Source organism: Microbacterium sp. Cr-K32, assembly GCF_000708345.1.
Lineage (GTDB): Bacteria > Actinomycetota > Actinomycetes > Actinomycetales > Microbacteriaceae > Microbacterium > Microbacterium maritypicum_A.
The window spans coordinates 1-57671 of sequence record NZ_JARD01000027.1 but is presented as its reverse complement, the minus strand read 5'-3'; the positions used below and the strand labels follow the sequence as shown (position 1 = coordinate 57671).

The 57671-nt window shown below is 69.6% G+C and carries 48 protein-coding genes (1 of these 48 running past the window's edge); 29 read left to right on the top strand and 19 right to left on the bottom strand.

From position 1 onward, the window contains the following. The 7 genes from msuE to GZ64_RS0113540 all read left to right on the top strand — a co-directional run. Positions 1-340 carry the 3' portion of an FMN reductase gene (gene msuE / locus GZ64_RS0113570; protein WP_029259601.1) on the top strand. It extends 230 nt beyond the left edge of the window, so the window shows 340 of its 570 coding nt (coding positions 231-570); the start codon falls outside the window, past its left edge; its stop codon occupies positions 338-340. Between the two features lie 33 nt (positions 341-373). Then, entirely contained in the window at positions 374-2176 is a 1803-nt protein-coding gene (locus GZ64_RS0113565) for a thioredoxin domain-containing protein (RefSeq protein WP_029267079.1), read from the top strand. Between the two features lie 67 nt (positions 2177-2243). Further along, positions 2244-2987, top strand: a complete 744-nt coding sequence (locus GZ64_RS0113560) for a formylglycine-generating enzyme family protein (protein ID WP_029267077.1) — start codon at positions 2244-2246, stop codon at positions 2985-2987. 167 nt (positions 2988-3154) lie between these two features. Beyond that, a complete protein-coding gene (hisC, locus tag GZ64_RS0113555; RefSeq protein WP_036331598.1) occupies positions 3155-4246 on the top strand; it encodes a histidinol-phosphate transaminase in 1092 nt (363 codons plus the stop codon). Beyond that, a complete protein-coding gene (locus tag GZ64_RS0113550) occupies positions 4243-5646 on the top strand; it encodes an amino acid permease (protein ID WP_021199915.1) in 1404 nt (467 codons plus the stop codon). The genes hisC and GZ64_RS0113550 overlap by 4 nt, the downstream gene beginning before the upstream one ends. A gap of 2 nt (positions 5647-5648) precedes the next feature. Then, positions 5649-6131: an Lrp/AsnC family transcriptional regulator gene (locus GZ64_RS0113545; protein WP_029267075.1), complete on the top strand. Its 483-nt coding sequence runs from the start codon at positions 5649-5651 to the stop codon at positions 6129-6131. A 30-nt stretch (positions 6132-6161) separates the two neighbouring features. Continuing rightward, a complete protein-coding gene (locus tag GZ64_RS0113540) occupies positions 6162-7034 on the top strand; it encodes a hypothetical protein (RefSeq protein ID WP_029267073.1) in 873 nt (290 codons plus the stop codon). A 26-nt stretch (positions 7035-7060) separates the two neighbouring features. On the opposite strand, the gene GZ64_RS0113535 is transcribed toward GZ64_RS0113540, so the two are convergent. Further along, positions 7061-8614, bottom strand: coding sequence for a dolichyl-phosphate-mannose--protein mannosyltransferase (locus GZ64_RS0113535; protein WP_029259606.1), 1554 nt, complete (start codon positions 8612-8614; stop codon positions 7061-7063). A 62-nt stretch (positions 8615-8676) separates the two neighbouring features. On the opposite strand from GZ64_RS0113535, the gene rsmI reads away from it, so the two are divergent. The 10 genes from rsmI to GZ64_RS0113485 all read left to right on the top strand — a co-directional run bounded on the left by rsmI (position 8677) and on the right by GZ64_RS0113485 (position 21450). Next, positions 8677-9504, top strand: coding sequence for a 16S rRNA (cytidine(1402)-2'-O)-methyltransferase (gene rsmI, locus GZ64_RS0113530; RefSeq protein WP_029259607.1), 828 nt, complete (start codon positions 8677-8679; stop codon positions 9502-9504). Then, entirely contained in the window at positions 9501-10613 is a 1113-nt protein-coding gene (locus tag GZ64_RS0113525) for a LacI family DNA-binding transcriptional regulator (protein ID WP_231479900.1), read from the top strand. The genes rsmI and GZ64_RS0113525 overlap by 4 nt, the downstream gene beginning before the upstream one ends. A 207-nt stretch (positions 10614-10820) precedes the next feature. Beyond that, entirely contained in the window at positions 10821-12470 is a 1650-nt protein-coding gene (locus GZ64_RS0113520; RefSeq protein ID WP_021199909.1) for an ABC transporter substrate-binding protein, read from the top strand. Further along, the gene (locus GZ64_RS0113515; RefSeq protein ID WP_021199908.1) at positions 12467-13447 is read left to right on the top strand and encodes an ABC transporter permease; all 981 of its coding nucleotides are present in this window, start codon (positions 12467-12469) and stop codon (positions 13445-13447) included. Before GZ64_RS0113520 ends, GZ64_RS0113515 begins: the two co-directional genes overlap by 4 nt. Beyond that, the gene (locus tag GZ64_RS0113510; protein WP_021199907.1) at positions 13444-14358 is read left to right on the top strand and encodes an ABC transporter permease; all 915 of its coding nucleotides are present in this window, start codon (positions 13444-13446) and stop codon (positions 14356-14358) included. Before GZ64_RS0113515 ends, GZ64_RS0113510 begins: the two co-directional genes overlap by 4 nt. Next, positions 14355-16082 (top strand): ABC transporter ATP-binding protein, encoded by a 1728-nt coding sequence (locus GZ64_RS0113505; RefSeq protein ID WP_021199906.1) that lies wholly within the window; start codon positions 14355-14357, stop codon positions 16080-16082. Before GZ64_RS0113510 ends, GZ64_RS0113505 begins: the two co-directional genes overlap by 4 nt. Positions 16083-16119: 37 nt before the next feature. Beyond that, positions 16120-17289, top strand: coding sequence for a glycoside hydrolase family 1 protein (locus tag GZ64_RS0113500; RefSeq protein WP_021199905.1), 1170 nt, complete (start codon positions 16120-16122; stop codon positions 17287-17289). Positions 17290-17352: 63 nt separating this feature from the next. Then, the gene (locus tag GZ64_RS0113495; RefSeq protein WP_029267067.1) at positions 17353-18909 is read left to right on the top strand and encodes a molybdopterin-dependent oxidoreductase; all 1557 of its coding nucleotides are present in this window, start codon (positions 17353-17355) and stop codon (positions 18907-18909) included. Positions 18910-18948: 39 nt separating this feature from the next. Further along, positions 18949-20541: a methionine--tRNA ligase gene (gene metG, locus GZ64_RS0113490; protein WP_029267065.1), complete on the top strand. Its 1593-nt coding sequence runs from the start codon at positions 18949-18951 to the stop codon at positions 20539-20541. A gap of 30 nt (positions 20542-20571) precedes the next feature. Continuing rightward, on the top strand, positions 20572-21450 hold the full coding sequence (locus GZ64_RS0113485) for a TatD family hydrolase (RefSeq protein ID WP_029267063.1): 879 nt from the start codon (positions 20572-20574) through the stop codon (positions 21448-21450). On the opposite strand, the gene GZ64_RS0113480 is transcribed toward GZ64_RS0113485, so the two are convergent. Beyond that, a complete protein-coding gene (locus GZ64_RS0113480) occupies positions 21429-22697 on the bottom strand; it encodes an MFS transporter (RefSeq protein WP_051668059.1) in 1269 nt (422 codons plus the stop codon). The two genes, GZ64_RS0113485 and GZ64_RS0113480, sit on opposite strands and share 22 nt — an antisense overlap. A 90-nt stretch (positions 22698-22787) precedes the next feature. Between GZ64_RS0113480 and rsmA the strand changes: the two genes are divergently transcribed. The 3 genes from rsmA to GZ64_RS0113465 are packed head-to-tail and all read left to right on the top strand — an operon-like array spanning position 22788 to position 25698. Further along, entirely contained in the window at positions 22788-23681 is an 894-nt protein-coding gene (rsmA, locus tag GZ64_RS0113475; protein WP_021199900.1) for a 16S rRNA (adenine(1518)-N(6)/adenine(1519)-N(6))-dimethyltransferase RsmA, read from the top strand. A 9-nt stretch (positions 23682-23690) separates the two neighbouring features. Then, entirely contained in the window at positions 23691-24758 is a 1068-nt protein-coding gene (gene mgrA / locus GZ64_RS0113470) for an L-glyceraldehyde 3-phosphate reductase (RefSeq protein ID WP_029267060.1), read from the top strand. 7 nt (positions 24759-24765) lie between these two features. Further along, on the top strand, positions 24766-25698 hold the full coding sequence (locus tag GZ64_RS0113465) for a 4-(cytidine 5'-diphospho)-2-C-methyl-D-erythritol kinase (protein WP_021199898.1): 933 nt from the start codon (positions 24766-24768) through the stop codon (positions 25696-25698). A gap of 12 nt (positions 25699-25710) precedes the next feature. Here GZ64_RS0113465 and GZ64_RS0113460 read toward each other — a convergent pair whose 3' ends face one another. From GZ64_RS0113460 to GZ64_RS0113395, 14 genes are all read right to left on the bottom strand, one after another. Next, the gene (locus tag GZ64_RS0113460) at positions 25711-26172 is read right to left on the bottom strand and encodes an Lrp/AsnC family transcriptional regulator (RefSeq protein WP_029267058.1); all 462 of its coding nucleotides are present in this window, start codon (positions 26170-26172) and stop codon (positions 25711-25713) included. Positions 26173-26489: 317 nt separating this feature from the next. Beyond that, on the bottom strand, positions 26490-28160 hold the full coding sequence (locus GZ64_RS0113455) for a helix-turn-helix domain-containing protein (protein ID WP_029259618.1): 1671 nt from the start codon (positions 28158-28160) through the stop codon (positions 26490-26492). A gap of 124 nt (positions 28161-28284) precedes the next feature. Beyond that, positions 28285-29391 (bottom strand): o-succinylbenzoate synthase, encoded by a 1107-nt coding sequence (gene menC / locus GZ64_RS0113450; protein WP_029267056.1) that lies wholly within the window; start codon positions 29389-29391, stop codon positions 28285-28287. Then, positions 29388-30299: a GNAT family N-acetyltransferase gene (locus tag GZ64_RS0113445; RefSeq protein ID WP_197020531.1), complete on the bottom strand. Its 912-nt coding sequence runs from the start codon at positions 30297-30299 to the stop codon at positions 29388-29390. Before GZ64_RS0113445 ends, menC begins: the two co-directional genes overlap by 4 nt. Beyond that, positions 30296-31447: a M20 family metallopeptidase gene (locus GZ64_RS0113440; protein ID WP_051668057.1), complete on the bottom strand. Its 1152-nt coding sequence runs from the start codon at positions 31445-31447 to the stop codon at positions 30296-30298. The genes GZ64_RS0113445 and GZ64_RS0113440 overlap by 4 nt, the downstream gene beginning before the upstream one ends. Then, positions 31447-34779, bottom strand: a complete 3333-nt coding sequence (locus tag GZ64_RS0113435; protein ID WP_029267051.1) for a serine hydrolase — start codon at positions 34777-34779, stop codon at positions 31447-31449. The genes GZ64_RS0113440 and GZ64_RS0113435 overlap by 1 nt, the downstream gene beginning before the upstream one ends. An 18-nt stretch (positions 34780-34797) precedes the next feature. After that, complete coding sequence (locus tag GZ64_RS0113430; protein WP_021199891.1) at positions 34798-35841, bottom strand: ABC transporter ATP-binding protein; 1044 nt, start codon at positions 35839-35841, stop codon at positions 34798-34800. Further along, entirely contained in the window at positions 35838-37796 is a 1959-nt protein-coding gene (locus GZ64_RS0113425; RefSeq protein ID WP_021199890.1) for a dipeptide/oligopeptide/nickel ABC transporter permease/ATP-binding protein, read from the bottom strand. Before GZ64_RS0113425 ends, GZ64_RS0113430 begins: the two co-directional genes overlap by 4 nt. Next, entirely contained in the window at positions 37796-38794 is a 999-nt protein-coding gene (locus GZ64_RS0113420) for an ABC transporter permease (RefSeq protein ID WP_051668055.1), read from the bottom strand. The genes GZ64_RS0113425 and GZ64_RS0113420 overlap by 1 nt, the downstream gene beginning before the upstream one ends. 21 nt (positions 38795-38815) lie before the next feature. Then, the gene (locus tag GZ64_RS0113415) at positions 38816-40411 is read right to left on the bottom strand and encodes an ABC transporter substrate-binding protein (RefSeq protein WP_029267046.1); all 1596 of its coding nucleotides are present in this window, start codon (positions 40409-40411) and stop codon (positions 38816-38818) included. A 77-nt stretch (positions 40412-40488) separates the two neighbouring features. Next, the gene (locus tag GZ64_RS0113410) at positions 40489-41406 is read right to left on the bottom strand and encodes a serine hydrolase (protein WP_231479899.1); all 918 of its coding nucleotides are present in this window, start codon (positions 41404-41406) and stop codon (positions 40489-40491) included. After that, on the bottom strand, positions 41403-42791 hold the full coding sequence (locus GZ64_RS0113405) for a serine hydrolase domain-containing protein (protein ID WP_029267044.1): 1389 nt from the start codon (positions 42789-42791) through the stop codon (positions 41403-41405). The genes GZ64_RS0113410 and GZ64_RS0113405 overlap by 4 nt, the downstream gene beginning before the upstream one ends. A gap of 142 nt (positions 42792-42933) precedes the next feature. Then, positions 42934-44262, bottom strand: a complete 1329-nt coding sequence (locus GZ64_RS0113400) for a serine hydrolase domain-containing protein (protein WP_051668052.1) — start codon at positions 44260-44262, stop codon at positions 42934-42936. Next, positions 44259-45746, bottom strand: a complete 1488-nt coding sequence (locus GZ64_RS0113395; protein WP_029267043.1) for an amidohydrolase family protein — start codon at positions 45744-45746, stop codon at positions 44259-44261. Before GZ64_RS0113395 ends, GZ64_RS0113400 begins: the two co-directional genes overlap by 4 nt. A 180-nt stretch (positions 45747-45926) precedes the next feature. On the opposite strand from GZ64_RS0113395, the gene GZ64_RS0113390 reads away from it, so the two are divergent. The 4 genes from GZ64_RS0113390 (at position 45927) to GZ64_RS0113375 (ending at position 51266) form a co-directional block, all read left to right on the top strand. Further along, entirely contained in the window at positions 45927-46940 is a 1014-nt protein-coding gene (locus GZ64_RS0113390) for a LacI family DNA-binding transcriptional regulator (protein ID WP_021199883.1), read from the top strand. A gap of 167 nt (positions 46941-47107) precedes the next feature. After that, the gene (gene mmsA / locus GZ64_RS0113385) at positions 47108-48721 is read left to right on the top strand and encodes a multiple monosaccharide ABC transporter ATP-binding protein (RefSeq protein WP_416338464.1); all 1614 of its coding nucleotides are present in this window, start codon (positions 47108-47110) and stop codon (positions 48719-48721) included. After that, complete coding sequence (mmsB, locus tag GZ64_RS0113380; RefSeq protein ID WP_021199881.1) at positions 48718-50088, top strand: multiple monosaccharide ABC transporter permease; 1371 nt, start codon at positions 48718-48720, stop codon at positions 50086-50088. Before mmsA ends, mmsB begins: the two co-directional genes overlap by 4 nt. Positions 50089-50150: 62 nt before the next feature. Next, a complete protein-coding gene (locus GZ64_RS0113375; RefSeq protein WP_021199880.1) occupies positions 50151-51266 on the top strand; it encodes a substrate-binding domain-containing protein in 1116 nt (371 codons plus the stop codon). A 111-nt stretch (positions 51267-51377) separates the two neighbouring features. Here GZ64_RS0113375 and GZ64_RS0113370 read toward each other — a convergent pair whose 3' ends face one another. Next, on the bottom strand, positions 51378-52235 hold the full coding sequence (locus GZ64_RS0113370) for a MurR/RpiR family transcriptional regulator (RefSeq protein WP_029267042.1): 858 nt from the start codon (positions 52233-52235) through the stop codon (positions 51378-51380). A gap of 109 nt (positions 52236-52344) precedes the next feature. Here GZ64_RS0113370 and GZ64_RS0113365 point away from each other — a divergent pair, with 109 nt between their 5' ends. The 4 genes from GZ64_RS0113365 to GZ64_RS0113350 all read left to right on the top strand — a co-directional run bounded on the left by GZ64_RS0113365 (position 52345) and on the right by GZ64_RS0113350 (position 55510). Further along, positions 52345-53238, top strand: a complete 894-nt coding sequence (locus GZ64_RS0113365; protein ID WP_029267041.1) for an N-acetylglucosamine kinase — start codon at positions 52345-52347, stop codon at positions 53236-53238. After that, positions 53228-54163, top strand: a complete 936-nt coding sequence (gene murQ, locus GZ64_RS0113360; RefSeq protein ID WP_029267040.1) for an N-acetylmuramic acid 6-phosphate etherase — start codon at positions 53228-53230, stop codon at positions 54161-54163. The genes GZ64_RS0113365 and murQ overlap by 11 nt, the downstream gene beginning before the upstream one ends. 113 nt (positions 54164-54276) lie before the next feature. Then, complete coding sequence (locus GZ64_RS0113355) at positions 54277-54813, top strand: hypothetical protein (protein ID WP_029267039.1); 537 nt, start codon at positions 54277-54279, stop codon at positions 54811-54813. 31 nt (positions 54814-54844) lie between these two features. Continuing rightward, positions 54845-55510 (top strand): SDR family oxidoreductase, encoded by a 666-nt coding sequence (locus GZ64_RS0113350; RefSeq protein WP_021199875.1) that lies wholly within the window; start codon positions 54845-54847, stop codon positions 55508-55510. 41 nt (positions 55511-55551) lie between these two features. On the opposite strand, the gene GZ64_RS0113345 is transcribed toward GZ64_RS0113350, so the two are convergent. Together GZ64_RS0113345 and GZ64_RS0113340 are read right to left on the bottom strand one after the other, a co-directional pair. After that, positions 55552-55875: a DMT family transporter gene (locus GZ64_RS0113345; protein ID WP_029267038.1), complete on the bottom strand. Its 324-nt coding sequence runs from the start codon at positions 55873-55875 to the stop codon at positions 55552-55554. Further along, a complete protein-coding gene (locus GZ64_RS0113340; RefSeq protein ID WP_029267037.1) occupies positions 55872-56240 on the bottom strand; it encodes a DMT family transporter in 369 nt (122 codons plus the stop codon). Before GZ64_RS0113340 ends, GZ64_RS0113345 begins: the two co-directional genes overlap by 4 nt. Positions 56241-56415: 175 nt before the next feature. Here GZ64_RS0113340 and GZ64_RS0113335 point away from each other — a divergent pair. Then, a partial coding sequence (locus tag GZ64_RS0113335) for an HNH endonuclease signature motif containing protein (RefSeq protein WP_231479824.1) occupies positions 56416-57671 on the top strand: 1256 nt, incomplete at its 3' end.

Genomic DNA, 57671 nt, shown 5'->3' with positions numbered 1-57671 from the left:
GATCGTGGGCAGCCCCGTCTACCGGGCGTCGTTCACGGGGCTCTTCAAGCACCTGTTCGATTTCGTCGGCCAGTACGACCTGGTGGGCAAGCCGGTGCTGCTCGCCGCGACCGGCGGCGGCGAGAAGCACGCGCTGATCATCGAGCACCAGCTGCGTCCGCTGTTCGCGTTCTTCCAGGCGCTCACCCTTCCGCTCGGCGTCTACGCGAGCAACACCGACTTCGACGGCTACGAGATCGCCTCCGAGGTGCTCGAGGCCCGCATCGCGTTGGCTGCCGAGCGCGCCCTTCCGCTGGTGGGGTACGCGGCATCGCGTCCGATCGAGCTGCTCGTCGGCTGACCGCACCCCCTCCGCGCGGCGTAGCGTGAAGGCATGACCAATCGGCTCGCCGACACTCTCAGCCCGTATCTCCGCGCGCACGCCGACAACCCCGTCGACTGGTACCCGTGGGGCGAGGAGGCATTCGACGAGGCGCGGCGGCGGGATGTGCCGCTCCTGATCTCGATCGGCTACTCGACCTGCCACTGGTGCCATGTGATGGCTCGGGAGTCGTTCGCCGACCCGGCCACCGCCGCGCTCATCAACGACGGGTTCGTGGCCGTCAAAGTCGACCGTGAGGAGCACCCGCAGGTGGACGGCGCCTACATGGCCGCGGCCTCCGCCTTCACGCAGAACCTCGGCTGGCCGCTCACCGTGTTCGCCACACCGCGTGGGCGCACCTTCTATGCCGGCACCTACTGGCCACCGGAAGCCCGGCCGCCGATGCCCGCATTCCGCGACGTACTCGCGGCGGTGCGGGAGGCGTGGACGCTGCGTCGTGCGCAGGCGGAGGAGTCGGCGGGTGCCGTGACCGACGCGCTCGCCCGGGCGGCGGAATCCACACCATCCGACCTGCCGGACATGGTGGCGATCGCCGCGGCGGCCGCGTCCATCGCGCAGCGCGAGGATCGGCAGTTCGGCGGCTTCGGAGGTGCGCCCAAGTTCCCCGTCGCCACGACGCTGCGATTCCTGCAGCATCCGCTCGTGCGAGAAGGCGCGCCCGAGGCGGCGGCCGCGGCGGCACGCGCGCTCGCGGCGATGGCGGGTTCGGACCTGCGCGACGCCGATGGAGGATTCTTCCGTTATGCGACACAGCGTGACTGGACCGTGCCGCACTACGAGCGGATGCTGACCGACAACGCGCAGCTGCTCGAGATCGCGCGCGACGCGGGAGACGAGCAGACCGTGCGGGGCATCGCCTCCTTCCTGATCGACATGCTCCAGCGCGACGGCGGGGGATTCGGTGCGGCGCAGGACTCGGAGTCGACGATCGACGGCGTGCGCAACGAGGGCGGGTACTACCTCCGCGCCCTCGCCGACCGCGCGGGTCTGGAGGTGCCGGCGGTCGACGGGAAGGTGATCACCGGTTGGAACGGACTCGCGATCGGCGCCCTCGCCCGGGCGGGGGCGGCCTTCGGGGAGCAGGGCTGGATCGACGCGGCCACTTCCGCTGCGGAACAGGTGCTGCGGATCAACCGGGATGCCGACGGTGCCCTGGTACGTGCTTCCCTCGACGGGCGGGCATCCGCCGCGGTCGCGACCGCCGCCGACCTCGGGCTGCTCGCCGACGGTCTGTTCGCGCTCGCCCTGGCGACGGGCGACGCGGGGTGGGCGGTGGAGGCGCGCGTCGTCCTCGACGAGGCTCTCAAGGGGGCGGCCGGTGACGACCCGCTCCTGTCGGCCCAGGGCATCGCGACGTCGCCCGATCAGACCGATGGCGACCTGCCCTCAGACGCGGCGGCCGTCGCCGGTGCCGCCCTGACGGCCTGGTGGCTGGGGGCGGGGGAGCGATATCGCGAAGCGACCGTCTCGACGGTGCGCGCGCTCGCAGAGCGCTCTCGGGAGCAGCCGTTCGCCCACGGCACGCTGCTGCGGGTGGCCGCGGGACTCGCCGTTCCGCCTCGCCAGCTCGTCGTCGTCACCGAAGCACGTGACAGCGCCCTGGCCGTGGCGGGCAGGGGTGCGGACGCCGAGGTGGTCGCCGTGGTCAGCGCCGAGCAGGCACGATCGTTCGCGGATGCGGGATTCGCCCTGTTCCAGGGCAAGGATGCGACGACGGAACGCGCCTACGACTGCCGGGCGTTCGTGTGCCGACTGCCGGTGAGCGACCCCGCCGAGGTGACGATCGCGCGCTGACGCTCGGCCCTCGCTCGCGCCAGGGCTCCTACGCGGGGAACGAACCGGTTTCGATGGAGGAGCGGGCATGGCCGTGCAGCAGATCGAGTGGGTCGACATCCCGGCGGGAGCACTGCAGCGGGGAACGCCGCTCGATCAGGTCGACGCCCTCACCGTCCGGTATGCCCACACCGGCGTTCCCCGAGCCTGGTACGAGAAGGAGACGCCGCGCACGCAGGTCGTCGTCCCGGCGTTCCGGCTCGCCCGCACCCCGGTGACGGTGGCGCAGTGGAGGGTGTTCGCGGAGGCGACCGGCGCCCGTGCCCTCTCCGGCATCGACGAGCATCCGGTGGTCGGGGTCTCGTGGGACGAGGCCACCGCCTACGCCGCCTGGATCGGCTCGCAGCTCGGCGTGGACGCCCGGCTGCCGACCGAAGACGAGTGGGAGCGGGCGGCGCGCGGCGACGACACCCGCGAGTTCCCGTGGGGTGACGAGTACGTCACGGGCCGGGCGAACCTGTTCGACCTGGGACTCGGCACCACGACACCCGTCGGTTCGTTTCCCGACGGCGCCAGTCCGTTCGGGGTGCTCGACATGGCGGGCAACGTCGACGAATGGACCTCGACCCTGTACGCGCCGTATCCGGGGGCACCCGACGACGTCCCTGCCGTCGAGGACTGGGCGGCCGACCCGCACATCACACGCGGCGGAGCGTTCCGCCACGACGTGGATCTTGCCCGCTGCGCCCGCCGACACGGGGCGTACGAGGAGGACCTCGTCGCTGTGGGCATCGGGCTCCGGCTTGCGGCGCCCGCGATCGCGACAGCGTGACTGTGCAATCTGACTAACCGTCGCCCCGGGAGCGCCGGTCGATTGTGCGGGATGCGCAGCTTCCGGTGCGCCGATTGCCCAGTGGATGCGATCCGTTCTACTGTTGCGCGACAGCAGGCGGTGCCGCTCGGGGGCCGCCCATGGATCACAGCAAGGACGCTCTGACGATGCCCCTCCCCACCCGCGCCGGACTCGACGCCGTTCCCGCGTACCGTCAGGGGCGCTCCGCCCCGGCCGGTGCTTCGAAGCTCTCCTCGAACGAGTCCCCGCATCCGCCGCTGCCCTCGGTCGTCGCGGCCGTGCGCGACCGCCTCGACGGCATCCACCGCTACCCGGACATGAGCGCTGCCGCCCTGCGCGAACGGCTGGCCGACCGCTACGGCGTCGATCCGTCGGAGGTCACGGTCGGTGCGGGGTCGGTCGAGATCGCCGCTCAGCTCATCCACGCGGTCGCCGGCGATGGTGACGAGGTGGTCTTCGCGTGGCGGTCGTTCGAGGCGTACCCGTCCCTGGTTCGCATCGCGGGTGCCACGCCCGTCCCGGTGCCGCTCGACGCAGACCACGGACACGACCTCGACGCGATGCTCGCGGCGATCACCCCGCGCACCCGCCTGATCTTCGTGTGCAACCCGAACAACCCGACGGGCACCGTGGTCGGCGCCGACGAGCTCGAGCGCTTCGTCGCCGCGGTGCCGCACGACGTGCTCGTGGTGATCGACGAGGCCTATGTGCACTTCGATCGCACCGAGAGTCGAGGTGCCGGCATCGAGCTGTTCCGGCGGCACCCGCATGTGGCGGTGCTGCACACGTTCTCCAAGGCCTACGGGCTCGCGGGCCTGCGCATCGGCTATGCGATCGCCCCGGCCGCCGTCGCCGAGAACCAGCGCAAGGTCGCCGTGCCGTTCGGCGTGACCGACCTCGCGCAGACCGCGGCGCTCGCCTCGCTGGACGCCGAGGACGAGCTCGCGACGCGCATCGACGAGGTCGTCGTGCAGCGCGACCGGCTCCATGCCGTGCTCGTGGCGGCCGGATGGCCCGCCGTCCGGTCCCAGGCGAACTTCGTGTGGGTGCCGTCCGCCGACCGCACCGCGGAGCTCGAGCACCTGCTGCAGGCGGGCGGCGTGATCGCGCGCGCCTTCGCCGGGGAGGGCATCCGCATCTCCTCGGGCTCTGTGGAGGACATCGACCGGGTGGAGGCCGCGCTCGCAGGCGCCGCCCGGGAACGCGGTGCCGCTGAGCGTGTGGAGGTCGGCGCATGACCGATGACCGCATGACCGAGATCCCCCCGACCACCACGACCACCAAGGGTCTGCACCCGGGCCTGACCCGCCGCCAGATCTCGATGATGGGGCTGGGCGGTGCGATCGGCGCCGGGCTGTTCGTCGGATCAGGTCAGGCGATCAGCATCGCGGGGCCCGCCGTGCTGGTGTCGTACCTGGTCGCGGGCGGCATCGTCGTGCTCGTGATGGCGATGCTGGCCGAGATGGTCGCCGCCCGGCCCAGCTCGGGGGCTTTCAGCTCATATGCCCAGAAGGCGATGGGACGCAGCGCCGGCAGCGCGGTCGGCTGGCTCTACTGGATCCAGCTGGTCGTGGTGATCGCCGCGGAGGCGACCGGTGCCGGTGCGATCGTGGCCAACTGGACACCGGGCATCCCGGCCTGGGTGTGGGTGCTGATCTTCGTCGTCGCGCTCACCGCGGTGAATCTGTTCGGGGTGCGCAACTACGGCCGCTTCGAGTTCTGGTTCGCGGCGATCAAGGTCGCGGCGATCATCGCCTTCCTCGTGGTGGGGGTGTGCGCGATCGTCGGGCTGATCCCCGGTGTGCCGGCGACCGGCATCGCGAACCTGGTCGACAACGGCGGCTTCGCACCGAACGGCATCGCCGGGATCGCCGGGGCCCTGCTGATCGTCGTCTTCGCGTTCGGAGGTACCGAGGTCGTCGCGATCGCCGCCGCGGAGTCGAACGATCCCGCGCACAACATCCGCCGCATCGTGCGGGAGGTGCTCGTGCGCATCCTCGTCTTCTACGTCGGATCGATCTTCGTGATCGTGGCTGTGCTGCCCTGGAACGACCCCGCCGTGAAGGCGGGGCCCTTCTCGGCGGTGCTCGAGACGCTGAACGTGCCCGGCGTCGGTCTGGTGATGGACCTCATCGTGATCATCGCGCTGCTGTCGGCCATGAACGCCAACATCTACGGCGCCTCGCGCATGGCGTATTCGCTGGGGGAGCGCGGGCTCGCCCCGCTGGCCGCGACCCGCACGAGCCTCAAGGGCGTGCCGTTCGTCGCCGTGCTGGCCTCCGTGGCGTTCGGGTTCGTCACGGTCGGGCTCAACTGGGCCTTCCCTGACGTGGTGCTGCCCGCCCTGCTCAACGTGGTCGGCTCGACGCTGCTCGTGATCTGGACCGCCACCGCGGTGGCGCAGATCATCCTCCGCCGTCGCGCGGATCGTGCCGGCGAGGCGATGCCGATGCGTATGTGGGGCTTCCCCTGGCTGTCGTGGCTGTGCCTGGTGCTGCTCGCCGCGGTGATCGCCCTCGCGATGATCGATGAGGCCGCGCGCATCCAGCTGCTGCTCACGCTGGGTCTCACCGCCGTCCTCCTCCTCGTCGCCCGGGCGACCAGGAGCGTGGCCCGGCCCGGCGTCCCACGGGAGTAGCGATGCGCATCGATCGCCTCGACGCCCAGCTCATCCGCCTGCTCACGGAGTCGCCGCAGCTACCGATCCTGGAGTGCGCACGGCGACTCGGGATCGCGCGCGGCACCGCGACGAGCCGGCTCGCGCGCCTGCACGAGGGCGGGGTGATCGAGGCGATCGTGCCGCGGATCGATCCGGCGGGTTTCGGCTACGGCGTCGTCGCGTTCTGCCTGGTCGAGATCGATCAGAAGGTGGGGCACGACGACGTGGCGACGGCTCTTGCGGATGCCGTCCCCGAGATCGTCGACATGCACACCGTCACGGGGGCCAGCGACATGCAGTTGCGGCTGGTGGCGCGCGATGCCACGCGGTTGCAGGAGGTGCTCGACCGGGTGGCCCTGGTGCCGGGCGTCGCACGCACCGCCTCGTCGATCGCGATGCGCACGCATCTCTCGGGCCGTGTGCTCCCGCTGGTCGAGCACGTGGCCACGGACGAGGTGCTCTAGGGCCACGACGATCCCGCTAGCATCGTCGTCATGGTCGCTGCTCCCGTGCTCGTGGATCTCGACCGCGACAGCGTCGCGATGGGCGACGACATGTCCTCCCATGCGCACCGCCGGTCCTTCCCGGACGGCACGCGCCTGGCGGATCTGCTCGAGGCGACGCATCCCGAGATCGAGAACCGCGGATGGTCGTGGGTCGCCGTCGTCGACGGCACCGTGTCGGCGGTGTGGTCGGTGGACCACGGGGTGCGTCTGCTGGTCAGGAACCGCCGACTGCGGGGGTCGGCGTCGCCGATCCCGGTCGTCTTCCGGTACTTCCTGCAGCTCGATCCGCAGTGGCTGCACGGGCGACTGGCAGCGGGCGCTGCGGCGAATCGGGATGCCCTGAGCAAGGAGTACGCGCCGCTCGCGGCCGAGCGCCTCGAAACGGAACAGCGCCGCCGCGAGCGGGAGGTTCCGGAGAAGCTGCTCTCGGCAGCGGCCGTCGGCGCGCTCGCGCGGCTCGGCGCGACGATCGACCTGCACTCCGACGTGCGCTGTCGGTTCTTCGCCGCGGGCGAGCGATGGGTCGTCGGGCGTTCCGACTCCATGACGGTCGTCTACCGGGCGGAGACCCCCGCACCGATCGCGTCGCTGCGTCCCCGCGCCTTCGCCGAGCTCTGGCTCGCGACGGCTGTGGGGGCGCGTGGACGGCAGGCGCACGGCCTTCCTCCGTTGCCGCCATCCGCGTCGACGGAGGTTCCGCAGCCGGAGACGATGGCGTGCTGGCCCCCAGGCACCTCGCGATGGTCGTTCACCGGCGAGGACGGTCACGTCGCTCAGCTCTCCGGCGAAGACGCCCTGGACTGGTACCGCTTCGCGTTCGGGCGCACGCTCGACGAGATCGTGGGGTCACTCGCGGTCTGAGGGACGCCGTGGTGCGTCGGGCGGGCTCACACCCAGCCGGGCAGCCAGTTGTGCACCAGCCAGAACTCGTACGGCACGCTCATCCCCGTCCACAGGGGAAGGAAGAACGCCGACACGAGCACCACGAACGCGAGGAAGATCATCACGGTGCGCTCGCCGGACTGCCGCCGGTGCAGCGGATCCTCACGTCGCCCGGCGATGATCCGCAGCGTCATCGCCAGCGCGAGCACGAGGAACGGCATCATCACGACGGTGTAGAACTGGAAGATCGTGCGGTCGGGGAACATCAGCCACGGCACGTAGGTGACGGCGAGGCCGACCAGGGGGATGCTCAGTTCCGGGCCGACGGGCTGCCGGGTGATCCAGCCGCGCACCAGGCGGTAGAGCAGGTAGATCGCTGCGGCCACGCCCGCGTACCAGATGAGCGGATTCGGGATCGCCGAGATCACGCCGATGCAGTGGTCCGTCCCGCAGCCCGCGGGGTCGGAGTCGACCCAGACCGCCGTGGGGCGCAGCAGGAACGGCCACTCCCAGGCGGGACTCGCGTAGGGGTGGCCGCGAGTGAGGCCGACGTGGAAGCCGAGCATCGACTCGTGGTACTTCCACAGCGCGATCAGCGGGTTCGGGTCGCTCTGGCGGTCATAGCCCCCTGCCGTCACCAGCCAGCCGGTCCAGCTGATCAGGTACACCGCGAGGGCGGGGAAGACGAGCAGCACGAACGAGACCGGCCCCTGTCGGAACGCGGCCGCGGTCGGCCACAGCACCACTCCCGCGCGACGGCGGGCGAGCGCATCCGTGACGACGACGTACAGGCCGAAGCCCGCCAGCACGTACAGCCCCGACCACTTCACGGCCGACGCCGCGCCGAGGGCGGCTCCCGCGGCGATCAGCCACGGACGACGCCAGAGCACCGGACCCCAGAACGGATCCGGGGTGTCGGGATCGCGCTTCTCGAGCACCGGGATCGTCCGCTGCCGGTCGATGATCACGAAGAGCACACCCAGCAGGACGAAGAAGGTCAGGATGCCGTCGAGCAGGGCGATGCGACTCATCACGATGCTGAGACCGTCGATCGCGAGCAGCGTCCCGGCCACGCTCGCGACGATCACGGAACCGCTGAGCCGTCGCGCGATCAGGTAGACCAGGAGCACCGAGGCGCTGCCGAGCACCGCGGTCGCGAGTCGCCAGCCGGCGCTGTTGTCCGGCCCGCCGATCGCCATGCCGAGCGCGATGAGCCACTTGCCGAGCGGCGGATGCACGATGAACGCGCCCTGTTCGGACAGCGGCAGCTGCTGCAGCGTGACGAAGGCGTCGTTGGCGTTCTCGCCCCAGGTGCCCTCGTAGCCGAGCGTCCACAGCGACCAGGCGTCTTTGACGTAGTACGTCTCGTCGAAAGCGAGCTGATGCGGATGGGCGACGTTGATCAGCCGGAGGAGGGCGGCGATCGCGGTGATGACGAGGGGTGCGAGCCACCGGATCGCGCGTCCCCAGTCGGGGGCGTTGAGCAGGCGGTCACGCAGTCGCCCGTAGCGCGTCAACCGCTCATCGGGAGCGGGAAGCAGGGGCACGGGCGCGGTCACCGCTCCAGCCTAGACAACCGGCCTTCTCGGCCGGCTGCATCCGGCCCGCCTAAGCTGGGCGGGTGATCATCCTCGCCGCCACTCCGATCGGAAATCTCGGCGACGCGTCGCGCCGTCTCGTGGAGGTCTTGGAGAACGCCGAGGTCGTCGTGGCCGAAGACACCCGCACCACGCAACGTCTGCTGAAGGCCCTGCAGATCGAGAACCGCCCGCGCCTGATCGCCCTGCACGACCACAACGAGAAGCAGAAGGCCGCCGAGCTGGCGGCTCTCGCGGCCGAGACCGACATCGTGGTGATGAGCGATGCCGGGATGCCCACCGTGAGCGACCCCGGCTACGGGCTGGTCGCTGAAGCGGTCGCTCAGGGCGTCACGGTGACCGCGATCCCCGGGCCGAGCGCGGTGCTGATGGCACTCGCGATCTCGGGCCTGCCCACCGACCGCTTCACGTTCGAGGGGTTCCTGCCGCGCAAGCCGGGGGAGCGGCGTTCGACTCTGCGCGCGCTGGCGGCCGAACCCCGCACCATGGTCTTCTTCGAATCGCCCGCCCGCCTCGCGAGCTCCCTCGCCGACATGGGGGCGGCATTCGGCGACGACCGGCGGATCGCGGTGTGCCGAGAGCTGACGAAACTGTACGAGGAGGTGCGCCGCGGCACAGCATCGGAACTCGTCTCCTGGGCCGAGGACGGCGTGAAGGGCGAGATCGTCGTCGTGGTCGAAGGGGCGGCGCACCGCGATGCCTCCCCGGAAGACGCTCTCGCGCAGGTGCAGAAGCTCGTCGCCGACGGCATCCGGTTGAAGGACGCCGCTTCCGAGGTCGCCGGCCTCACCGGTCTCTCCTCCCGCGACCTCTATCAGGCCGCCCTCGCCGCCCGCTCCGGAGGAGCGTGACCGTGAGCAAGGCGGCGACCGTGTACGACGTGGCCGATCGGGCCGGCGTCTCGATCGCCACGGTCTCGCGTGTGCTGCGCTCGCCGGATGCGGTGCGCCCGGTCACCCGTGAGCGCGTGCTCGACGCCGTCGCCGCGCTGGGGTACGTGCCCAGCGGCAGCGCCCGCGGACTCGCCGAGCGTCGAACCGGGGTGCTCGGGCTGTACTTCCCGGGGTTCGACGCCGCCGAGGATGCTCCGCCCCTCGACGCGCTCTCCGCCGCCGACGCCGACGCACCGCCGTTTGCGATCGTCCGCGACGAGGCGGAATCCGACGGCCGGCACACCTCGATGCTGTTCCTCGACGAGGTGCTGCGCGGTGCGGAGCTGGAAGCCTGGAAGCAGGGTTTCGTGCTGATGGTCGGCGTCGGGCGGGACGACCCTGACCGCTCCACCGTGCGCGACATGGCGGGCCGTGTGGACGGGCTCATGGTCCTCGCGAGCAGCGTGCCGGACGACGTGCTGGCCCGGCTGGCGCGGCGCATCCCCGTGGTGGTGCTCTCGGGTCCTCCCCGCGGCGATCACTACGACCACGTCACGGTGAGCAACGCCGAGGCGATGGGTGAGCTGACCAGGCACGTGCTGGCGCAGGTGGGAGACGGGCGGCTCGCGTTCCTCGCGGGGCCCGCGGATTCGCCGGACGGCCTGCAGCGCTGGGAGGGGTTCGCGGCCGCCGTGACGGCTGCCGGTGGTGGGCTCGACGACGTGACCGTGCTGCGCGGTGACTTCACCCGCGCATCGGGGCGCCGCGCGGCCGAGGAGCTTCTCGCCGCGGGGGTGCCGGCCGCGCTGATCGCCGCGAACGATCAGATGGCGCTCGGAGCGCTCGACGTGCTCCGAGGCGCCGGTATCCGCGTGCCGGACGACGTCCTGGTGACGGGCTTCGACGGGATCGAGGCCGCCGCGCTGTCGCAGCCTCCGCTGACCACGATCCGTCAGCCGATGATCGACCTCGGCCGGGCGGCCGTTCAGGTGCTCGCCCGGCGGCTGGAGAACGCGGAAGCCGACCCGGTGGTCGCCCGGCTGCCCCTCCAGATCCTGCTGCGCGAGAGCTCTCAGCGCCCCGTCTGAACGGCGCGGCCATGGTCGGCGCGCCCGTGTCAAGGGGTTGCGATCGCAAAATGTATGCGCTTACAATCACTGAGGCGGTGCACACCGCCCTGAGACGGCGCAGGCCGTGCGGGTGTTCCGAAGTTCCGGTGGTCCGGCAGGGGCGCCCTTCATGACAGAGACGACATGAGGTGGCAGATGTCAGGTGGCAGAACACCGGGACGGCGCATGATGCAGCGCTGGCGCCGAGCGACGATCGTGGGCCTCGCGGCCGTGGCGGTCGCCCTCAGCGGCTGCAGCATCCAGATCACATCCCAACCCGATCCGTCGATCGGCGCCGACACGATGCTGATCAATGCCGACAAGGGCAACCCGTTCTTCACGAAGAACTTCAACCCGTACCTCACCAACACGCGCACCGCGTCGCGGTGGATCTACGAGCCGCTGATCCTGATCAATCCGCTCGACGGCACGCAGAACCCGTGGCTCGCCTCCGAATGGAGTCAGCCCGACGCGCGCACGATCGTCATGACGATCCGCGACGACGTGAAGTGGAGCGACGGCGAAGACCTGACACCCGAGGACGTGGCCTTCACGTTCCAGCTGCTCAAGGACAACCCGTCGCTCGACATCAAGGGCGCATGGCAGCACCTCGACAGCGTCGAGACCGAGGGCAGCGACGTGATCCTGCACCTCAAGACCGAGGACGCGCCATCGCTGGCGATCCTCGGTCAGACCATGATCGTGCCCGAGCACCTCTGGTCCGATGTGAAGGACCCCGGCACGTATCGCAACGAGGATCCGGTCGGAACCGGGCCGTTCGTGCTCGGCAACTACAACGACCAGCAGTACTCGATGGACAAGAACCCCGACTACTGGCAGGCCGACTCGATCGAGATCGAGCACATCATCCTCCCCGCCACGAACTCGCAGCTCGACACCGTCACCCGCGGTTATGACTGGGCCTACTCCTTCATCTCCGACGTCGAGGGCACCTGGGGCGCGGCGAGCGAGCACAACGCGTGGTGGTTCCCGCCCGGCGGCGTGATCGCGTTGATGCCGAACCTCGAGGTCGCGCCCTTCGACGACGTGAACGTGCGACGCGGCATCGCACTCTCCCTCGATCGTGAGGAGATCGCCGAGACCGCCTCCGAGGGATACATGAAGCCGGCGGGTCAGACGGGTCTCATCCTGCCGAACCAGGAGCAGTACCTCGATCCGAGCATCCCCGATCAGGGCATGATCACCCAGGACGAGGATGCCGCTCTCGCCGCCTTCGCCGACGCGGGCTACACCCTCGACGGCGACCGTCTCGTCGACGCGAACGGCGAGCAGCTCGAGTTCGCGCTGACCACGGCGAACGGGTATTCCGACTGGACCAGGGCGGCGCAGACCGTGCGCAGCCAGCTCGCCGACGTCGGCGTGAAGGTCACGCTCAAGCTTCCGCAGCCCGCGGGATATCAGAGCGCGATCAGCAACGGCGACTTCGAGATGGCGATCGGCGGCATGGGCAACGGCGACGTGTACCAGGCCTACAACAACCTGCTCTCCAGCGAGTTCTACGTGCCGTCGGGAAAGCCGACCGCGAACAACTTCGAGCGCTACAAGTCGGACAAGGTCGACGCACTGCTCGCCGAGTATCGCGAGACCGTCGACGCCGCCCGCCAGGCCGAGATCGTGAAGGAGCTGCAGGGCGTCGTCTATGACGAGATGCCCGTGATCGGCCTCTACTACGGCGGTATCTGGGGCCTGTTCAGCGACGCCAAGTTCACCGGCTGGCCGAGTGAGGAAGACCCGTACATGATCCCGCAGAACTACGACTCCGCGCCGCTGGGCATCTTCACCCGGCTCGAGCGCGTGAAGGAGGACGACAAGTGAAGTACGTGCTCCAGAAGTTCGGCCTGTTCGTGCTCACCCTGTGGGCCGCGGTCACCCTGAACTTCTTCCTCCCGCGCATGATGCCCGGTTCCCCGGCGGATGCCGCCATCGCCAAGCTGTCCCAGAACGGGCCGGTGTCGGACGCCACGCGCGCCGCCATCGAGGCGCAGCTGGGGGTTCCGACCGGATCGCTGTGGGACCAGTACATCGCCTATCTCGGCCAGGTCGTCCGGCTCGACTTCGGCGTCTCGTACACGTTCTATCCGCAGTCGGTGTCGAGCATGGTGTCCACGGCGCTGCCGTACACGATCGGGCTCGTCGGCATCGTCACGATCCTCGCGTTCGTGATCGGCACGCTGATCGGCGTCGCCGCCGCCTGGCGGCGGGGCACCTGGCTCGACACGCTCCCGACGCTGACCGGTTCGTTCCTCAGCACGTTCCCGTACTTCTGGACCGCGCTGCTGCTGCTGTTCTTCTTCGGCTACGTGCTGCACTGGTTCCCGACCACCGGTGCCTACTCGGCGACCACGACACCCGGGTTCACCTGGGAGTTCCTCGGAGACCTGCTCAGCCACGCGTTCCTGCCGGCCCTGACGATCCTGCTCACCTCCCTGGGCGGATGGATCATCGGCATGCGCAACGCCATGATCAACACGCTCGGCGAGGACTACATCACGTTCGGCGAGGCGAACGGGCTGCACGGCCGCACGATCGCCCTCCGCTACGCCGCGCGCAACGCGATCCTGCCGAACCTCACCGGCTTCGGGCTCACGCTCGGCGGTGTGGTCGGCGGATCGATCCTGGTGGAACAGGTGTTCGGGTATCCGGGCATCGGCTATCTGCTCTTCAACGCCGTGATCGGGCAGGACTACCCGCTCATGCAGGCGCTCTTCCTGATGATCACCGTGAGCGTGCTCATCGCCAACTTCCTCGTTGACATCCTGTACGGGGTACTCGACCCAAGGACCCGCCGATGACTTCCACCATGAACGTCAAGATCCCCGCCGAGCGCATCGCCGCGCCCAGCCCATGGCGCGCCTTCGGACGCATGGTCGCCACCCTCTGGAGCAATGGCAAGGCGCGGCTCGGGTTGTGCATCCTCGCCTTCTTCGTGCTCGTGGCGGTGTTCGCCCCCGTCCTCGCCCCCTACGGCGCGAAGGACAACACCTTCGAGCGCAACGCCGATGCGTCGTGGGCGCACTGGCTCGGCACGACAGCCGCGGGGGAGGACGTGCTCAGCCAGCTCATCTACGGCGCACAGGTCAGCCTGCTCGTCGGCTTCGCCGCCGGCATCCTGTCGACCATCGTGGCGGTGCTCATCGGTCTCAGCTGGGGCTACATGCGCGGCTTCGCCGGCGAGGTGGTCGGCTTCATCGTCAACCTCTTCCTGGTGATCCCCGGACTCCCGCTCATGATCGTGATCGCCGCGTACCTGCAGAACGGCGGCATCCTGATGATCATCGCGGTCATCGTGGTGACCGGCTGGGCCTGGGGCGCCCGTGTGCTCCGCAGCCAGACGCAGTCGCTGCGCGGCAACGACTTCGTCACCTCGGCGCAGTTCTCGGGTGACAGCAGGACGCGCATCATCTTCCGCGAGATCCTGCCCAACATGACGTCGATCATCGCCGGCACGCTCTTCGGGGCGGCGACGGCCGCGATCCTGGCGGAGGCAGGCCTGGAGTTCCTCGGCCTCGGCGACTCCAGCATCGTCAGCTGGGGCACCATGCTCTACTGGGCGCAGAACTCCAACTCCCTGCTCACCGGACAGTGGCTGCTGCTGTTCGCCCCCGGTCTGTGCATCGCACTGCTGGCGCTGAGCCTGACACTGATCAACTTCGGCGTGGACGGCATCTCCAATCCGCGCCTGCGAGAGGGGAAGGGTCGATGACCGCCATGGCACCCGCGACCACCACCACGGAGAACGACATCCTGCTCGAGGTGCAGGGGCTGTCCGTCGAATACGCCTCGCCGGGCACGAAGCCCGTCACCGCGGTCGAGAACGTGTCGTTCTCGCTCCGCCGCGGCGAGTTCGTCGGTCTGGTCGGCGAGTCGGGGTCGGGCAAGTCGACCCTCGGCTTCGCCCTCACGCGACTGCAGAAGCCCCCGGCGCGCATCAGCGCGGGGCGCATCCTCTTCGGCGGGCGCGACATCCGCGAGCTGGATGCCGAGGAGCTGCGTCGTCAGCGTCAGGGCGGATTCGCCATGGTGCTGCAGTCGGGCATGAACGCCCTCAACCCCGTGCGCACCATCGGCAACCACTTCCGCGACATCTTCGCGGCGCACGGACACGTGCCCAAGGACGCCCGCGATGCGCGTGCCCGTGAGCTCATCGGCAAGGTCGGTCTCGACGCGTCGGTGCTCGCCCGTTACCCGGGCGAGCTCTCCGGCGGTATGCGCCAGCGTGCCTCGATCGCGCTCGCGCTGTCTCTCGAACCACAGCTGATGGTGTTCGACGAGCCCACCACGGCGCTCGACGTGCTCGTGCAGCACGCGGTGATGGACACGATCAAGGAGCTGCAGCGGGCCGAGCACTTCACCGCCATCCTCATCAGTCACGACCTCGGCATCGTGCTGGAGGCGACCGACCGGGTGATGGTGATGCACGAAGGGCACATCGTCGAAGACGCCAGGAGCATCGACATCCTCGAGCGCCCGCAGGACGAGTACACCCGGATGCTGCTGAGCCACTACGCGGACCCCCGCGCGGAGAAGATCGAGATCCCCGGCTTCCTCGATGCCGGTACCCGCCGTCGTGAAGGACGTGCGCGGACCGACGTCACCGAGACGCTGCCGACCGTGTCGTCGCGCGACACCCGTCGTGCGGATGCGGCGATCGTGGTGGAGGGCGTCTCGAAGCACTACCCGGCCCCTCGACGTGGGCAGGACGCCGTGACCGCGGTCGACGACGTGTCGTTCCGGCTCGAACCGGGGGAGGCCCTGGCACTCGTGGGCGCCTCGGGCTCGGGCAAGTCGACCATCGCCAAGATGTTGACGGGCGTCGAGAAGCCGACCTCCGGCACGGTGCACTTCGGCGATGTCGACGTCGCGACGCTCAAACGCCGTGGACTGCGCGACCTGCGCAAGGACGTGCAGATGGTGTTCCAGGATCCGTATGCGGCGCTCAACCCGCTGCACACGGTCGAGTACGCCCTCACCCGTCCGGTCATGAACTACACGACGCTGCGGGGGCCCGAGGCGAGGGCGCGAGTGCTCGAGCTGCTCGAGACGGTGGGCCTCACGCCCGTCGAGCAGTTCGCCGCCAAGCTGCCGCACCAGCTCTCCGGCGGGCAGCGGCAGCGCGTCGTGATCGCCAGGGCGCTCGCGAGCGACCCGCAGGTGCTGATCGCCGATGAACCCGTCTCGATGCTCGACGTCTCGCTGCGTGCCGGGGTGCTGGCGCTGCTGGAGGACCTGCGCGAGAGGTGGGGCATCAGCATGCTCTACATCACGCACGACCTGCTGAGCGCGCGCCTGGTGACCCAGAACATCCTGGTGCTCAACGGCGGACGGGTGGTCGAGCGCGGCGAGACCTCGGAGGTGCTGCAGCATCCGGAGGATCCGTACACGATCCAGCTGCTCGACGCGGTGCCCAATCCCGCGCGCCTGCGCTGAACGTCACGACTTCAACACAAGAGAGAGGAGAGCACTCGTGCTCGCATTCCCCGACGGCTTCCTGTGGGGTGCCGCGACAGCGGCCCACCAGGTGGAGGGCAACAACACCACGAGCAACTGGTGGGCGATGGAACACGCGCCCGGCTCGCCCATGGTGGAGCCCTCCGGTGACGCCGCCGACCACTTCCACCGCTACCCGGAGGACATGCGGCTGCTCGCCGCCGCCGGGCTGAACTCCTACCGGTTCTCGGTGGAGTGGGCGCGGATCGAGCCCGAGCGCGGCTTCGTCTCCCGGGCGATGCTCGACCACTACCGTCGCATGATCGACACCGCCCGCGAGAACGGGCTCGACCCCACGGTCACGCTCATGCACTTCACGGTGCCGCAGTGGTTCCAGAAGGACGGCTTCTGGCGTGCCGACGACGCGGTGGATCTGTTCGCCCGCTACGTCGAGACCGTGCTGCCGATCCTCGACGGCATCGACTACGTGTGCACGATCAACGAGCCGAACATCGCGGCGATGCTGGCCGGGGGAGAGGACGCGGCGAACCTCGTCGCCTACGGCCTCCCGAACCCCGACCTCGCCGTCGCCGACACGCTGCTCGAGGCGCACCACCGCGCATCGGAGATCCTGCATTCGGTGCCCGGTGTCAAGGCCGGATGGACCATCGCCACGCAGGCGTTCCACTCCACGGGAGAGCCGGGAGCCGACGAGATGCTCGCCGCGTACGGCGACCCCCGCGACCACTGGTACCTCGACCAGTCGGCCGGCGACGACTTCGTCGGCGTGCAGGCCTACACCCGCACCTTCATCGGTCCCGAGGGCCCGCGCCCGGTGGCGGACGATGTGGAGACCACGCTGACCGGCTGGGAGTTCTTCCCCGAGGCGCTCGAGATGGGAGTGCGCAGCGCCTGGGAGCGCAGCGGGGGAGTGCCCGTGCTCGTGACCGAGAACGGCATCGCGACCGCTGACGACACGCGGCGCATCGCCTACACGCAGGGTGCGCTCGAAGGACTGCACCGCGCCATCTCCGACGGCATCGACGTGCGCGCCTACCAGCACTGGAGCGCCCTCGACAACTACGAATGGGCCAGTGGCTTCCGGCCCACGTTCGGCCTGATCGGCTTCGACCACGAGACGTTCGAGCGCTCGCCGAAGCCGTCGCTCGCGTGGCTCGGAGAGGTCGCGCGCCGCAACGGCCTCTGAGAGGCGCCGCCGACCCCGCCGCGGATGCGCCCCCGGCATCCGCGGCGGGGTTACCCTCGGGTGATGACGAACGCGATGCACGCGACGCGGGGCGAAGAGACGCGACGGGACACCCTCCGGGCAGCCGCCGCCGGTCTGAGCGCGTCGTTCCTCGCCGTCGGCCTGGCGGAGCTCGTCGCCGCGGTGGTGGAGCCGAGCGCGAGCCCGTTCGCCGTGATCGGGAGCGGGCTCATCGATCTCGCACCGAGCTGGGCGAAGGACACCGCCATCGCGCTGTTCGGCACCGGGGACAAGGCGGCCCTGATCACGGGGATCGCCGTCGTGCTCGTCGTCGTCGCCGCCGTCGCCGGGATCCTGGAGCGCAGACGATCCGGTCTCGGGGCGGTGATCCTGGGAGCCCTCGGCGTTCTCGCCGTCGTCGCGGCGATGATCCGACCCGGCGCGGGACCCTTCGCCTGGCTCCCCGGTCTCATCGCCGGGCTCGTGGCGGTGATCACTCTGCGTCTCCTCGTGGCACGCCTGCGACCGGTCGCGGGCCTGCAGCCCGACGACGAGGACCGGAGACGGTTCCTGCTGTGGACCGTCGGGGTCGCCGCGGCCGGTGCCGTGGCTCTCATCGTCGGGAACGTCGCGCGCGGCGCGAGCCGTTCGATCGAAGCCGTCCGCGAGGCCCTGCGGCTGCCGAGCGCGGCACGCGCAGCGGCCGCGGTTCCTGCCGGCGCGGAGCTGGGGATCCGCGGTCTGGCTTCCGTCGTGACGCCGAACGCGGAGTTCTACCGGATCGACACCGCGCTCATCGTGCCGCAGGTCGACCCGGCCGACTGGTCGTTGCGCATCCACGGGATGGTCGACCGCGAGATCGAGATCACCTGGGACGAGCTGCTGGCCATGCCGATGCAGGAGTCCGACGTGACGCTCGCCTGCGTGTCGAACGAGGTCGGGGGATCACTGATCGGCAACGCCCGCTGGCTGGGTCTTCCGGTGCGGGAGCTGCTCGCGCGCGCGGGTGTGGATCGCGACGCCGACATGGTGCTCTCGACCTCGGCCGACGGCTTCACGGCATCGACCCCGATCGAGGCGCTCACGGATGACCGCGACGCTCTGCTCGCGATCGGCATGAACGGAGAGCCGTTGCCGATCGAGCACGGATTCCCGGTGCGGATGGTGGTGCCGGGTCTCTACGGCTATGTGTCGGCAACGAAGTGGGTCACACAGCTGGAGGTGACGCGGTTCGACCGTGCCACGGCCTACTGGACGACGCGAGGGTGGTCGGATCGCGGGCCCATCAAGCTGCAGTCCCGCATCGACGTCCCGCGCCGTGGGCAGTCGGTCCCGGCGGGGGCCGCGGTGATCGCCGGGATGGCCTGGCAGCAGCACGTCGGCATCGCCGGGGTGGAGGTGCGCATCGACGACGGCCCGTGGCGCGCCGCCGAGCTCGCGACCGCGATCTCCGCCGACACCTGGGTGCAGTGGAGTCTCGACTGGACCGCCGAGAGCGGTGCGCACACCATCGAATGCCGGGCGCTGAGCGCCGACGGCGAGACGCAGACCTCGGATCCGGCTGCCCCGGCACCCGACGGCGCGCAGGGATGGCACCGCATCGACGTCTCCGTCGGCTGAGCGCGTAACCACCCGCGGCATCGCACCTAGAATTGCTCCATGCCCGCAGGCGAATCCTTCTACATCACCACGCCCATCTACTACCCGTCCGACGTGCCTCACATCGGTCACGGGTACACGACGGTGGCCGTCGACACGCTCGCACGGTGGCACCGCCAGGCGGGGGATGACACCTGGATGCTCACGGGCACCGACGAGCACGGTCAGAAGATGCTGCGCGCGGCGGCGGCGAACAACGTCACCCCGCAGGAATGGGTCGACAAGCTCGTCAGCGAGAGCTGGTTCCCGCTGCTGACGACGCTCGACGTCGCCAACGACGACTTCATCCGCACGACGCAGGAGCGGCACGAGACGAACGTGCAGACGTTCTTCCAACGCCTGTACGACCGCGGGTACATCTACGCGGGCGAGTACGAGGCGCTCTACTGTGTGGGCTGCGAGGAGTTCAAGCCCGAGTCGGAGATCGTCGACGGCACCGGTCCTTTCGAGGGACTCAAGGTCTGCGCGATCCACTCCAAGCCTCTCGAACTGCTGCAGGAGAAGAACTACTTCTTCAAGCTCAGCGAGTTCCAGGACCGCCTGCTCGAGCTCTACAAGACCCAGCCCGATTTCGTGCGCCCCGACTCCGCCCGCAACGAGGTCGTCTCCTTCGTGAGCCAGGGGCTGAAGGACCTGTCGATCTCGCGTTCGACCTTCGACTGGGGCATCCCGCTGCCCTGGGACGAATCGCATGTCATCTACGTGTGGGTCGACGCGCTGCTGAACTACGCCACGGCCGTCGGCTACGGCTCCGATGAGGAGACCTTCGCACGCCGCTGGCCCGCCTACCATGTGGTCGGCAAGGACATCCTGCGCTTCCACGCGGTGATCTGGCCCGCGCTGCTGATGGCGGCCGGCCTCGACGTGCCGAAGGGCGTGTTCGCGCACGGCTGGCTGCTCGTGGGCGGCGAGAAGATGTCGAAGTCGAAGCTCACCGGCATCGCGCCGACCGAGATCACCGACGTCTTCGGTTCCGACGCATACCGCTTCTACTTCCTCTCGGCGATCGCGTTCGGTCAGGACGGATCCTTCTCGTGGGAAGACCTGTCGGCCCGCTACCAGGCCGAGCTCGCGAACGGCTTCGGCAACCTCGCCTCGCGCACCACCGCGATGATCGAGAAGTACTTCGAGGGCGTCGTGCCGCCCGCGGCCGAGTACACCGAGAAGGACCTCGCGATCCAGAAGATCGTGGCGGATGCGGCGACGAATGCGGATGCGTCCATCGCGCAGTTCCGCATCGATGAGGCGATCTCGGCGATCTGGACGATCGTCGATGCGCTCAACGGCTACATCACCGCGAACGAGCCGTGGGCACTGGCCAAGCAGGCGAACAGCGGAGACGAGGGCCAGCGCGCGCGCCTCGGCACCGTGCTGTACACCTGCGCCGAGGGGCTGCGCGCGCTCGCGGTGCTGCTGTCGCCGGTGATGCCGGAATCGACCGAGAAGCTCTGGGTCGCCCTCGGCGCCGCCGAGACCCTGGGTCGCCTGCAGGACCAGCCGATCCGCGAGGCGGGCGCCTGGGGCGTGCTGCGCCCCGGTACCAGTGTCAACGGCCTCTCGCCGCTGTTCCCGCGGGTGGAGTCAGCGGGCTGAGCCGCGGCCCGGAACACAGAGCGCGAAGAGATGGCCGAGACCTACGTGCGTGAGCGTTCGGGGGACGGACGCAAGGATCTGAAGTATCCGTCCGCCCCCGAACCGCTGACGGTTCCGGTGTACGACAACCATGCGCACCTGGAGATCGTCGACGGTGATCAGCCGCTGTCGCTGACCGAGCAGCTCGACCGGGCGGCGGCCGTGGGCATCGCCGGGGTCGTGCAGGCTTCGGGCGACATCGAGTCGTCGCGGTGGGCGGTCGAGGCCGCGGCATCCGACCCTCGTGTGCTGGCCGCCGTCGCGATCCACCCGAACGATGCGCCGACGTACGCAGAGGAGGGGCGTCTGGATGGGGCGATCGCGGTGATCGACGAGCTCGCCGCGCACCCGCGCACCCGGGCGATCGGCGAGACGGGGCTGGACTTCTTCCGCACGGAGCCCGAGCGGCGGGCGCCGCAGTTCGAGTCGTTCGAGGCGCACATCGCGCTCGCGAAGAAGCACGGCATCGCGATGCAGATCCACGACCGCGACGCGCACGACGCCGTGCTGGAGACGCTCTCCCGCCTCGGCGCCCCGGAGCGCACGGTGTTCCACTGCTTCTCGGGCGACGACGCGATGGCGCGCATCTGCGCCGACGCCGGGTACCACCTGTCGTTCGCCGGCAACGTCACGTTCAAGAACGCCCAGAATCTGCGCGATGCGTTGAAGGTCACCCCGCTCGATCGACTCCTGGTCGAGACGGATGCGCCGTTCCTCACCCCGGTGCCGCTGCGCGGCCGCCCGAACGCGCCCTACCTGGTGCCGATCACGGTGCGCTTCATGGCCGCAGAGCTCGGCCTCGACGTGGATGAGCTGTGCGCCCAGCTCGCCGAGAACACCCTGCGGGTCTACGGCTCCTTCGACTCCTGAGGCTCGTTCGCCGACGGACTCGCGGGTTCCGCGTCGTCGGGACCGGTGTCGGCGATGGGCTTCGCCGACACGATCTGCGAGATGGGCTTCCACACCAGCAGCAGGGTGAGGGCTGCGCCGACGAAGGCGAACCACCACGGGGCGGTGAGCCCCCAGACCTGGGCGATCACGCCGCCGAGCGCCTGACCGACGACCATGCCGCCGAAGACGCCGACCATGTTCACGGATGCCACCCGGCCCTGGAGCTCGGCGGGGACGAGCCGCTGTCGCACGGTCGTGGAGATCGTGCCCCACACGAACGCGTAGGCGCCGAAGAAGAACATGATGACCAGCGCCACCCAGCCGGTGGTGGTGAGTGCGAAAGACAGGTGCATGAGCACCTCGAGCGAGAGCACGACGCGCATCAGCGTCGCGAACGACACGTGCCGTTCCAACCAGCCGAAGCTGAGGGTCGCGAGGATCCCCCCGGCCGCCGATGCCGTCGTGAGTGCACCGTAGCCGACCGCGCCCATGTGCAGGTGCTCGGTGGCGTACAGCACGAGGACGCCCCAGGGGGCCGCCCAGGTGATGTTGAAGACCAGGATGATGAGCACCAGCATCCGTACCGGCGGATTGCGCCACAGCCACCGCAGGCCTTCGGCGATGTCGGTGTGCACGGGCGGGTGGGCGTCCGTCTCCCGGGGCGGGACGGGCGTCTTCGCCATGCGCGAGATGAGCACCACGGCGAAGCTCACGCACACGACCTCGAGCAGGAAGGGCCACGCCGTGCCGGCCGCGAACAGGAATGCTCCCAGCGGGGGACCGGCGAACTGGTTCGCGACCAGGTATCCGGCCTGCAGGCGCGCGTTGCCGACGCCGAGGTCTGCGGGTTTCACGAGCATGGGCAGCAGCGTGCTTCCCGCCGTGTCGACGAAGACCTCGGCGGTGCCGTAGAGGAACGCGACCGCGAGCACGATCCAGATGTTCGCGACCCCGGTGAGGAGGAACACGCAGAGAGCTGCGAGTACGAGGGCTCTGGCGGCGTTGGCGAACATGACCAGGCGACGACGGTCGAAGCGGTCGGCGATCGCGCCGGCGTGCAGGCCGAAGAGCAGCCAGGGGAGGAACTGCAGGATCGCGCCGGCCGCCACCAGGATCGGCGACGAGGTCATCGACGCGATGAGCAGCGGAGCGGCCGCGAGCGCGACGCCGTCGCCGACGTTGCTCGTCCACGACGACGCGAGCAGCCAGCGGAAGTCTCGGCCCATGCGGCGGGGCGCGACGAGTTCACCGAGAGAAGGCACCAGAGAAGACTACTGACGGCGGGGGACATCGAAGGAGTGGGGGAGAATGGGGGGATGACCGTCACCCTGCTCGGCGCCACCGAGATCCGCCGCCTCGCCGCCGAGCTCGACGTCACCCCGACGAAGAAGCTCGGCCAGAACTTCGTCACCGATGCGAACACCGTCCGCAAGATCGTGCAGGCGGCCCGCGTGCAGCCGCACGAGCGTGTGGTCGAGGTCGGACCGGGGCTCGGCTCCCTGACGCTCGCGATCCTCGAGACCGGCGCCTCCGTCACAGCCGTCGAGATCGATCACCGACTGGCCGCCCGTCTCGCGCAGACCGCGGCCGAGCACGGCGTCGAGGCCGATCGGCTCACGGTCGTCGATGCGGATGCACTGCGCATCACCGCGCTGCCGGGGGAGCCCACCGTGCTGGTGGCCAACCTGCCCTACAACGTCTCGGTGCCGGTGCTGCTGCACTTCCTCGAGAACTTCGCCTACCTCCAGCGCGGCGTCGTGATGGTCCAGGCCGAGGTCGCCGAGCGCCTGGCCGCGAAGCCCGGCTCGAAGATCTACGGCTCGCCCAGCGTCAAGGCCGCCTGGTATGGGGAGTGGAAGCTGTCCGGCAACGTCTCCCGCCAGGTGTTCTGGCCGGTGCCGAACGTCGACAGCCTGCTCGTCGGCTTCGACCGCTCCGAGGGCGAGCGCGGCACCGAGGAGGAGCGTCGCCGCACGTTCCAGATCGTGGACGCGGCGTTCAACCAGCGCCGCAAGATGCTCCGCCAGGCCCTCTCCGGGATCTTCGGCAGCTCGGCCGCGGCGTCGGAGGTGCTGATCGCCGCCGGTGTCGCCCCGACCGCACGTGGAGAAGACCTCACGGTCGAGGACTACCAACGCATCGCGCAGCACGCCCCGGCGGCGGACGCCGCTGCGGAGATCGTCACCGACGACGTCGCTCCCACCCAGTAATCTGGCACCGTGACCGACTCCCCCCGCTTCCGCCCCGATGTCCCCGAGCTGCACCGTCCGTATGCGGCGGACGAGAACCGCTACCAGCAGTTCGCCTACCGCCAGGTCGGCACGTCCGGCCTCTACCTGCCCCCGATCTCGCTCGGGCTGTGGTGGAACTTCGGCGACAACATCCCGCTCGACAACCAGCGCGCACTGCTGCGCCACGCGTTCGACCGCGGCATCACGCACTTCGATCTGGCGAACAACTACGGCCCGCCCTACGGCTCGGCCGAGAAGAACTTCGGGCGCATCTTCGCCGAAGACCTCCGCCCGTACCGCGACGAGCTGATCATCTCGTCGAAGGCCGGGTGGGACATGTGGCCCGGCCCCTACGGCGACTTCGCGAGCCGCAAGTACATCCTCGCCAGTGCAGAGCAGTCCTTGACCCGCATGGGTCTCGACTACGTCGACATCTTCTACTCGCACCGCGTCGACCCGGTCACCCCGATCGCCGAGACGGTCGGCGCGCTCGACACCCTAGTGCGGCAGGGCAAGGCCCTGTACGTCGGGATCTCGTCCTACAGCGCCGAGCGCACGGCCGAGGCCGTCGCGGTCGCGAAGGACCTCGGCACGCCGCTGGTCATCCATCAGCCCGCATATTCGATCCTCAACCGCTGGGTCGAGGACGGCCTGACCGACACCCTCGAGCAGTCGGGCCTGGGGGCGATCGCCTTCACGCCGCTGGCGCAGGGGCTGCTCACCGACAAGTACCTCGGCGACGGTACGGCCGAGCGCGCGCAGAAGCGCGGCTCGCTGCCGGAGGGGCGGCTCACCGACGACGCGGTGCAGACGCTGCGTTCACTCAACGAGGTCGCGCAGGGACGCGGCCAGTCGCTCGCGCAGCTCGCGCTGCAGTGGACGCTGCGTAACCCCGTCGTCGCCTCCGCGCTGATCGGCGCTTCCCGTCCCGAACAGCTGGACGAGAACATCGCGGCGGTGAACGGACCCGCCTTCACGACGGAGGAGCTCGCCCGCATCGACGAGCTCGCCGGCGCCATCGACGTCAACCTGTGGGCGAAGTCCTCGGAGCTGTGACCCGATCATGAGCCATGCCGCGTTCACCGATTCCGTGCACGTGCGCGCCCCGGGGAAGATCAACGTCTTCCTCGGGGTCGGCGGGCGGCATGACGACGGCTACCACGCGCTGGCGACGGTGTTCCAGGCGGTCTCCCTCTACGAAGACGTGATCGCGCGCCCGGCCGACGACTTCTCGGTCACGGTCTCGGGTGTGGAAGACATCGGCTCGGTTCCTCTCGACGACCGCAACCTCGCGATGCGTGCGGCCAAGCTGCTCGCCGCGGCCGTGGATCATCGCGGCGGAGTCGCCCTGGAGATCCGCAAGAGTGTGCCCGTCGCGGGGGGCATGGGGGGAGGATCTGCGGATGCTGCGGCCGCCCTGGTCGCCTGCGATGCGCTGTGGGGCACCGGGCTGTCGCAGACGCGCCTGCACGACCTCGCCGCGCGTCTCGGCGCGGATGTGCCCTTCGCGCTGCACGGCGGCACGGCGGTCGGCACCGGTCGCGGCGATCAGCTCAACCCGGCACTCGCGCGCGGACGCTTCGACTGGATCCTGGTGCCCAGCGAGCAGGGGCTCTCGACGCCCGTGGTCTACGAGCGCCTCGACCTGCTGCGCGAGGAGGAGGGGGCTCTCGCCGACGATCCGCCGCTGTCGCTCGACGTGCCGATCCCGGTGCTGCAGGCGCTCCGGTCGGGCGACCCGGTGAGGCTCGCCGAGACGCTGTTCAACGATCTGCAGGCTGCGGCCCTCTACGAGCGACCCGACCTCGCCGACACGATCCGTCAGGGGGTCGCTGCCGGCGCGTTGCAGGGCATCGTCTCCGGTTCCGGACCCACCGTGGCCCTGCTGTGCCCCGATCCCGAGACCGCACAGGACGTGCAGTCCTCGCTGCGGGAGGGAGGGCTCGACCCCCTGCATGTGCACGGTCCCGTTCCGGGCGCGCGCATCATCGGCTGACGGGCGAGACGCTCACTCCGCCTGCAGCAGTGCGCTCACCCGGTAGGGGATGACCTCGCGCAGGAACAGGCTCGTCGAGGTGCGGAGGATGCCGGGGCACAGCCGCACCACCTCGGCGACGCGGTAGAGGTCGTCCGGGTCCCGGGCGACGACGCGCAGCAGCAGGTCGGTGTCACCGGCCGGCGCGAAGCACTCCAGCACCTCGGGAACACGGCTGAGCGCCTCGATCGCGGCGGTGATCTTGTGCTGGTCGAGCTCGACGAGGATCGAGGCGGCGACGCCGCGGCCCAGTGCCTGCGGGAGGATGCGCGAGCTGTGCGCACGCAGATAGCCACCCGACTCGAGACGGTCGAGACGTGCGTGCACGGTGCCGCGTGCGAGGCCGAGGTCCTGGGCGATCAGGGCCACCGGGCGCCGTGGGTCGGTGTCGAGCACCGTGAGGATCCGTCGGTCGGTCTCGTCGAGGTTGGCCATTTCGATCACCGTCACGTTCTTCGGGTCGCGTGAATTGATCGGATCGATCAATCGAAACTCACTCTATGGTCTGAATGCCCTATACGTGTTGAAATGAGTGTCAGATACGCAGGATGTCGGCCACGAGCGGGCATCACGCGCACTCGACGGAGAGGCCACGAGCCGCCCCTGCCGGGTGTCGACGGCGACGGGCCACGAGCCTCTGCCGGCCCCGTCCCCGGGAGGGGCGGGGCAGGCGCTGTCCCTGAGGTGGCGCTGTCCGCTGATGCGGCCCTGTCCCTGAGGTGGCGCTGTCCCCTGATGGTGCGAGGGGTGCGTCAGTCGCGGGGAACGAGCAGACGCAGCTGCACCATGGCCGAGAACCGGGCTTCCGGATCGGTCAGATCGAGTCCGCTGATCTCCGACAGTCGGCGCAGCCGATACCGGAAGGTGTTCGGGTGCGTGTAGACCCGGGCCGCGGCCACCGCGACATCGCCGAAGGCATCGAGCCAGGCCCGCAGCGTCTCGACCAGGTGCGTGCCCTTCTCCCGATCCTGGGCGAGGAGCTGGGCGACGGGGCCGGTGGGCTGGTCACCCCGTGCACGCACGAGGTCGCCGAGCTCGACCAGCAGTGCCTCCATCTGCACAGCGGTGAAGCGTGCCACCGGTTCATGCGACGGGGCCTGTCGGACCACGCGGAGGGCGCGGTCGGCGTTCGCGCGGGATGAGGGGATGCCGGTGGTCTCGTCCGCCACCGTGCCGACGCCGATGCGGATCTCGCTGGTCGCTCCGAGCCGACCGAGGAAGTCGGTGGCCACACGCGCAGCGCGGTTGTCCGCGTCGCTGCGCTCGGCTCCGGATTCGGCATCGCCCTGCTCCGGGCGGGTGCCGACCACGGCGTACACGACATCGCCGATCACGGCGACGGCGGAACGGAGGTAGACCGCGCCCAGGTGCACGGCGAAGGCGTCGGCGATGTGCTGTCTCTCCGCGACGCCCCGGGCGCCGGCCGATGGTTCGTCGTCGGCTTCTTCCGCGGCGGACAGCGCGAGGACCACGCATCGGTGGTCGTTCAGCCGCAGCCGCGCCGTGGCATCCGCCGCACCCGGACCCCCTTCGAGGATGGTGGCGAGCAGGTCGGCGCGCAGTCGGCGCTCGACATCGGCACCGGCCCGCAGGCGCAGCATATGCAGGGCCACCAAGCCGGCGGAGTCCTTCAGCGCACGCACACGGTCGGGGGAGAGCGGCTCCTGCACCGCGGCCCAGATCGATCCGAGGATCTCGTCGCCCGCGCGCACGGCCAGGGCCACGCGGGGGAAGGACGGAAGGCCCTCGGTGTTGAGCACCGGACCGACGTCGATCGGATCCTCGCTGCGATACAGCTCCTGGAAGACCCCGCGCTCTTCGAGCTGGCGTGCGAACCGCTCGGGGACCTGTCGTCCGAGAACCGTCTCGATGCGTGCCGGATCGGCTTCGTGCTGGCGCCCCGAAAACGCGACGACCCGGGAGTTGCGGTCCTCGATCGTGACCGGGGCGTTCAACAGGGTGGCGATCGCGTTGGCGAGGGCGAAGAGATCGCCGGAAGGCATCCCGCCGAGCGTGGTGGCTCCCTGATCGCCGACGTCGCCCTCGGCGATGAGCGAGCGCAGCATCGCGGCCAACTGTGCCCACGACGCCCCGCGGGTGAGGGCGAGGACAGGGATGCCGGTGGCCTCGGACGCATCGCGCACCGGCTGCTCGGCGCGCACCGGGGCGCGTAGCACGAGGGCGGAGGCGTGCTGGGCGGCGAGGGTCTGCAGCAGTGCGGCGATCTCCTCGGGGTCGCTCAGCCCGACGCCGAGGACGAGGGCACCGCGCATCGGCATGGCATCGTCGAGGACGTCGTGGATGACGACCGTCTCGATCTCGGCGTCGTCGTCGGCCGCACCGCTCACGACCTCGAGCAGGGTGTTGCCGAGGTCTTCGATGACCCGGCCGAGGCTGGCGCGGGGCCTGGTCGTCACGGACATGAGCACAGGGCCCAGGGTAGGGGGAGACTGCCGGTCGCGGAGCTGTGGGGCACGACGAAATCGTATCGACTCTTGGTCGATCTCGACAGGATCGTCGTGCCCCGCTCGGGCGGTCATCCTGTGCTCAGACGGCGATCCACTCGGTGCGGACCGTCACGGCGTCCAGAGCAGCCTGATCCGGGGTGACCCCGATCCCCGGGCCCGTCGGAACCGTGAGCGTGCCGTCTTCGACGACGAACGGCTCGGTGATGTCGCGGGAGTAGTAGCGGCCCGAACCCGAGGTGTCGCCGGGGAGCGTGAAGCCCGGCAGCGCCGCGAGAGCGACGTTCGCCGCACGGCCGATCCCGGTCTCGAGCATCCCGCCGCACCACACCGGGATGTCGTTGGCCACGCACACGTCGTGGATGCGACGCGCTTCGAGGTATCCGCCGACGCGGCCGGGCTTGATGTTCACGATCGAGCACGCGCCGAGGGCGATCGCATCCGCCGCCGCGCGGGCCGACACGATCGACTCGTCGAGGCACACCGGAGTCGTGATGGCCCGGGCGAGCTGCGCGTGGCCGAGCAGATCCTCCTCGTCGAGGGGCTGTTCGATCAGGAGCAGGTCGAACGGGTCGAGCTTGGCAAGATGCCGGGCGTCGCCGCGGTGGTACGCGGTGTTCGCGTCGACCTGCAGCAGCACGTCGTCGCCGAAGCGCTCCCGCACCGCGCGCACGGGGTCGATGTCCCATCCCGGTTCGATCTTCAGCTTGATGCGCACGTACCCCTCGTCGAGGTATCCGCCGACGGCATCGAGCAACTCGGGAATGGAGTCCATGATGCCGACCGAGACACCGCAGTCGACCCGGTCGCGCACGGCACCGAGCTCGCGGGAGAGCGGCACTCCGGCCGCGCGCAGCTGCGCATCGAGGATCGCCAGCTCGACCGCGGCCTTCGACATGCGGTGCCCCTTGAACTTCGCCAGCGCCGGCGCGACGCCACCCGCGTCCAGCTCCTTCACCTGCGCGAGCGCCGGAAGCAGGAATCGCGTGATCACATCCACGCTCGCCTCCACGTACTCGGAGGAGTACAACGGGTCGTTCATCGCGACCCCCTCGCCCCAGCCCTCCGCCTCGTCGGTGACCGCGCGGACCAGCAGCGCCTCGCGCACGGTCTGCACCCCGAACGACGTCCGGAACGGCGACACCAGGGGCATCTCGATCACGCGCAGCTCGAATCCGGTGAGCTTCATCCCTGTTCTCCTCTGTCGATGGTGTAAGCGCCGGAGCGGTCGAACGCGAGCACGCGACCCCCACCCTCCAGCGATGATCCGAGCGTCTCCCGCAGCGCCAGACGCCACGCGGTCGCGCGGGCGGGTTCGGTCAGACGCAGGGTCTCGATGTCGCGCGGCAACGCCACGCGCACCAGGCGCGCGTCGGTGCGATGACGGAGCGGCCCGAGATCCTCGCCCACGCTGAGCAGGGGCTCGACACGCGCGAATCCGTCGGCGGATCCGTCGGTCAATCCCTCGTCGGGTCGGTCGGCGGAGACGGCGGGATCGCCGTGGCAGGCGGCCACGACCCGGGGGTCGCGCACATACCAGGTCACCAGCATCCGATCGGTGTCGTCCGCGCCGTTGAGGGCGTCGGCCATGTGTCCGTAGAAGTTGCGGTGATACGAAGTCGGGCTCGCCGCGAGCTTCACGAGGTTGAAATGCGCGTTCCGGCTGATGAGCGGATCGAACGTCCAGGAGATCTCGTCCAGCCCCTCGTCGAGCGCCCATGCCCGCTGATGCACCTTGAGGGCGAAGCCGACGCTGCGGCCCCGCATGCGCGAGGAGACACCGGCGATGTGGCTGTGCAGGGCGCGCTGGCCGGGGGCGGCGAAGAACCCGAAGCACGCTCCCACCAGCTCGTCGTGCTCGAAGGCGCCGCCCACGTAGCTGCCGGCCTTCGACAGCGCCCGCAGGGTCTCGACGTTGACGGGAGAGGCCTCGCCCTGCTTCGTCCAGATGCTCTGGAACAGCTCGGCGACCCGGGCGAAGTCGTCCACCTCCGAAAGCAGGCGGATATCCACTCCCGCTCTCCTGGCTGCGGCGCTCGCGGCATCGGCCGCCTCCTCCGGCGAAGCGCGGAACGCGGCGGCATCCGTCATGCTCATGCCCTTCCTCCGGCCCGTGCATCCCGATCGAGCGGTGTCTCCCGCTCGGCCAGGACGGTGGCGATCAGCTCCTGCAGCAGCAGGGTGCGTTCGGGGATCATCGCGATCACCACGTGCTCGTCATCGGCGTGCGCGCCACCGCCGACGGCACCGAGGCCGTCGAGCGTCGGCACGCCGAGCGCTGCGGTGAAGTTGCCGTCCGAGGCCCCGCCGACCGCGACGCCCTGGAACGGAGTGAGTCCGGTGCGCGCGGCGATCGCGACCGCCTGCGCGAACAGGTGCGCCGACGACTCCGGCTCCAGCGGACGTCGGTTCGCACCGCCCTCGATACGGACGGACGCACCCGGAATCGTCGGAGGGAGGTCGCGGAGCGCCGCATCCACCCTGTCCTGCTCCGCCACTGTGCGCACCCGTACGTCGACCGCGAACTCCGCCGCGGCCGGCACCGTGTTCGTGGTGCTGCCGGCGCGCACGAGCGTAGGGGTCACACTGGTCCCCGCCGCGCGGTCGCCGAGGTCGGCGATCGCGAGCAGCAGATGCGCGGCCTCGATGGCGGCGTTCACCCCGCGCTCCGGTTCCAGCCCGGCGTGAGCCGCCCGGCCGGTGACGTGCACCCGGTAGAGCGAGACGCCCTTGCGCGCGATCTTCACGGCGCCGCCCTCGGCCGCGGCCTCCAGTACGAAAGCCGCGGCACAGCCGAGCGCCTCCTGCTCGATCAGTGCGCGTGAGCTCGGCGAACCGAGTTCCTCGTCACCCGTGATCAGGATGCTGACGCCGGTGCGGTCGGGCAGCGCCGCCACGGCGTGCAATGCCATCACCACGCCGGTCTTCATGTCGAAGCATCCCGGCCCCCGCAGCACGCCGTCGTGGAGGCGGAACGGAAGTCTCCGCAGCGAGCCGAGCGGCCAGACCGTGTCGTGATGACCGAGGACCAGCACCGCCGGTTCGCCGAACCGCCACCGCAGATGCGTGCGCCCTTCGATCACGATGCGCTCGGGGGCCACGCCCAGCAGCCGCTCGCCGAGGGATGCGACGACATCGGCGCTGCGGGAGACGGCGTCGAGGTCGTCGGAGGGGGACTCGCAGGAGACGAGGGTCTCGATGTCGGCCAGGACCCGGTCGAGGTCCACGTCCGCCTGCACGCTCATCACGACACCTTCGGCGCCGCGCGGACGCCGTGGTGCAGGTAGCGCTCGCCGGTGGGCAGGGAGTAGAAGACCACAGCATGCCACCCCTGCTCGCCCTCCGGTCGCATCACGAACTCGCCGTGACGCACCGGGACCAGCGGGTGCTCCTGCACCGGATCGGGGAGGAGGGCGGCGAGGGGGCCGTTGAGCGTGGTGCGCATGCGGAGACCTTCGTCGCCGCGGAAGATCTCGGTGCGGACCCCGGAGCGGTCGTAGATGCCCTCGAACTCGGAGAAGTCGTCGGCGAACGGCTCCTCCGGAGGGGTGAGGCCCGCCGGCACGTGCACATCCGCGAGCTCAGAGAAGATCTCGTCGAACAGCTCGGCATACAGGTCATGCGTGTTGCCGCCGTTGGTGAGCATCGTCACCGCGAGCTGCTCGTCCGGCAGGATGCGCAGGAACGCGGCTTGGCCGATGGTGTTCCCGTCGTGTCCGTAGAGTCGGCGCCCGTCCCAGTCGAACAGGATCCACCCCACGCCCCAGGCGTCTCCGAGCGAGTACGGATCGGGCATGTCGACCTCCCGCTGCTGCATCCGTCGCACGCTCTCCTCCGACAGCACCCGCGTGCCGTCGGCGGCGAGTCCTCCCGTGAGGTGCATGCGCGCGAACGCGAGCACGTCGGCGGTCGTGGAGTTCACCAGTCCCGCGGGTCCCATCGCGCGGGGGAGCATCCACGCCGGGGCGAGGGTCGGTCCGTCATCACCCACTTCGGTGTGGCCGCTGGCGGCACGGAACATGATGGCCTCTTCGGGGAGCGTGCAGGAGTGCGTGAGACCGAGGGGCGTCATCAACAGGTCGCGCATCGCCTGGTCCCAGCTGGCACCCGTGATCTTCTCGATCACCCGACCGGCCAGCACGAATCCGGAGTTGCAGTACGACATCGTGGCACCGAGCGGGTGGTTCTGCGCGATGCCGTCGAGCAGCGCGACGTACTTCTCCAGGGTGTCGTCTCCGCGGCCGGTATCGGTGAACACGTCGCCGTCGATCCCGCTCGTGTGGTTGAGCAGGTGACGCATCGTCACGGTGCGGGTGACCTCGGGATCCGACGAGGCGAACTCCGGGACGTACTCCACGATCGGGGTGTCGAGGTCGAGCCTGCCCTCGTCGACGAGCTTCATCACCACCGAGGTGGTCCACACCTTGCTCATCGAGCCGATCTGGAACACCGAGTCGTCGGTGGTCTCGATCCCCGTGCGCACGTTGAGTATGCCGTGGTGCGCATACACGGGCTCTTCCCCGAGACGGAGGATGCCGAGGGTCGCCCCGGGAACCTTGTGCGCCTCGGCCAGGGCGCTCAGTCGCTGCTGCCAATGCCGGGCGTCGAGTCGTGCGCGCACCGGCTTCCCCGCTGGCGGGGCGTACTGCTCCACCCAATCGATCACCCGCTGCGAGAAGTCGGCGCGGTGCGACGGCGGCCCGGAGAGCACGAAGAGGTGCGAGCCACCGGGGTAGAGCACGAGACGGGTCGGCACCCCGCGCTCGCGCAGCGCCGTGAACCACTGCTCCGCCTGACCCACCGGGCAGCGGTCGTCGGCTGCGCCGTGCAGGATCAGCGTCGGCGTCTTCACCTGATCGACCCGCGTGAACGGCGACTGCGCGGAGATGCGCTCCTCGTCGCGCCACGGCAGACCGCCGTTCTCCTTGGAGGAGAGGTAGTGGCCGAAGTCCGACGTGCCGCCCATCGAGAACAGGTCGGTGACGACGCCACCGGCGACAGCGGCGGCGAAGCGGTCATCGCGCGAGGTGAGGAAGCACGTCATGAAGCCGCCGTAGCTGTAGCCCGTGACGGCGAGGCGCGCCGGATCCGCGACGCCTTCCGCCACGAGAGCGTCGATCGGCTCCAGGAAGTCGTTCGCGTCGTTGACTCCCCAGCCGCCGGATACCGCCGAGAAGAACGCGTCGCCGTAGCCGTCGCTGCCGCGCGGATTGAGGGTGAGGACGGCCCAGCCGCGTCGTGCGAGCACCTGGTGATACGGGTGGATGACGTCGGCCGCGCCGTTCCACGCGTTGTGCGGGCCGCCGTGGATGTCGAGCAGCAGCGGGAGAGGCCCTGCGGCGTCGGGGTCGCGACGCAGCCATCCGGTGACGACCGTGCCGTCCGAGATCGTGAAGCGGCGCTCCTCGGCGCGGACGAGGTCGAAGTCGGGGGTGCCGTATCCGGTGAGCACGCTCGTCGTCCCGTCGGCGAGGTCCAGGAGTGCGACGTCGCCGAACGACTCCGGTGTGGCGAGCACGATCGCCGCGGATGCTCCGGCGACCGACAGCCCGGACACGTTCGCGGTGCCGCCGACGAGCGTCACAGCGCCCGACCCGTCGGGGGCCACGCGGTACACGTGCGAGTAACCGTTGTCACGCAGGCAGAACACGATGTCCCCGCCGTCGGTGAACCGCGGCATCCCACCGGGGTAGCCGGGGCCACCCGGCATCACGTTGCGGTCGAGGCTTCCCGTGATGTTCTGCGGCTCTCCGCCGTCGACCGGGAACAGCAGCAGATCCGCGTTGCCGACCTCGGTGTCGAGACGTCCGGCCGCCAGCACGTGGCGACCGTCCGGAGTCCAGCCGACCGCTGTGGCCTGCACGTCGGCGGCACTGATCTGCACGGCCTCGCTGTTCGGGTCGGTGGAGGAGCGCACGAACACGGGGATCCGCATCGTCAGGTCCGCATCGTCCTCGACACTCGACGAGTAGGCGATCCGCGTGCCGTCGGGCGACCAGAACGGCTCGGAGGCGTGGGAGGATCCGCGGGTGAGGACCGTGACGGCGCCCGAGTCGACGTCGAGCACGTGCACCTGCTGCACGAGGGTGCCGAGGTTCCCCGCGCCGTCCGCCTTGTAGCCGAGACGGTCGGTGGCCGTCGGTGCCGAACGCCGGGCGAGGATGGTCTCCGCGCCCTCGCCGGGGAGCGCGGCGCCGTCGACCGGCGCCGTGAAGGCGATGCGCTGTCCGTCGGGGCTCCAGGCGGGGGCGCCGGCGCCGAGGGGGAGAGTCGTGAGGTTGCGCGCCTCGCCACCGGCAGCCGGGAGGAGCCAGATCTGCGCGGGGCCGTCCTGCGCGCGCAGGAACGCCAGCTGCGAGCCGTCCGGGCTCCATACCGGCGTCGAGTCCGCCGTCGCGTAGGTCAGCGCGGAGGGGGTTCCGCCCGCGGCCGGAACCTGCCACAGCGCCCGTGCGTCGCGGTCGCCGTCGCGGTCGGTGGTCCGCAGCACGAAGGCGATGCGGGTGCCGTCCGGAGACAGCGCGGGCTGCTCGGGCGTGCGGACGGAGAGCAGGTCGTCGACGGTGACGCGGTTCATGAGAGCTCCAATCGATGGTCAGTCCACTGTGTCCGCTGAGAGCGGGGACCGTGTTGTGGTCGCGGCCGAAACCAGGGGGATGCTTTGGGAGGTGGGCACAGTCCCGAGCGCGGCGTCGGCAGGCGTCCCCGCGAAATGACAGGCAGCGCCCGCCGTGCCCGCGGGCAGCGGAGGCTCCGCGATGACGCAGATCTGACGGTCGGGTCGTGCGGCCGGGCCGATCGGACACCGCGGGTGGAAGCGGCATCCGCTGGGCGGCGCGTGCGGATCGGCCGGCTCGACATCGATCGGTGCGAGCGGATCGACCGCGAGCAGGTTCCCGTGCCGGGTGGGCGCCGCCTGCAGCAGATCCCGTGTGTACGGGTGCTGCGGGTCGGCGAGCACCTGCTCGGTGGGCCCGAACTCGACGATGCGCCCGAGGTACATCACCGCGATGTGGTCGCTCAGGTAGCGCACGACAGACAGATTGTGCGAGATGAACAGCATCGTGAGGTCGAGCTCGCCACGCAGCTCCCGCACGAGGTTGAGCACGGAGCCCTGCACCGACACGTCGAGTGCTGAGGTGATCTCGTCGGCGATCACGACCTCGGGCCGGGCGGCGAGCGCCCTGGCCAGGGCGATGCGCTGACGCTGTCCGCCCGAGAGCGCGGCAGGGAGCGACTGCGCGCGGTCGGCGTCGAGGCTCACGAGGTCGAGCAGACGGGCGACCTCGGTGCGCCGGGCGTTCGCACCGCGGATGTCACGCGGCAGCGCCTCGGCGATCGACTCGCCGATCGTCATGCGCGGATCGAGTGAGGAGAACGGATCCTGGAACACCATCTGGATCGGGCGACGGCGACGGAAGGTCCGCACGTCCACGCCGTCGAGCGTGATGGTCCCCTCGCTGATCGGGGCCAGCCCGATCGCCGCGCGGGCCAGGGTCGACTTTCCGGATCCCGACTCGCCGACGAGTCCGACGACGGATCCGGATGGGACCACGAGCGAGACGTCGTCGACGGCGGTGAGGCCGGAACGATGCGTGCCGTAGCGCACGCTGACCTGATCGAAACGCAGCTCGCTCATCGCAGGACCGTCTCTTCCTCTTCTGCGGTCGTCTCGTCGGCGACCGTGGCGATCGCCACCGGGACCGGGGCCTCGCCGTCCACCGGGTGCCAGCACGCGACGCGGTGTCCATCGGCATCCGCCACCAGCTCGGGATCGCTCTCGCGGCAGAGATCGGTCGCGAGAGGACAGCGGGCGGCGAACGCGCAGCCGACCGGGAATGCCCCGGGAGCCGGGGGACGGCCGGGGATCATCTTGAGCGGCTCGCTGCGGTCGGCGTCGAGCTCGGGAACGACCTCGAGCAGGGCTCGCGTGTACGGGTGCCGGGCGTCGGTGTGCAGCGTGGCCGCAGGCAGGTCCTCGACGATGCGGCCCGCGTACATGACCAGCACGCGGTCGCAGGTCTGGGCGACCACGGCGATGTCGTGGCTGATCAGCAGGATGGCCGCATCGGTGTCGCGGCGCACGCCCGCCAACAGCTGGAGCACCTGCCGCTGCACGGTCACGTCGAGCGCTGTCGTCGGCTCGTCCGCGATGATCAGACGCGGGTGGTTCATGAGTCCCATGGCGATCATGGCGCGCTGTCGCATGCCGCCGGAGAACTCGTGGGGGTACTGGTGGGCGCGTCGGGTGGCCGCGGGCACCCGGACCGACTGCAGGCGTTCGATCGCCCGATCCATCGCCTGCTTCCGGGTGATGTCCTGGTGCTCGGAGGCGGCCTCGGCGAGCTGCGATCCGATGCGCCTGGTCGGATTGAACGAGGTCATCGGGTCCTGGAACACCATCGAGAGCGAGGTGCCGAGCAGGCTCCGCACCGCGCGGTCCGATGTGGTCATCAACGGCGTGCCGCAGAAGTCGAGGCGGGCGGCGGCGACATGACCCGGGCGTTCGATGAGGCGGGCGGCCGCGAGCGCGGTGAGGCTCTTGCCCGAGCCGGATTCGCCGACGACACCGATCGCCTCACCGCGCGAGATCGTGAACGAGACGCCGCGCACCGGGGTGACCCAGCCGGCCGGCGTCGGGAAGGAGACGCGCAGGTCGTCGACGAGGAGCACCACTTCTTCACCGTCGACCTGCGCGGGCTGGGCGGCGCCGGGCGTGCTCGCGCCGGGGAGCGCGACGGCGGGGAGACGGTGCCGGCGCCTGGCGGATCGTCCGCCGAGGGCTGCGGCCGCGGTCTCGCCCAGGAGATTGAACGCGAGTCCCGCGATGACGACCGCCACGGCGGGGCCGAGGGCGGCCGCCGGGTTCAGGTAGATGCGGTTCAGGCCCTCGCCGAGCAGTCGGCCCCAGTCGTATTCGGGCACCTGCACGCCGAGGCCGAGGAACGACAGCCCGGCGAAGGCGAGCAGCGCCGAGCCGGCCGCCACTGTCGCGTTCACGATGAGCGGTTCGCCGATGTTCGGCAGAACGTGGCGGATCAGGATGCGGAAGCGCGAGACGCCGGCGACCTGGGCGGCGGAGATGAAGTCGCGGCCCGCGATCGCGGCCGACAGGGTCTGCGTGAGTCGGGCGAACTGCGGAGCCATCGCGAATCCGATCGCAAGCACGGCGCCCGTGGAGCCGACGCCGAAGATGACCGCGAAGAACAGGGCGAGCAGGAGGCCGGGAAAGGCGACCGCGATGTTGACGAACCCGACGATCGGGCGTCCGAGCCACCGGGGGAGCACCGACGGCGCCGTGCCGAGGAGGGTGCCGGCGACCACCCCGATGATCACGGCGATCACCGCGAGCACCACGGAGAGCCGGGTCGCGACCAGGACACGGGCGAGCACGTCGCGTCCGAGGGTGTCGGTGCCCAGCAGGTGCTCGGCGCTGGGGCCCTGGGTGATGGCGGCCGGATTCACCTGCTCGGCCTGCGCACCCCAGATGATCGGGGCGAAGATCGCGCCGAGGGTGACGAGGAGCATCAGGCTGAGAGCCGTGATCCCGAGGGGTGAACGGACGATGCCCGACCAGGCGGTGCGTGCCGACATCATGCCTCCCTGATGGTGGAGCGAGGATCGAGGAGCGCGAGGATCACGTCGATCACGAGGTTCACGACGAGCACCCCGACCCCGTAGACGAGCACGATGCCCTGCACGACGGAGTAATCCTTGCTGAGGATCGACTGCACGATCATGGTGCCCAGGCCCGGCCAGGCGAAGACGTTCTCCACGAGCACGGTGCCGGCGACCATGCCGGTCAGGAGCAGGCCGGTGAGGGTGAGGGTCGCGGTCATGGCGTTCGGCAGCGCGTGGCGCGAGTAGATGCGGTGCGGGGCCAGACGTTTCGCCCGTGCGGTGCGGATGAAGTCTTGACCGAGCACCGAGAGCACCTCGACCCGGATGATGCGGGAGAACACGGCGATCGGTCCGACCGCGAGCGCCACCACGGGCAGCACGAGCGAGAACGGCGCGGTGTTGCCCGCCACAGGGAACCAACCCAGCGACACCGCGAAGACGTAGACGAGACCGACGGCGAGCAGGAACTCGGGAATCGCGGCCAGGATGACCGATCCGGTCGCGAAGGCGAGTTCGAGGCCACGTCGCCGCCCGCCGCGGGTGGCGACGGCCATCGTCACCCCGAGGGGGACCGAGACCAGGAGCACGAGCACGACAGCGAGCACGGCGAGCTGCAGCGTGGCGGGGAGCCGGGTGGCGATGATCTCGGAGACCGGCTGACTGGTGATCATCGAGGAGCCCATGTCGCCCGTGAACAGGCCCCCGATGTAGCGGAAGTACTGCACGATGAGCGGCTGGTCGAGGCCGAGCGCCGCGCGTCGGGCCTCGACCAGCTCGGCCGGGGCGTTCAGCCCGAGGGCAGCGCGCACCGGGTCGCCCGGCACGAGGTGGATCATGAGGAAGGCAGCCGTGACCAGCACCCACACCGAGAGCACGAACTGCCCTCCGCGCCGGACCAGGAAGGACACCCACGGGTTGTCCGACCGTGCGGATCTGATCAGTATCGCCTGCGTGGCGGTGGTGCTGGCCATCGGCTGTCTCCGGTCTTCGGTCTACTCGTACATGCGGATCGACGTGGGGTCGATGCCGTCGCCCTCGGTGAACGTCGATTTGGTCGCGAAGGTCGAGCGGTTGATGTTCGCGTACGGCACGACGCTGGTCGTCGCGTACAGGGCCTGTTCCGCGGCGCCCCAGTCGTCGCATCCTTCGCTGCCGGCCTTGGCGGATGCCGCGGTGACGGCGTCGGTGTACTCCGGGTTGTCGATGGAGGCGAAGTTGGTGCCGTTGGGCGGTGTCGGACCGGAGTAGAACGGCACGAGCATGCTGGGCAGCGAGACCGTGAGCGGTGCGGCCGAGATGTCCCAGTCGCCGGTGGAGAACAGGGTCTCGCTCAGCGTCGGGGAGTCCACGGCGGCGACGGTGATGTCGACTCCGAGATCCTTCCACGCGGCCTGGGCGAGCTCCGCCGACGCGTTGCCGGCGTCGCCGAGCTGCGAGGAGTAGATCATGCGCAGCGTCAGCGTCTCGCCGTCCTTGGTGCGCACCCCGTCGCTGCCGGCCTTCCACCCGGCGCTGTCGAGGGCGGCGGCGGCGGCCGTCGCATCGAACTCCGGCATGAAGCCCGTGAGCACGTCGGCGCGGCAGGGGTTCGGCGACACGGTCACGAGACCCGTCGGAACGGTGCCGGCGCCGCTGCCGAGCACCTGGCGCATCTGGTCGAGGTCGAGGGCTTCGATCAGCGCTTCGCGCACGGCCTGATCAGCCGTGGGGCGTCCCTCCGCCTGATTGAAGATGAACTGCCCCGCCGGGGTCGGGATCTCGGTGTGGAACAGGCCCGCGTCCTTCAGGCGCTGGTTGTCGGGGCCGATCACGAGAGCGGCGTTGACCTCACCGGAGAGCAGCAGGTTGGTGGCGGTCGTCTCGTTCGGGACCACCCGGAACACCACCGCGTCGGGGAGACCCTTCTGCTTCGGGTCCCAGTCGTCGGGTCCCCAGGTGAAGTCGTCGCGGCGGGTCAGCGTGTACTGGCTGTTCGGCACGACCTCGGTCATGGTGAACATCCCGGTCGCGCCGGCGCCCTTCGCGAGCGCATCCGGGTCGTCGATCACCGAGCCGCAGACGATGGAGATGCTCCCGATGTTCTCGATCAGGAACGAGTCCGGTCGTCCGCTGGTGACCGTCACGGTGCCGGTGGCGTCGTCACCCACGGCACTGGTGCCCGGCTGCACCTGCAGCCCGACCAGAGGAGAGCCGTTGGCGGGGTCGCCGATGTGGGTGATGTTCGCCGCCACATCGGTCGCCGTCAGCGGGGTGCCGTCTTCACAGGTGATGCCGTCACGCAGCGTGAAGGTCGCCGTGGTCGTGTCCGCCTCCCAGGAGTCGGCGAGGCCTGAGGCGATGCTGCCGTCCTCCAGCACTTCCACGAGCCGTGCGTAGAGGAAACGGTCGATGGATCGCGCCACCGACATCACGGTGACGAACGGATCGAGACTGCCCGGATCGGTGGAGATCACCGAGGTGAAGGTCTTGCCGTCGGCGAGCACGCCGTCGGCGCCGTCGCCTCCGCTCGGTGGGGCGCCCGCGGCGCAGGATGTCAGGGCCAGCGCCGCAGCGCCGAGCAGCGCGATCAGCGGGGTACGAGAACGCATCAGAAGCCTCCAGCAGTGTTCGGGATGGTGCAGGTGGGTCGTGCAGGGGGAGTGCGGTGGTGCAGGGGGAGTGCGGATCAGACGGTCTGTGTGCGCAGGGCCTCGACGGCGGCGAAGGCGGCACGGCCGATCGAGGCGTCGACGAGCGGCTGCCGGTCGGCGAGCGAGGCGGCCCGGGTGAACACGGCCACCGCGTACCGACGGCCGTCGGGATAGGTCACGACGCCGGCCTCGTTGCGCCAGGTGGGCAGCGTGCCGGTCTTCGCGGCGATGCGCACCTCGCCGGGGAATCCGGCGGTCAGCCGATGCGGCCAGATCTGCAGCGCCATGATGTCGCGCGCCTGACGGCAGGCCTCGGCCGGGGCTGCGGTGTCGGTCCACAGGGCATTCAGCAGTGTGGTGACATCCCGCGGCGTGGAGTGCGAGGTCCGCAGCGGCTGCACCGCGTCGAGCGCGAGGATCTGCTCTGCGGTCGCGCCGGTGAACAGCTCGTCCAGGTGGCTGTCCGTGGTACCGCCGAGGTCGGCGATCACCGAGGCGAACAGGTCTTCGCAGCATCCGATGAGTCGGGTGTCCGCCAACCCCAGGTCGGCGATGACCCGGTCCACCGCCTCGGTTCCGAGGCGGTGGTAGATCACGTCGGTGGCCGCGTTGTCGCTCATCGACATCATGTTCAGCGCCAGGTCGCGCCAACTGGCCTCGACGTCGTCCGCGAAGCCGGCGGTGCCCACACCGCCGATCCGGTAGCGCGCCGTCACGGTCGTGCGGGCCGTCGGGTCGAGCTCGCCCGCGGCGACCGCCCGCACGTAGGCGGTGAGCACCAGGATCTTGAAGACCGAGGCGAGCACCACCGGATCGTCGGCGCCGACGGTCACCTCGGGACCGTCGGCCACGCCGATCTCCCGCGCGTGCAGGAAGCCCATGGCTCCCGCGCCGGCGAAGATCTCGGCGATCTGCGCCGACGTCTCGGATGCCGGGGTCGTCGTGATGGTCACGCGTCCACCCGGCGATCGGCGCGTCCGGTGTGCAGGTACAGCGCGCGGCCGCTGCCGTCGTCGCCGACGAACGCATGCGGCATGTGCATGCCGTTCTGCGGTTCGCGAGGGAGCAGGGTGTCGCCGGCCCAGCCGACGAGCTCCACCGGTTCGGGAGCCGGACCCAGCTCGGCGAAGATGCCCTTCATGGTGCGCTCCAGCCAGATGCGACCCTGGTCGTCGACGCGCACCGTCGAGTCGGAGACCGACGACGAGTAGGTGCCCAGCACCCGTTCGAGGTCGATCGGCACCGGTGACTCCGGAACCGAGGGGAGCGCGGGTACGGTGACCCCGGCGAGAGCCGCCAGCACCTTCGATGTGATCGCGTGATAGGCGTCGACCGTGCGCCCGCCGTTCGTGAGCACGGCCACCGCGACCCCCGCGCCAGGGACCATCCGCAGGAACGCGTTCTGTCCGATCGTGCCGCCGTCGTGCCCGATCACGGGTCCGCCGTCCCAGTCGAAGATCTCCCAGCCGAGGCCCCAGGCATCGCCCATCAGGCCGAGCTCCGGCAGATCGACCTGCCGCTCCTGCATCGCTCGCACGCTCTGCTCCGAGAGCACCCGCGTGCCGTCGGCGGAGACCCCGCCGTCGAGGTGCATGCGGGCGTAGGTCACGAGGTCGCGTGCCGTCATGGCGAGCATCGATCCGGCCGGGGCGTTCGAGCGCACCAGGCTCCACACCGGCGCGGGGACCGGCTCATCGCCGCTCTCGGCGGGGATGTGCCCGAGCGCTGCACGGAACATGATCGCCTCGGCGGCCGTCGTGGCCACGTGCGTGAGGCCCAGCGGGGCGGCGAGATGCGTGCGCAGCGCCTGGTCGTACGACGTGCCGCGCAGCACCTCGACGATGCGGCCGAGCACCACGAATGCGGCGTTGTTGTACGAGAAGCGCTCGCCGGGGGCGAAGAGCTGCGGAGCGTCGGCGATCGTCGCGAGATACTTCTCGACCGCGTCATCGCCGACACCCGTGTCGTTGAAGAGGTCGCCCTCGAACCCGCTCACGTGGCTCAGCAGCTGGCGGGGGGTGATCGCGCTCGCCGCCGCGTCATCGCCGATCGCGAACGCGGGCACGGTGTCGCGCACCGGGGCATCGAGGTCGAGCAGACCCTCGTCGACGAGCTGCATGATGAGCGTCGCGGTCCACGTCTTCGTGATCGAGCCGATCTGGAAGTCCGAGTCCTCGTCGGCTTCGACGCCGGTGTTGCGGTTGAGGATCCCGGCTGCGGTGGTGAAGATCTCGCCACCGGCCAGGATCGCGACGGATGCCGCGGGGATGTGCGCGTCGGCCAGCATCGTGGGAAGGTTCTCCCGCACCCAGCTGCCGATTTCGTTCAGGTCGGACACGTGCGCTCCTCTTCGTCGAGTGGGGCCGTCGTCTTCGGGCGACGGCGATGGGGCCGAGACTATTCGCGTGCTCCATCGCCTCGTTGGTGCCCGGCGACGAGACTTCCCCAGACCTTGGTGCGCTCGGACGAAGGATCGGCGGTCAGCGGCGTCGCACGGCGCGCATGCCCACGTGGAGCAGCTCGGGACCACCCTCAGTCGCGTCGAGCACGCGCCCGACGGGCTGATCGGCGTCGGTGATGAGGGCGCCGTCGGCGCGCACGCGCAGCCGCAGCGGCGGGCGGGCCGGGATGCCGAGGGCGGCGATGTCCTCACGCAGCACCATCGCGAACTCGAGCGCATCGCCGACACGGGTGACGTCGTAGCGCCACTGCCCGGCGTCGTAGGTGCCGACCATCTCCTCGAGCAGCTCCACCGCGTGCAGCTCTGCCGTCTCGGGGGGCTTCTCGATGCCGCGAAGCCGTGCGAAGCACCAGTCGACGAGCTGCGCCCCGAGCGCCTTGCCGCTGCCGCTGTTGGTCAGCACGGTGACGGCCAGGTCTTCCTCCGGAGCCATCACGAACTCGCTCAGCTGCGTGTCGGAGATGTTCCCCCCGTGCATCACGACGCGAGCCGAACCGTGTCGGCTGAGCAGCCAGGGCAGACCGATCGCGTCGATGGGCGGACCGGCGGCGAGGTGGGGCTGCTGCATCAGGAGCCGGGTCGCGTCGCCCACGGGTGGCGTGCCCTCGGACTCGCCGCGCATCTGGAAACGGGCGTAGGTGAGCTGATCGCGCACCGACGACACGATGCCGCCCTCGGCCGCGATGTCGCGAGTCAAGGGCCAGTGCGGGAACGTCGCCATCGCTCCGTTCTCGCCGGGGACGTGCCCCACGGCATGGGGGCGAGCGATCACGTCCCACGGGAAGAAGAACGTCTCCGTCATGCCCAGCGGATCGAGGACGACGCGCTGCACCGCCTGCTCGAACGTCTCATCCGTGATCGTCTCGATCACGCGACCCAGCAGCCGGATGCCGGCGTTGCTGTACGAGGCGATGGTACCGGGCGCGAAGAACTGCGGAAGATCGGAGAAGGTGGCCACGTTGCGGGCGAGGGCGTCGTCATCCCACCCTGGCCGATCATCCGCGTCACCCAGGAACCCTCCGGAATGCGTGAGGAGGTGCCGGATGCGCAGCGCCGCGAGGGCCTCCCCGTCGGCGAGACGAAAGTCGGGGAGCACGTCGACCACGCGTGTGTCCAGGTCGAGCGCGCCGTTCTCGACCAGGTGCATCGCGACGGTTCCCGTGAAGGTCTTCGAGGTCGAGCCGACCTGGAACAGGGTGCTCTCCGTCACCGCGGCGCCGGTATCGACCGCGGCGACGCCGGTCGTCGCGATGAGCTCCCGATCCCCGTCGATCACACCGACGACCGCGCCGGGGACGCCCAGGTCTGCGGCGGTGGCGTCCAAGAACTCCTGCAGGTCGTCGTTCATGCGGCATCCCCTCGTACGGCGCGGCCCGGTAGGGCTGCGGTCACGATCTCTCCTTCGTGCACGACGCGAGTGCCGTGGACGTAGAGCTCCCGAACGCCCCGCGACGGTCGGATCGGGTCGGCGTAGCTCGCCCTGTCGGTCAACGTCGTCGGGTCGATCACCACGATGTCGGCATCCGCGCCGACCGCCAGATGTCCCTTGCCCCGCATGCCGGACGAGACCTCGTCCAGGACCCGCGCGGGGAGGAACGAGCAGCGGCGGAAGGCCTCGAGCCAGCTCCACGTGCCGCTCTCGAGAACCATGAGCCGCAACGACTTCGCGAAGGTGCCCGCGGTGCGCGGATGAGTGTGGCCGCCCGCGGGGAGCGGCCAGTCGCGCTGTTCGTACACGGTGCGTCCGCCGCTCGCGTTCCACGAGATCGGCATCGCATCGCTCGCCACGATCGAATCCGGGTAGGCCAGGGCGCGGTGCAGGTGTGCGCGGTCGAACGGGTCGCCCTCGTCGAGGAACGTGACGATGCAGGTGGCGCCGGGGTCCGTCGCGCGTACCTCGCGCAGGCGGGCCTCATCGGCGATGCGCTCGCCGGTGTCGACGAGCACGAGAGACCGTGGAGTGATGCCGAGCCCTGGGAGCTTCTCCGGCGCCAGGAAGAAGGCGCCGATCGCCGTGCTGCCGGCCCCGTAGGGGTACGCCTCGACGGTGACGCGGGATCCGGCGGCGCGGCTGCGGTCGAGCAGGCCCAGCACGCGGTCGACGTGGCGCAGCGAGGTGCTGTTCACATGGCAGTGGTGCATCGCGGCCCCTGTCTCGGCAGCGGCGCGCACGAGCTCTTCCGAGCCGTCGATCGGCGTGCGGGGGTCGGCTTCGATCAGCTCCCGCACGTGCGTGAAGGTCGGGGCGTGCGCTGCGGCGGCCAGACGTGCGAGGTCGAGATATTCGTCGGGATCGGACCGTGGTGCGTATCCCATGAGAACGCCGATGCCGAGAGCCCCCGCCCCCAGCTCGTCTTCGAGCAGACCGAGCCAGCGGCGGCGTTCCGCGGGGGAGGAGGAGCGCTGCCACTCGGGCGTGCCGAGCAGATCCATCGACGCGGTGAAGTCGGCGACGGGCACCCGGTCGAGGTGCGCGTATGCCCGTGCCTGCGACCAGGAGGCCGAGAACCCGTAGTTCAGGGGGCGCCCGTCGGCCGCGGCGCGCGCGAGGGCCTCGGCGATCGGCATGAGCCCTGCTTCGAGGTCGAGGGCGGTGGTGACACCGTCCATTGCCTGCAGCCGGTGCCCCGCGATCGAGTGCACGTGGCTGTGCAGGTCGACGAAACCCGGCCCGATGATGAGGCCGGCGGCATCGACGACCTCGCCATCGGGTGGCGCCGTGAGCCCGTCGCCGACCGCCGCCACCCGCCCGCCCGCGATCAGCAGATCGGTGATCCGGTCGGTCTCCGTCTTCGGGTCGATCACGCGCCCGCCGCGCAGCAGAGTGTCCACGTCGTCACCATGCCATGCGGGCCGGAGCGGATCCGGTGCCGCCCGACGAAACCGGGGGGTCGTTCCGGTGCCCGGGCACAAGCCGTTCGGCGACGGTCCCGCCGTCGAGAGGTGCACGCGCCGGCGTCGACCGACATAATGTAGTGGGGATGTGACCGTGCACACGCAAGGAGGCAAGTGATGTCCACCGCCTCCGAGCGTGCGCGGCTGCCGAGTATCCGCGACGTCGCGCGACTGGCCGGGGTCTCGCATCAGACGGTCTCCCGGGTGCTCAACGATCATCCGAGCATCCGGCCCGAGACGAAGGCCAAGGTGCTCGATGCCATCTCGGTCCTCGACTACCGGCCGAACCTCGCCGCGCGCGCCCTGGTCACCAGCAAGTCGAACATGCTGGGGATCCTGTCCGCGACGATCGGCGAGTTCGGACCCACCTCGTCCATCGCCGGCATCGAGGATGCGGCGCGGGAGGAGGGCTATTCGGTCTCGACCCTGAACCTCGCCGACACGACGCCGGAGGCGATCGGCCACGCGGTGCGGCAGCTGTCGCGTGAGCAGGCCGACGGCATCGTGGTGCTCGCCCCGCAGGTGCGGGTGTTCCATGTGCTGCGCGGCATGTCGGTCGACATGCCGTTCGTGACCCTGCAGACGGCTTCGGGTTCCGATGGCGTGAGCCTGTCCGCCGATCAGGTCGCGGGTGCCAAAGCGGCGACCGAGCACCTGATCTCGCTCGGTCACAGCGACATCCTGCACCTGGCCGGCCCCCAGGACTGGATCGAGGCGGAGTCGCGGATGCGCGGCTATCTCGACGGTCTGCGCGAGGCCGATCTGCCGACGTTCCCGCCGATCCGCGGCGACTGGACGGCCGACTTCGGTTACTTCGCCGGCAAGGAGCTGTCGCTCCGGCGTGACTTCACTGCGGTGTTCGCCGCGAACGATCTGATGGCGATCGGGCTGATGCACGGTTTCCGTGATTCCGGTGTGCGGGTGCCGCACGATGTGAGCGTCATCGGCTTCGACGACATCCCGGTCGCGGCGCACGTTGCTCCCACGCTCAGCACCGTGCACCAGGACTTCCCCGAGCTCGGTCGTCGAGCAGTGCGCATCCTGCTCGCGCAGATCCGGGGGGAGCAGCCGCCGACGTTCGGGCCGCTGCAGACGATCCTGCGCGCGCGCGAGTCCGCCGCGATCCGCTGACGCGTTCCGTGCAGCGCTGGCGCGCCGCTCGAATTCATCGAATCCTTTCGATCCGTGCCGTCGCGTGGTGGATCGAGATGGCGCCGGCAGCAACAGTGTCACGGTCCGGATTCGAATTGCCGGTGCCGACTTGACACCGGTCCCACGGAAGACGACGATATACCGATGTGAACGGTCACATCGAAGGTGACCGCACGTCGCGAGGAAGATCCGTGAGCACCACAGCAACGTTGCCTACCGTGTCAGGCCCCATCCTGGAGATGCGCAGCATCACCAAGGAGTTCCCTGGGGTCAAGGCGTTGGCCGACGTCTCCATCACCGTCCGCGCCGGCGAGATCCACGCGATCTGCGGGGAGAACGGCGCCGGGAAGTCGACCCTGATGAAGGTTCTGTCCGGGGTCTACCCCTACGGAACCTACGACGGCGAGATCCTGCTCTACGGTGAGGAGCAGCGGTTCAGGGACATCGCGGCCAGCGAGCAGGCGGGTATCGCGATCATCCACCAGGAGCTCGCGCTCATCCCCGAACTCTCGGTCACCGAGAACATCTTCCTCGGCAACGAGATCCAGCGCGGCGGACGCATCGACTGGACGGCTCAGAAGGAGCGGGCCATCGAGCTCCTCGCCCGCGTCGGGCTGAGCGAAGACCCCGACGTGCCGATCAAGACCCTCGGCGTCGGCAAGCAGCAGCTCATCGAGATCGCCAAGGCGCTGAACAAGGACGTCAAGCTGCTCATCCTCGACGAGCCGACCGCTGCCCTCAACGAGAACGACTCGCAGCACCTGCTCGACCTGATCCTGGGGCTGAAGGCCAAGGGCATCGCGTCGATCATGATCAGCCACAAGCTCAACGAGATCGAGCAGATCGCCGACGAGATCACGATCATCCGAGACGGCCGCACGGTCGAGACGCTCGACATCTCACGCGGGGAGATCAACGAGGATCGCATCATCCGCGGCATGGTCGGTCGTTCGCTCGAGAGCCGCTACCCGGATCGCACCCCCGAGATCGGCGAGGTGTTCTTCGAGGTCAAGGACTGGTGGGTGCAGCACCCGACCGTGCCGGAGCGCATGGTCGTCAAGGGCTCGAACATCAACGTGCGCCGCGGCGAGGTCGTCGGCATCGCCGGTCTCATGGGCGCGGGTCGCACCGAGTTCGCGATGAGCATCTTCGGGCGCTCCTACGGCACCTTCCTCTCCGGCACCCTGATCAAGGACGGCCAGGAGGTCGCCCTGCACGACGTCGCCTCGGCGATCAAGCACGGGCTCGCGTACGTCAGCGAGGACCGCAAGGTGCTCGGACTCAACCTGCTCGACACGATCAAGCGGTCCATCGTCGCGGCGAAGCTCTCGAAGATCGCGCACAACGGCGTCGTCGACTCCCGTGAGGAGTTCTCGGTGGCTGAGCGCTATCGCAAGGCGCTTCGCATCAAGACGCCCTCCGTCGAAGAGGGTGTCGGCAAGCTGTCCGGTGGGAACCAGCAGAAGGTCGTGCTGGCGAAGTGGATGTTCACCGACCCCGACCTGCTCATCCTCGACGAGCCCACGCGTGGCATCGACGTCGGTGCGAAGTACGAGATCTACGCGATCATCAACGAACTCGCGGCTCAGGGCAAGGGCGTCATCGTCATCTCCAGCGAGCTCCCCGAACTCCTCGGCATCTCCGACCGCATCTACACCGTCTTCGAAGGTCGGGTCACCGACTGCATCCCGGCCGACCAGGCGACACCTGAGGACCTCATGCGCAGCATGACCTCCGCGACCCAGAAAGCATCCGCATGACCACCGACACCACCGCAACGAAGCGCGGCTTCCACTTCAAGGACATCACGAAGATGTTCGGGGGAGGGCAGTCGACCCTCCGTCAGTTCGGCATCCTCGGCAGCCTGGTCGTGATCCTGGTCGTCTTCCAGGTGCTGACGTGGATCTTCAAGGGCACCGGACTGACGCTGTCCTCCGGCAACCTGATCAACGTCGTCAACCAGTACTCGTACATCCTGATCCTGGCCATCGGCATGGTGATGGTCATCATCATGGGTCACATCGACCTCTCCGTCGGATCCGTCGCCGCGTTCACGGGCATCGTCGTGGCCAAGGCCATGCAGGACTGGAACCTCCCCTGGCCGTTGGGCATTCTCCTCGGTCTCGGTGTCGGCGTGCTGGTCGGTGCCTGGCAGGGATTCTGGGTCGCCTACGTCGGGGTGCCGGCGTTCATCGTGACGCTGGCCGGCATGCTGTTCTTCCGAGGGGCGAACCAGGCGGTGGGCGACTCGCTGTCGATTCCGGTGCCGCAGGGCTTCAAGGTCATCGGCGCGGGATACCTTCCCGAGCTGTCGTTCATCCCGGTGCCCTTCAACGTCTTCACCATGCTCCTCGCTCTCGCCGGCGTCGCGTGGATCGTGTTCTGGGAGATCCGCACCCGTCGCATCCAGCACAAGATGGGCGCCGACATGGCGCCGCTCTGGGTGAGCGTCACCAAGGTCGTGCTCATCTCGGTCGTGATCCTCGTCGCCGGTTGGCTGTTCGCCACCGGGCGCGAGGGCACCAGCTTCCCGATCTCGGGCATCATCCTGCTGGCCCTCGTCATCCTCTACTCGTTCATCACGAACAACACCGTCTTCGGTCGCCACATCTACGCGGTCGGCGGCAACCGGCAGGCCGCGCGACTGTCGGGTGTGAAGGACCGCTGGGTCGACTTCTTCGTGATGATGAACATGTCCGTGCTCGCCTCGTTGGCCGGCATGATCTACGTCGCCAGGGCGACGGCCTCCGGCCCGCAGGACGGCAACGGCTGGGAGCTGGATGCCATCGCCGCTGTCTTCATCGGTGGCGCAGCCGTCTCCGGTGGAATCGGAACCGTGATCGGGTCGATCATCGGTGGTCTCGTGATGGCGTTCCTCAACAACGGCCTCGCCCTCCTGGGCGCCGGAGCCGACGTGGTCTCCATGATCAAGGGCCTCGTGCTCCTGTTCGCCGTCGGGGTCGACGTCTGGAACAAGCAGCAGGGCCGCCCGTCGATCATCGGATTCCTCACGCGTCGCTTCGGCCGCAAGCAGGACCCGGCGACCGACACGTTCGATCCGACCAAGACGAACTACCCCACGAGCCAGAAGTACGAAGCCCCCGCCGTCGAAGAGACGCGCGGATAGTAGGGGCCCAGGCGCGTACCGCACGCGCACCTGGACCTTCACACACCAGAGAAAGAGATCACATGAAGAAGATTCTTCTGTCGGCGACAGCGCTTGTCGTCGCGGGCGCCTTCGCCCTCACCGGCTGCTCCTCGGAGCGCGGCGGTGACACCGGTTCCGGATCGGGGGACGAGGCCAAGGGCTTCGCCGCCGATGCCACGATCGGCGTCGCCCTTCCGGACAAGACCTCGGAGAACTGGGTCCTCGCCGGTCAGCTGTTCACGGACGGCCTGGAGAAGGCCGGGTTCAAGGCTGACGTGCAGTACGCGCCGGCCAGCAACACGGTCGCCGAGCAGCAGAACCAGATCCAGGCGATGGTCACCGGTGGCGCCAAGGTCATCATCATCGGTGCGAAGGACGGCAAGCAGCTCGCGACGCAGGTCGAGGCCGCCCGTGACGCCGGCGTCACCGTCATCGCCTACGACCGTCTGATCGAGAACACCGAAGCCGTCGACTACTACGTCGCGTTCGACAACTTCAAGGTCGGTCAGCTGCAGGGTCAGGCTCTGCTCGACGGGCTCGCCGAGCGCGCGGGTCATGAAGCTCCGTACAACATCGAGCTGTTCTCGGGCTCGCCCGATGACGCGAACTCGGCCGTGTTCTTCAACGGTGCGATGGACGTGCTTCAGCCGAAGATCGACGACGGCACGCTGAAGGTCGTGTCCGGTCAGACCGAGATCGCCCAGACGGCGACCGAGGGCTGGAAGGCGGAGAACGCACAGCGCCGCATGGACTCGATCCTGACGTCGACGTACAGCTCCGAGACGCTGGACGGCGTCCTGTCCCCGAACGACACCCTCGCTCGCGCCATCATCACCTCGGTGCAGGGTGCGGGCAAGCCGGTCCCGGTGGTCACGGGTCAGGACTCCGAGGTCGAGTCGGTCAAGTCGATCATGGAGGGTGTGCAGTACTCCACGATCAACAAGGACACCACGCTCCTCGTCGAGCAGTCGATCAAGATGGTCGGCCAGCTGCAGAAGGGTGAGAAGGTCGACGTCAACGACACCGAGCAGTACGACAACGGCGTGAAGGTCGTTCCGGCCTACCTGCTCGACCCGATCATCGTCACGAAGGAGAACGCGGCTGAGGCCTACGCCAACGTCCCGAGCCTCCTCGAGATCGTGAAGTCGTACCAGTAACACGCACCCTCTTCACGACGCTCACCGTCGTGGAACGGCGAGCCGTCCTGACCTTCGGGTCGGGGCGGCTCGCTCGCGTTCGGCACCGGCGTGGTCCGTCCGCCGCCTTCCTCAGCCGCGAAGGGCGCGGGTGGCCTGGCCCGTGCGCTGCAGAGCATCGACGGTCTCGGCGTATCGACGCTTCGCGACGCCGATGAACAGGCAGTCCACGAGCGTGAGTTGGGCGATGCGGCTCACCATGGCACCGGCGCGGAAGGTCGATTCGCGCACCTCGGTGAAGAGCGGGTGATCGGCCGCACGCGCGAGGGCAGAATCCTTGGCCGAGGTGACAGCAATCGTGGCGGCACCGCTGGCGCGTGCGGTCTCCAGGAAGCGCACCGTCTCGAGTGTCGAGCCCGAGTGCGAGAAGCCGATCGCGACGGTCAGGGCGGTGGGGAGCACCGAGACGGCCACGGCTTCGTGCGGGTCTGCCGGCATGTGCGCGTTCCGACCGACGCGCAGGAGTTTGTGGGTGAGGTCTTCGGCCACGAACCGACTGGCGCCGAGCCCGTAGAGGAGGATGCGGTCGGCGCGGTCGAGCGCATCGACCGCGGCTTCGAGCACGGCGAAGTCGAGACGGGCGACGGTCTCCTCGATCGCCAGCAGTTCGAGAGCCGCGACCTTCGACACCGCCTCCTGCAGGGTGTCGTCGTCGGAGATCTCCGACCCGTAGGCTCCGCGTGCCGAGAACTGCGCCGCCTCCTTGCCGAGCTCGGCGGCCAGGGCCATACGCAGCGGCGCGTAGCCGCTGAAGCCGATGGCGCGGCAGAAGCGCACGACCGACGCGACCGAGGTCTCGCATTCCGCGGCCAGCTCGTTGATCGTGTTGTCGATGACGACCGAGGGGTTCTCCCGGACGACCAGCGCGATGCGGGCGAGCGACGGCGTGAGCGTGGAAGCCGCGGCTTCGATCGTCGACTGGATGCTCATCGGTCCTCCATCGTGCGGTGCCGCCGGTGCGGTGAAAATTCTTTTTGCAGAGTCTACTTCGCATGTAGTCTCTTTTCATAGCCTTTTTCCGCCGATCCGAGGAGAGCCGATGAGCGTGCAGAAGAGCGCCTCCGTCGATCTCGGCAAGTCGCGGTGTCGTGTCCTGGTCTCCGACGCCGAGGGCCGGATCGAACGTGACGGTGTCGGCGCTCCCGGCCTGGCCGCAGCAGGCGGGGTGGCCAGCGCGTTCGACGCCATCCTCCCGCTCCTCGAGGATGATCGGCTCGACGTGATCGGCGTCGGTGCCGCGGGGGCGTGGATGGCGCCGGAGGCTGCGCAGGAACTGTCTTTCCGGCTCGCGGCCGCGAGCGGTGCGGCGGTGGCCGTCGCCTCCGACGTGGTCACGGCCCACGCGGGTGCGCTCGACGGGGCCGGGGGAGTGCTCCTCATCGCGGGCACCGGAGCGGCGGCGCTCGGCATCGACGCCGACGACGCACGGCTCATCGACGGCTGGGGGCCGGAACTCGGCGACTTCGGCAGCGGTTCGTGGCTCGGGCGCGAAGCGCTGCGTGCGGTGCTGCGCGCCGACGACGGGTTGGCGCCGGGCACAGTGCTCACCGAGGCCATCGCCGAGCCCGTCGGCGCGGTCACCGACATCCAGTCCTGGCTCGCGGGCGGCGGTCCGCTCCCTCGGCGCCTCGCGACGCTCGCCCCGCTCGTCCTCGACGCCGCGCAGTCGGGCGACGTCGTCGCCGGCGCGATCGTCACCGAGGGGATCCGACTGCTCACGGCGACGGCGTCCGCCGCGTCCGCGCTCACGGCCGACGTCGTGCTCCATGGCGGACTCACCGCGCATTCGTGGTTCCGCGAGTGCCTCACCTCCTCCCTGCAGGCTGCCGGGCGTCGGGTCGTCCCCGCGCGCGGTGACGCCCTCGACGGTGCGCTGCTGCTCGCACGCCGCACCGACCTCCCCCACGAAAGGTTCGTCCACCGTGCCGAATGACGATTCCCGCCTCGCCGCCCTCCTCTCCGTGCTCGACCGTCTCGACACCGAGGCCTCGACGACCGAGCGCGGCGACCTCGACCTGCTCGGCACCGCTGAGCTCGTCCGGCGCATGAACGCCGAGGACCGGCGGGTGCCCGAGGCCGTCGCCGAGCACGCCGAGGAGATCGCGGCCGCCGTCGACGGCATCACCGCGCGGTTCCGGCGCGGGGGGCGCCTCATCTACATCGGCGCCGGCACGGCAGGCCGTATCGGCGTGCTCGACGCGAGCGAGTGCCCGCCGACCTTCGGCACCGATCCCTCGATGGTGGTCGGTCTGATCGCCGGCGGAGAGACCGCGATCCGCTCGGCCGTGGAGAACGCCGAAGACGACGACACCGCCGCGGAGGCTTCGCTGCGGAGGCTCGCACTCTCGGAGAGCGACACGGTGGTCGGCATCTCGGCATCCGGCCGCACCCCCTATGTCGTGGGAGGGCTGACATACGCGCGCAGCGTCGGCGCCTTCACTGTCGCGATCGCCTCGAACGCCGACTCCGAGATCGGTACGGCCGCCGAGATCGCGATCGAGGTCGTCACCGGTCCCGAGTTCATCTCCGGATCCACTCGGCTCAAGTCGGGCACCGCGCAGAAGCTCGTCGTCAACATGCTCACCACGCTGTCGATGATCAACCTCGGCAAGACATATCGAGGGGTGATGGTCGACCTGCTGGCCACGAACGAGAAGCTCCACGCCCGCTCCATCCGCACGGTGTCGCAGCTCGCCGGCGTCGACACCGATCAGGCGGCCGGGGCGCTGCAGGCGGCGGACGGCTCGGTCAAGCTCGCACTCCTCATGCTCGCCGCCGACGCGACGCCCGAGGATGCGGCATCCGCCCTCGACGAGGCCGACGGCATCCTTCGCGACGCGATCGCGGCACTCGCCTGATCTTCATACGCACCTGATCTCGGCACGCACCTGCGTCTCGGGCGCTGGGCGCGGTGTTGATTCCGGACGCCGGACGTGGCCCTGGGGTGCTCCTGCGTCAATAGGATTCGGGTGTGGATGATCTCGTTCCGGCGGCGCCCTGGTTGCTCGTCGGTGCGGCCGTCGTCGCGGCGGTGGCCTCGCTGATCGCTGGGCGCGCCGTGCCGTGGCAGGGTCGACAGGCCGTGCTGGTCATGGCGGCCGCGATGCTCGTGGCGGCGCTCGCCGGAGATGCCCCGATGGTCGGTCTGGGACTGGGGGTCGTGCTTCTGCTCTCCGCCATGCTCGGCACGGTGGGGGTGCGCGGAACCTCGGCTGCCGGCGAGTGCTTCCGTCGTGCGCTCATCGCCCTGCTCCTCGCCGTCTGCGCGTTCGAGAGTGCGGTGACAGGCGAGGCTCCAGAGGCCGGTGCGGGGGCGCACGGAGGTCATGGAGGTCTCTCGGGGCTGCTGTCGGTCCTGATCGTCGCCGGCGTGATCGGCGTGGTGCTGTGGACCGTCGTGGCGGACTGGTTCGTCGAGCCCGTCCATCACGGGCGCACCGCGCGACTGGTCGCGACCGAATCGTGGGCGCTGGCCGCCGGGGTCGCCCTGATGTGCCTGGCGACGTGAGGGGAGTTCCGGGTTCCGATAGCGTGGCGGCATGCCCCTCGCTCTGATCACCGGTGCCGCCCGTGCCGACAGCATCGCCGCCGGCATCGTCCCTCGACTGCGCGCCGCCGGATGGACCGTCGTCACCAGCGACCTGCACGATGCCGACCACCCGGCCGACCTCTCGACGCACGAGGGACCGGAGGCGCTGATCGCCGAGGTCACCGCCGCGCACGGACCGATCACCGCCCTCATCCTGAGCCACGCGCACGACGTGGAGTCGGGCATCCTCGACACGACCGCCGAGAGCTTCGACCTGCACGTCGCCGTGAACGCGCGGGCGACTCTGCTGCTGATCGCCGCGTTCGCGCGGCAGATCGGCGACGATGGGGGAGTGATCCTCGCGCTCACCAGCGACCACGTCACCGGCAACCTCCCGTACGGCGCATCCAAGGGTGCCCTCGACCGCCTCGTGATCTCTGCGGCGCGCGAGCTCGGTCCGCGCGGGATCTCGGCGAACGTGCTGAACCCCGGCCCCATCGACACCGGCTGGATGGACGACGAGACGCGCACGGGTCTGGCCGGGATGACGCCCCTCGGGCGCCTCGGGCAGCCGGCGGACGTGGCTGCGGTGGTGGAGTTCCTCGTGTCGGACGAGGGGCGCTGGATCTCCGGGCAACTGCTGAAGTCCGACGGCGCGTTCTCGGCGCAGTACTGAGGGGTGCGGGGCGCTCGATCAGTCGGCGGCGCTGGCGATCGTCAGTGCCCGCCGCCGAACTCGATCATCCCGACCCCGACGGCGATGAGTGCGACGCCGACGGCCATCATCGCCGAGAAGTGGTCCTTGAAGATCACTCGTCCCAGCACGGCGGTCAGTGCGACGCCGGCGGCGGCCCAGATTCCGTAGGCGACGCCCACCGGCATTCCCATCGCCAGGATCGTGCCGAGCAGTGTGAATGCCGCGAGGTAGCCGACGACGATCACGGGGATCCAACGGCGACGTCGCAGCCCCTCGGATGCGCGCAGACTCAACGTCGCGGTGACCTCGCTGGCGATCGCGAGGGAGAGGAGCAGCCAGGTCACGGCGCCACCTCCCTGGTCTCGCGCGTGTGGGAGCCGAGCTCGACGAGCAGCACGCCGACCACGATCACGCCGACGCCGACGATCTGCACCGGTCCCAGCAGCTCGCCGAACAGCACGGTGCCGAGCACAGCGGTCAGCACGACTCCGATCGCCGACCAGATGCCGTACGCGACCCCGACGGCCATGCCGCGATCGAGCACCACCGACAGCAGCCACAGTGAGCCGGAGTAGCCCAGAACCACGACGATCAGCCAGAGCGGATGTGTGAACCCTTCGGCCGCGCGTAGTGAGAGGGTCGCGGTGACCTCCAGTGCGATCGCGAGCAGGAGGGGCGGCCAAGCCGAACGGCGAGGGCGATCTGTCATCGGGGGCCTTTCGTGGAGGGTCCGAGGGGGAGAACGCGAGGGCGGCGTGCAGGATTCCCGGCGCGTGTGGAATCGATGGCGGTCGAGAGCGGGACGGGAGCGGGCTGTCGACGTCGGACAGGAGAGGGATCGTGTCACCGCTGATATGCCGGCATGCATTCGAATATAGCTTCGAATGTCGGTGGTGGTCGCGGTAAAATCGAGTATGTCGAATTTGACCGCGTTGCATGAGGCGATGTCTCGCTTGGATGAGGTGTGGGCGGGTGTGGGGGATTCGGGGGAGTTGTCGCGGGAGCAGTTGGTCGTGGTGAGCGCGTCGATCGGGGTGTTGCGGCGTCGGTTGGATGCGGTGCATGTGTCGGTGGCGGCGTGTATTGCTCGGGAGTCGCGTGCGGAGTTGGGTGCGGGGAGTCTGGCGAAGCAGCAGGGTTTCCGTAGTCCGGCGACGTTGATCGCGGCCGCGACGGGGGTGTCGACGGGTGAGGCGTCGCGTCTTGTCAGGGTGGGTGAGGCGACGGCGCCGCGGAGTGATCTTCTGGGGGTGCGTCTGCCGGCGAGGTATCCGTTGGTGAGTGCGGCGTTGGATGCGGGGGTGCTGGGGGCTCCGGCGGCGGCGGTGATCATCGCGGCGCTGGATCGGTGCCGGGTTGTGGCGGGGGTGGAGCGCGTCGCTGAGGGGGAGCGGATGCTGGTGGAGAAGGCGTCGGGGCTCGCGCTCGATGGTGTGCGCATGCTCGTGGTGCGGGTGGAGGCGTGGCTTGACCCGGATGGGGTGGAGCCGCGTGAGGAAGAGTGCCGTGGCAGGCGGGCGTTGTCGCTGTTCGAGCGGGACGGGATGGTGCATCTGAACGCGGTTCTCGATGTGGAGACCGCGGCGCCGGTGGTGACGGCGATCCGGGGGTTCGTGACGGCGGTGTTCGCGGCGCGGAAGGATGCTCCCGATGCGGGCGCTCCTGATGGGGATCGGCGGACGGTGCCGATGATCCAGGCAGATGCTCTTTCGGTGTTCTGCGCGCATGTGCTCGGGTGCGAGCGGCGGGTTCCGGTGGCGGGTGCGAGGGTGATCGTGCGGGTGGGTCTGGATGATCTGGAGGCCGGGACCGGGTCGGCGACCGTGGATGGTGTGGATCAGCCGGTCAGTGTCGGGGCGGCGCGGCGGATGGCGGCCGGGGGTGGCGTGATCCCGTGTGTTCTCGGTGGGGACAGTGAGGTTCTCGATTGGGGGCGGGAGAAACGGTTGTTCACCCGGGCGCAACGGCTGGCGTTGGTGGAGCGTGACGGGGGATGCGCGATGTGCGGATTGCCGCCGGAGATGACGAGGGCGCATCACATCCGCTGGTGGACACGCGATCGCGGGCCGACCGATCTCTCCAACGGGGTGCTGCTGTGTGAGACCTGTCACCATCGCATCCACGACAACGGGTGGGAGAT

Bases quoted from the DNA above. Each gene is read 5' to 3' on its own strand.
- GZ64_RS0113565 (WP_029267079.1), top strand. From the start codon at position 374: ATGACCAATCGGCTCGCCGACACTCTCAGCCCGTATCTCCGCGCGCAC.
- GZ64_RS0113560 (WP_029267077.1), top strand. From the start codon at position 2,244: ATGGCCGTGCAGCAGATCGAGTGGGTCGACATCCCGGCGGGAGCACTG.
- hisC (WP_036331598.1), top strand. From the start codon at position 3,155: ATGCCCCTCCCCACCCGCGCCGGACTCGACGCCGTTCCCGCGTACCGT.
- GZ64_RS0113550 (WP_021199915.1), top strand. From the start codon at position 4,243: ATGACCGATGACCGCATGACCGAGATCCCCCCGACCACCACGACCACC.
- GZ64_RS0113545 (WP_029267075.1), top strand. From the start codon at position 5,649: ATGCGCATCGATCGCCTCGACGCCCAGCTCATCCGCCTGCTCACGGAG.
- GZ64_RS0113540 (WP_029267073.1), top strand. From the start codon at position 6,162: ATGGTCGCTGCTCCCGTGCTCGTGGATCTCGACCGCGACAGCGTCGCG.
- GZ64_RS0113520 (WP_021199909.1), top strand. From the start codon at position 10,821: ATGATGCAGCGCTGGCGCCGAGCGACGATCGTGGGCCTCGCGGCCGTG.
- GZ64_RS0113510 (WP_021199907.1), top strand. From the start codon at position 13,444: ATGACTTCCACCATGAACGTCAAGATCCCCGCCGAGCGCATCGCCGCG.
- GZ64_RS0113505 (WP_021199906.1), top strand. From the start codon at position 14,355: ATGACCGCCATGGCACCCGCGACCACCACCACGGAGAACGACATCCTG.
- GZ64_RS0113495 (WP_029267067.1), top strand. From the start codon at position 17,353: ATGACGAACGCGATGCACGCGACGCGGGGCGAAGAGACGCGACGGGAC.
- metG (WP_029267065.1), top strand. From the start codon at position 18,949: ATGCCCGCAGGCGAATCCTTCTACATCACCACGCCCATCTACTACCCG.
- GZ64_RS0113485 (WP_029267063.1), top strand. From the start codon at position 20,572: ATGGCCGAGACCTACGTGCGTGAGCGTTCGGGGGACGGACGCAAGGAT.
- GZ64_RS0113480 (WP_051668059.1), bottom strand. From the start codon at position 22,697: ATGGGCCGAGACTTCCGCTGGCTGCTCGCGTCGTCGTGGACGAGCAAC.
- rsmA (WP_021199900.1), top strand. From the start codon at position 22,788: ATGACCGTCACCCTGCTCGGCGCCACCGAGATCCGCCGCCTCGCCGCC.
- GZ64_RS0113465 (WP_021199898.1), top strand. From the start codon at position 24,766: ATGAGCCATGCCGCGTTCACCGATTCCGTGCACGTGCGCGCCCCGGGG.
- GZ64_RS0113460 (WP_029267058.1), bottom strand. From the start codon at position 26,172: ATGGCCAACCTCGACGAGACCGACCGACGGATCCTCACGGTGCTCGAC.
- GZ64_RS0113455 (WP_029259618.1), bottom strand. From the start codon at position 28,160: ATGTCCGTGACGACCAGGCCCCGCGCCAGCCTCGGCCGGGTCATCGAA.
- menC (WP_029267056.1), bottom strand. From the start codon at position 29,391: ATGAAGCTCACCGGATTCGAGCTGCGCGTGATCGAGATGCCCCTGGTG.
- GZ64_RS0113445 (WP_197020531.1), bottom strand. From the start codon at position 30,299: ATGAGCATGACGGATGCCGCCGCGTTCCGCGCTTCGCCGGAGGAGGCG.
- GZ64_RS0113440 (WP_051668057.1), bottom strand. From the start codon at position 31,447: ATGAGCGTGCAGGCGGACGTGGACCTCGACCGGGTCCTGGCCGACATC.
- GZ64_RS0113435 (WP_029267051.1), bottom strand. From the start codon at position 34,779: ATGAACCGCGTCACCGTCGACGACCTGCTCTCCGTCCGCACGCCCGAG.
- GZ64_RS0113430 (WP_021199891.1), bottom strand. From the start codon at position 35,841: ATGAGCGAGCTGCGTTTCGATCAGGTCAGCGTGCGCTACGGCACGCAT.
- GZ64_RS0113425 (WP_021199890.1), bottom strand. From the start codon at position 37,796: ATGTCGGCACGCACCGCCTGGTCGGGCATCGTCCGTTCACCCCTCGGG.
- GZ64_RS0113420 (WP_051668055.1), bottom strand. From the start codon at position 38,794: ATGGCCAGCACCACCGCCACGCAGGCGATACTGATCAGATCCGCACGG.
- GZ64_RS0113415 (WP_029267046.1), bottom strand. From the start codon at position 40,411: ATGCGTTCTCGTACCCCGCTGATCGCGCTGCTCGGCGCTGCGGCGCTG.
- GZ64_RS0113400 (WP_051668052.1), bottom strand. From the start codon at position 44,262: ATGAACGACGACCTGCAGGAGTTCTTGGACGCCACCGCCGCAGACCTG.
- GZ64_RS0113390 (WP_021199883.1), top strand. From the start codon at position 45,927: ATGTCCACCGCCTCCGAGCGTGCGCGGCTGCCGAGTATCCGCGACGTC.
- mmsB (WP_021199881.1), top strand. From the start codon at position 48,718: ATGACCACCGACACCACCGCAACGAAGCGCGGCTTCCACTTCAAGGAC.
- GZ64_RS0113375 (WP_021199880.1), top strand. From the start codon at position 50,151: ATGAAGAAGATTCTTCTGTCGGCGACAGCGCTTGTCGTCGCGGGCGCC.
- GZ64_RS0113370 (WP_029267042.1), bottom strand. From the start codon at position 52,235: ATGAGCATCCAGTCGACGATCGAAGCCGCGGCTTCCACGCTCACGCCG.
- GZ64_RS0113365 (WP_029267041.1), top strand. From the start codon at position 52,345: ATGAGCGTGCAGAAGAGCGCCTCCGTCGATCTCGGCAAGTCGCGGTGT.
- GZ64_RS0113350 (WP_021199875.1), top strand. From the start codon at position 54,845: ATGCCCCTCGCTCTGATCACCGGTGCCGCCCGTGCCGACAGCATCGCC.
- GZ64_RS0113340 (WP_029267037.1), bottom strand. From the start codon at position 56,240: ATGACAGATCGCCCTCGCCGTTCGGCTTGGCCGCCCCTCCTGCTCGCG.